Source organism: Sulfitobacter sp. TCYB15 (genome assembly GCF_040435955.1).
Classification (GTDB): domain Bacteria; phylum Pseudomonadota; class Alphaproteobacteria; order Rhodobacterales; family Rhodobacteraceae; genus Sulfitobacter; species Sulfitobacter pontiacus.
In genome coordinates this window covers 1-57,671 of sequence record NZ_CP159193.1, presented here as the reverse complement: position 1 = coordinate 57,671, position 57,671 = coordinate 1, and the positions used below count along the sequence as shown (strand labels likewise).

General features: G+C 57.0%; 42 protein-coding genes, 4 tRNA genes, 3 rRNA genes and 5 pseudogenes (1 of these 54 running past the window's edge). 24 read left to right on the top strand and 30 right to left on the bottom strand.

Annotation, left to right across the window (positions count from 1 at the left end; genetic code table 11):
- Window positions 1-459, bottom strand: partial view of a response regulator transcription factor gene (locus ABM428_RS00270; RefSeq protein WP_132997895.1) — the 5' portion only. 243 nt of this gene lie to the left of the window's left edge; 459 of the gene's 702 nt are visible here — the first part of the coding sequence; its start codon is at window positions 457-459; its stop codon lies beyond the left edge, outside the window.
- Window positions 456-2,366: a PAS-domain containing protein gene (locus ABM428_RS00265; protein ID WP_132997896.1), complete on the bottom strand. Its 1,911-nt coding sequence runs from the start codon at window positions 2,364-2,366 to the stop codon at window positions 456-458. The genes ABM428_RS00270 and ABM428_RS00265 overlap by 4 nt, the downstream gene beginning before the upstream one ends.
- Window positions 2,367-2,571: 205 nt before the next feature.
- Here ABM428_RS00265 and ABM428_RS00260 point away from each other — a divergent pair, with 205 nt between their 5' ends.
- The 8 genes from ABM428_RS00260 (at window position 2,572) to ABM428_RS00225 (ending at window position 13,001) form a co-directional block, all read left to right on the top strand.
- The gene (locus ABM428_RS00260; protein ID WP_165934338.1) at window positions 2,572-4,542 is read left to right on the top strand and encodes an AMP-binding protein; all 1,971 of its coding nucleotides are present in this window, start codon (window positions 2,572-2,574) and stop codon (window positions 4,540-4,542) included.
- Window positions 4,543-4,627: 85 nt separating this feature from the next.
- Window positions 4,628-5,437: an ABC transporter ATP-binding protein gene (locus ABM428_RS00255; protein ID WP_174226616.1), complete on the top strand. Its 810-nt coding sequence runs from the start codon at window positions 4,628-4,630 to the stop codon at window positions 5,435-5,437.
- Window positions 5,438-5,472: 35 nt separating this feature from the next.
- Window positions 5,473-6,462: a branched-chain amino acid ABC transporter permease gene (locus ABM428_RS00250; protein WP_005850184.1), complete on the top strand. Its 990-nt coding sequence runs from the start codon at window positions 5,473-5,475 to the stop codon at window positions 6,460-6,462.
- Window positions 6,463-6,537: 75 nt separating this feature from the next.
- On the top strand, window positions 6,538-7,614 hold the full coding sequence (locus ABM428_RS00245; RefSeq protein ID WP_353628046.1) for a branched-chain amino acid ABC transporter permease: 1,077 nt from the start codon (window positions 6,538-6,540) through the stop codon (window positions 7,612-7,614).
- A 97-nt stretch (window positions 7,615-7,711) separates the two neighbouring features.
- Entirely contained in the window at window positions 7,712-8,992 is a 1,281-nt protein-coding gene (locus ABM428_RS00240) for an ABC transporter substrate-binding protein (RefSeq protein WP_353628045.1), read from the top strand.
- Between the two features lie 75 nt (window positions 8,993-9,067).
- Window positions 9,068-9,904 (top strand): ABC transporter ATP-binding protein, encoded by an 837-nt coding sequence (locus tag ABM428_RS00235; RefSeq protein WP_132997898.1) that lies wholly within the window; start codon window positions 9,068-9,070, stop codon window positions 9,902-9,904.
- Window positions 9,905-9,967: 63 nt separating this feature from the next.
- A complete protein-coding gene (locus ABM428_RS00230; protein WP_132997899.1) occupies window positions 9,968-11,194 on the top strand; it encodes a phenylacetate--CoA ligase family protein in 1,227 nt (408 codons plus the stop codon).
- 136 nt (window positions 11,195-11,330) lie between these two features.
- A complete protein-coding gene (locus ABM428_RS00225) occupies window positions 11,331-13,001 on the top strand; it encodes an iron ABC transporter permease (RefSeq protein ID WP_132997900.1) in 1,671 nt (556 codons plus the stop codon).
- A gap of 84 nt (window positions 13,002-13,085) precedes the next feature.
- Here ABM428_RS00225 and ABM428_RS00220 read toward each other — a convergent pair whose 3' ends face one another.
- From ABM428_RS00220 to ABM428_RS00205, 4 genes are all read right to left on the bottom strand, one after another.
- A complete protein-coding gene (locus ABM428_RS00220) occupies window positions 13,086-14,102 on the bottom strand; it encodes a Fe(3+) ABC transporter substrate-binding protein (protein WP_132997901.1) in 1,017 nt (338 codons plus the stop codon).
- Window positions 14,103-14,232: 130 nt separating this feature from the next.
- Entirely contained in the window at window positions 14,233-15,099 is an 867-nt protein-coding gene (gene yghU / locus ABM428_RS00215) for a glutathione-dependent disulfide-bond oxidoreductase (protein WP_132997902.1), read from the bottom strand.
- Between the two features lie 172 nt (window positions 15,100-15,271).
- Complete coding sequence (gene ykgO / locus ABM428_RS00210; RefSeq protein WP_005850168.1) at window positions 15,272-15,397, bottom strand: type B 50S ribosomal protein L36; 126 nt, start codon at window positions 15,395-15,397, stop codon at window positions 15,272-15,274.
- A 76-nt stretch (window positions 15,398-15,473) separates the two neighbouring features.
- A tRNA-Val gene (locus ABM428_RS00205) sits at window positions 15,474-15,548 on the bottom strand.
- 150 nt (window positions 15,549-15,698) lie between these two features.
- Between ABM428_RS00205 and ABM428_RS00200 the strand changes: the two genes are divergently transcribed.
- Complete coding sequence (locus ABM428_RS00200; protein ID WP_005850159.1) at window positions 15,699-16,559, top strand: N-formylglutamate amidohydrolase; 861 nt, start codon at window positions 15,699-15,701, stop codon at window positions 16,557-16,559.
- On the opposite strand, the gene ABM428_RS00195 is transcribed toward ABM428_RS00200, so the two are convergent.
- The 3 genes from ABM428_RS00195 to ABM428_RS00185 form a co-directional block, all read right to left on the bottom strand.
- Entirely contained in the window at window positions 16,560-17,813 is a 1,254-nt protein-coding gene (locus tag ABM428_RS00195) for a DNA polymerase IV (RefSeq protein ID WP_037965197.1), read from the bottom strand.
- A gap of 325 nt (window positions 17,814-18,138) precedes the next feature.
- On the bottom strand, window positions 18,139-18,828 hold the full coding sequence (gene pyrF / locus ABM428_RS00190; protein ID WP_304950944.1) for an orotidine-5'-phosphate decarboxylase: 690 nt from the start codon (window positions 18,826-18,828) through the stop codon (window positions 18,139-18,141).
- A gap of 218 nt (window positions 18,829-19,046) precedes the next feature.
- Complete coding sequence (locus ABM428_RS00185; protein WP_037942855.1) at window positions 19,047-19,361, bottom strand: hypothetical protein; 315 nt, start codon at window positions 19,359-19,361, stop codon at window positions 19,047-19,049.
- Window positions 19,362-19,777: 416 nt separating this feature from the next.
- Here ABM428_RS00185 and clpB point away from each other — a divergent pair, with 416 nt between their 5' ends.
- The 9 genes from clpB to ABM428_RS00140 all read left to right on the top strand — a co-directional run bounded on the left by clpB (window position 19,778) and on the right by ABM428_RS00140 (window position 30,632).
- Window positions 19,778-22,393 carry an ATP-dependent chaperone ClpB gene (clpB, locus tag ABM428_RS00180; protein WP_237277795.1) on the top strand — a complete coding sequence of 872 codons (2,616 nt, stop codon included), beginning with the start codon at window positions 19,778-19,780 and terminating at the stop codon, window positions 22,391-22,393.
- Between the two features lie 174 nt (window positions 22,394-22,567).
- Window positions 22,568-23,476, top strand: a complete 909-nt coding sequence (gene msrP / locus ABM428_RS00175; RefSeq protein ID WP_168592245.1) for a protein-methionine-sulfoxide reductase catalytic subunit MsrP — start codon at window positions 22,568-22,570, stop codon at window positions 23,474-23,476.
- A gap of 33 nt (window positions 23,477-23,509) precedes the next feature.
- A complete protein-coding gene (gene msrQ, locus ABM428_RS00170; RefSeq protein ID WP_353628044.1) occupies window positions 23,510-24,094 on the top strand; it encodes a protein-methionine-sulfoxide reductase heme-binding subunit MsrQ in 585 nt (194 codons plus the stop codon).
- Window positions 24,095-24,776: 682 nt separating this feature from the next.
- A 16S ribosomal RNA gene (locus tag ABM428_RS00165) occupies window positions 24,777-26,236 on the top strand.
- Between the two features lie 312 nt (window positions 26,237-26,548).
- Window positions 26,549-26,625, top strand: a tRNA-Ile gene (locus ABM428_RS00160).
- A 20-nt stretch (window positions 26,626-26,645) separates the two neighbouring features.
- Window positions 26,646-26,721: transfer RNA gene (locus ABM428_RS00155), tRNA-Ala, on the top strand.
- Window positions 26,722-27,324: 603 nt separating this feature from the next.
- Window positions 27,325-30,190 (top strand): 23S ribosomal RNA (locus tag ABM428_RS00150).
- A 181-nt stretch (window positions 30,191-30,371) separates the two neighbouring features.
- A 5S ribosomal RNA gene (rrf, locus tag ABM428_RS00145) occupies window positions 30,372-30,486 on the top strand.
- Together the 16S, 23S and 5S rRNA genes with 3 tRNA genes alongside form the textbook arrangement of a ribosomal RNA operon.
- 69 nt (window positions 30,487-30,555) lie before the next feature.
- Window positions 30,556-30,632 (top strand) — tRNA-Met (locus tag ABM428_RS00140).
- Here ABM428_RS00140 and ABM428_RS00135 read toward each other — a convergent pair.
- The 4 genes from ABM428_RS00135 to ABM428_RS00120 all read right to left on the bottom strand — a co-directional run bounded on the left by ABM428_RS00135 (window position 30,589) and on the right by ABM428_RS00120 (window position 33,703).
- A complete protein-coding gene (locus ABM428_RS00135; protein ID WP_353628354.1) occupies window positions 30,589-32,244 on the bottom strand; it encodes a recombinase family protein in 1,656 nt (551 codons plus the stop codon). The two genes, ABM428_RS00140 and ABM428_RS00135, sit on opposite strands and share 44 nt — an antisense overlap.
- Before the next feature lie 44 nt (window positions 32,245-32,288).
- Window positions 32,289-32,504 carry a hypothetical protein gene (locus ABM428_RS00130; RefSeq protein ID WP_353628043.1) on the bottom strand — a complete coding sequence of 72 codons (216 nt, stop codon included), beginning with the start codon at window positions 32,502-32,504 and terminating at the stop codon, window positions 32,289-32,291.
- A gap of 194 nt (window positions 32,505-32,698) precedes the next feature.
- The gene (locus tag ABM428_RS00125; protein ID WP_353628042.1) at window positions 32,699-33,139 is read right to left on the bottom strand and encodes a hypothetical protein; all 441 of its coding nucleotides are present in this window, start codon (window positions 33,137-33,139) and stop codon (window positions 32,699-32,701) included.
- 78 nt (window positions 33,140-33,217) lie between these two features.
- Complete coding sequence (locus ABM428_RS00120; RefSeq protein ID WP_353628041.1) at window positions 33,218-33,703, bottom strand: hypothetical protein; 486 nt, start codon at window positions 33,701-33,703, stop codon at window positions 33,218-33,220.
- Window positions 33,704-33,965: 262 nt separating this feature from the next.
- Between ABM428_RS00120 and ABM428_RS00115 the strand changes: the two genes are divergently transcribed.
- Together ABM428_RS00115 and ABM428_RS00110 are read left to right on the top strand one after the other, a co-directional pair.
- Window positions 33,966-34,343 carry a hypothetical protein gene (locus tag ABM428_RS00115; RefSeq protein WP_353628040.1) on the top strand — a complete coding sequence of 126 codons (378 nt, stop codon included), beginning with the start codon at window positions 33,966-33,968 and terminating at the stop codon, window positions 34,341-34,343.
- Window positions 34,336-34,875, top strand: coding sequence for an ImmA/IrrE family metallo-endopeptidase (locus ABM428_RS00110; RefSeq protein WP_353628039.1), 540 nt, complete (start codon window positions 34,336-34,338; stop codon window positions 34,873-34,875). The genes ABM428_RS00115 and ABM428_RS00110 overlap by 8 nt, the downstream gene beginning before the upstream one ends.
- A gap of 1,136 nt (window positions 34,876-36,011) precedes the next feature.
- Here ABM428_RS00110 and ABM428_RS00105 read toward each other — a convergent pair.
- The gene (locus ABM428_RS00105) at window positions 36,012-36,626 is read right to left on the bottom strand and encodes a hypothetical protein (protein WP_353628038.1); all 615 of its coding nucleotides are present in this window, start codon (window positions 36,624-36,626) and stop codon (window positions 36,012-36,014) included.
- Entirely contained in the window at window positions 36,623-37,789 is a 1,167-nt protein-coding gene (locus ABM428_RS00100) for an AAA family ATPase (protein ID WP_353628037.1), read from the bottom strand. The genes ABM428_RS00105 and ABM428_RS00100 overlap by 4 nt, the downstream gene beginning before the upstream one ends.
- 304 nt (window positions 37,790-38,093) lie before the next feature.
- On the opposite strand from ABM428_RS00100, the gene ABM428_RS00095 reads away from it, so the two are divergent.
- Window positions 38,094-39,413, top strand: a complete 1,320-nt coding sequence (locus ABM428_RS00095) for a plasmid recombination protein (RefSeq protein WP_353628036.1) — start codon at window positions 38,094-38,096, stop codon at window positions 39,411-39,413.
- A 113-nt stretch (window positions 39,414-39,526) separates the two neighbouring features.
- Entirely contained in the window at window positions 39,527-39,943 is a 417-nt protein-coding gene (locus ABM428_RS00090) for a hypothetical protein (protein WP_093734356.1), read from the top strand.
- A gap of 2 nt (window positions 39,944-39,945) precedes the next feature.
- Here the strand turns inward: ABM428_RS00090 and ABM428_RS00085 are convergent, their stop codons facing one another.
- The 5 genes and pseudogenes from ABM428_RS00085 to ABM428_RS00065 form a co-directional block, all read right to left on the bottom strand.
- Window positions 39,946-40,212 (bottom strand): hypothetical protein, encoded by a 267-nt coding sequence (locus ABM428_RS00085; RefSeq protein ID WP_353628035.1) that lies wholly within the window; start codon window positions 40,210-40,212, stop codon window positions 39,946-39,948.
- A gap of 122 nt (window positions 40,213-40,334) precedes the next feature.
- Window positions 40,335-40,520: pseudogene (locus ABM428_RS00080) on the bottom strand (IS3 family transposase); the annotation flags it as partial.
- Window positions 40,521-40,536: 16 nt separating this feature from the next.
- Complete coding sequence (locus tag ABM428_RS00075) at window positions 40,537-41,589, bottom strand: IS110 family transposase (RefSeq protein WP_037943496.1); 1,053 nt, start codon at window positions 41,587-41,589, stop codon at window positions 40,537-40,539.
- 193 nt (window positions 41,590-41,782) lie between these two features.
- Window positions 41,783-42,808: pseudogene (locus ABM428_RS00070) on the bottom strand (IS3 family transposase); the annotation flags it as partial.
- Complete coding sequence (locus ABM428_RS00065) at window positions 42,786-43,178, bottom strand: recombinase zinc beta ribbon domain-containing protein (protein ID WP_240790927.1); 393 nt, start codon at window positions 43,176-43,178, stop codon at window positions 42,786-42,788. The gene ABM428_RS00065 and the pseudogene ABM428_RS00070, both read right to left, overlap by 23 nt.
- Between ABM428_RS00065 and ABM428_RS00060 the strand changes: the two are divergent.
- Window positions 43,165-43,462: pseudogene (locus ABM428_RS00060) on the top strand (IS3 family transposase); the annotation flags it as partial. The gene ABM428_RS00065 and the pseudogene ABM428_RS00060 sit on opposite strands and share 14 nt — an antisense overlap.
- Window positions 43,463-43,487: 25 nt before the next feature.
- Here the strand turns inward: ABM428_RS00060 and ABM428_RS00055 are convergent.
- The 3 genes and pseudogenes from ABM428_RS00055 to istA all read right to left on the bottom strand — a co-directional run bounded on the left by ABM428_RS00055 (window position 43,488) and on the right by istA (window position 46,176).
- Window positions 43,488-43,778 (bottom strand): methylglyoxal synthase, encoded by a 291-nt coding sequence (locus ABM428_RS00055; protein WP_132998422.1) that lies wholly within the window; start codon window positions 43,776-43,778, stop codon window positions 43,488-43,490.
- 17 nt (window positions 43,779-43,795) lie between these two features.
- Window positions 43,796-44,587 carry an IS21-like element helper ATPase IstB gene (gene istB, locus ABM428_RS00050; protein WP_288960644.1) on the bottom strand — a complete coding sequence of 264 codons (792 nt, stop codon included), beginning with the start codon at window positions 44,585-44,587 and terminating at the stop codon, window positions 43,796-43,798.
- Window positions 44,577-46,176 (bottom strand): annotated as a pseudogene (gene istA / locus ABM428_RS00045) (IS21 family transposase). The gene istB and the pseudogene istA overlap by 11 nt, the downstream one beginning before the upstream one ends.
- Before the next feature lie 130 nt (window positions 46,177-46,306).
- Here istA and acnA point away from each other — a divergent pair.
- Window positions 46,307-48,429 (top strand): annotated as a pseudogene (acnA, locus tag ABM428_RS00040) (aconitate hydratase AcnA).
- 260 nt (window positions 48,430-48,689) lie between these two features.
- On the opposite strand, the gene ABM428_RS00035 reads toward acnA, so the two are convergent.
- The 7 genes from ABM428_RS00035 to dnaA all read right to left on the bottom strand — a co-directional run bounded on the left by ABM428_RS00035 (window position 48,690) and on the right by dnaA (window position 57,671).
- Window positions 48,690-49,544, bottom strand: a complete 855-nt coding sequence (locus tag ABM428_RS00035; protein ID WP_353628034.1) for an SDR family oxidoreductase — start codon at window positions 49,542-49,544, stop codon at window positions 48,690-48,692.
- Between the two features lie 19 nt (window positions 49,545-49,563).
- Window positions 49,564-50,136: a TetR/AcrR family transcriptional regulator gene (locus ABM428_RS00030; RefSeq protein ID WP_235183663.1), complete on the bottom strand. Its 573-nt coding sequence runs from the start codon at window positions 50,134-50,136 to the stop codon at window positions 49,564-49,566.
- 668 nt (window positions 50,137-50,804) lie between these two features.
- A complete protein-coding gene (gene gyrB / locus ABM428_RS00025; protein ID WP_005850135.1) occupies window positions 50,805-53,219 on the bottom strand; it encodes a DNA topoisomerase (ATP-hydrolyzing) subunit B in 2,415 nt (804 codons plus the stop codon).
- A gap of 78 nt (window positions 53,220-53,297) precedes the next feature.
- Window positions 53,298-53,918, bottom strand: a complete 621-nt coding sequence (locus ABM428_RS00020) for a LysE family translocator (protein ID WP_005850134.1) — start codon at window positions 53,916-53,918, stop codon at window positions 53,298-53,300.
- On the bottom strand, window positions 53,915-55,012 hold the full coding sequence (gene recF / locus ABM428_RS00015; RefSeq protein WP_353628033.1) for a DNA replication/repair protein RecF: 1,098 nt from the start codon (window positions 55,010-55,012) through the stop codon (window positions 53,915-53,917). The genes ABM428_RS00020 and recF overlap by 4 nt, the downstream gene beginning before the upstream one ends.
- Window positions 55,013-55,058: 46 nt before the next feature.
- The gene (gene dnaN, locus ABM428_RS00010) at window positions 55,059-56,177 is read right to left on the bottom strand and encodes a DNA polymerase III subunit beta (RefSeq protein WP_005850131.1); all 1,119 of its coding nucleotides are present in this window, start codon (window positions 56,175-56,177) and stop codon (window positions 55,059-55,061) included.
- 135 nt (window positions 56,178-56,312) lie between these two features.
- On the bottom strand, window positions 56,313-57,671 hold the full coding sequence (gene dnaA / locus ABM428_RS00005; RefSeq protein WP_005850129.1) for a chromosomal replication initiator protein DnaA: 1,359 nt from the start codon (window positions 57,669-57,671) through the stop codon (window positions 56,313-56,315).

Here is a 57,671-nt window from a genome sequence, read left to right as displayed (position 1 = left end):
GGTTTCGACGCCGTTTTCATCCTCAAGCGCGTAGCGGTCGAAATGCGCCTTCCACCCGCTGAACGCAGCGACGGTGCCGGCTTGCGGCGTGGGTTTGGCGCTGCGCAGACGGGCACGGATACGGGCGACGACCTCTGCCGGATCAAAGGGCTTGATGATGTAGTCATCCGCGCCAAGTTCCAGCCCCGTGACGCGGTCCTGTACCTGTGCGCGGCCCGAGATGATGATCACGATGGCCCCTTGTTCCAGCGCCAGACGATGCACCAGCGTCAGCCCGTCTGAATCCGGCAGGGACAGGTCCACCAGACAGACATCGGGGGTGTGGGTCGCCAAGGCGGCCTCGAACGCGCGGGCGCGGCTGAACGACAGCGTGTCAAAGCCCGCTTCCTCTAAAGCGTCGGCGAGAAGCGTGCGGATTTCGGGTTCATCGTCCAGAATGGTGACGAGGGGGCGGGTCATTGGGCGGCACTCTCTTTCGGGGCAATCAGCGCGGTCAGATCCGCAATCTCGAAGGGTTTGCGCAATACGGGGGCAAGGGTTTGCGCCTCGAGAAACTGGGCATCATCGGGCGGGAGCGAGGTCATCAATACCAGCGGCGGCGCATCGGCGGGTAGGCGTTTGACAAGGTCCAGCCCCGTCGCCTCGCCCATAAGCTGGATGTCTGACAGGATCAGCGCGATGTCGGGCAGATCGGCCAGCAGGGCGGTGGCTTCATCCGCGCTGGCGGCTTCGATCACGGAATGGCCCAGCCCCATCAACATGTCTCGCACCAGCGCGCGCAGGTCATCGGCGTCTTCGACCAGCAGGACCAGACCGGTGGTGGCAGCCACGGCGGGGCGGTAGGGCAGCCGCATGGTCACCTGCGCGCCATGGGCCGTATTGCCAAGGCGCAGATCGCCCCCCGCCGATTTCACCATGTCATAGACCATCGGCAGCCCCAGCCCCGATCCTTCGGCCCCTTTGGTCGTAAAAAACGGATCAAACCCGTGTTCCAGCGCCGAGGGCGAAAATCCGGGGCCGGTATCGCGCAAGACCCATTCGATCCATGTGTCATGGACCTGTCGTATTTCGAGCGAGATCGCCCCCGCAGCCCCGCAGGCATCGCGGGCGTTCAGGATCAGGTTCAGCAACCCGTCCTGCACCAGACCGCTGTCCAGCAGTACGGGGGTGTCATCCATCTGGTTGTCGATGCTTAGCGTCATGCCCTTGGGCAGGGTGGGGCGCGCGATCAGGGTCAGATCTTCAAGCAGCCGCGGGATATGGGTCGCAGTCGGACGCAGCGTGCGCGCGCCTGTCATATCGGCAATAGAGCTAAGCAACGTGCCGCCCCGGCGCGCCGCGGCAAGGGTACCTTCGATGAGGGGGGCGGCCTCTGCCGGTTGGCCGTCCAGCCGCCCCAGCCGGGACTGCAGGCCAAGGATGATCGTCAGCAGGTTGGAAAAATCATGCGCCAGCCCCGAGATCACCTGCGCCGCGATTTCGCGTCGTCGGGTCTGCTGCATGGCGACACGGTTCTGGGTTTCCTCGGTCACATCCATCGACAGGATATAGACCCCGCCGTTTGTATCGGGGGTGAAGGCGCCGCGGATGCGCCGGGCGCTCATCTCGTCCGTGAATTCGATCACCGACGGCTTTCCGGCAAAGGCTTGGGTGAGCGAGGGGACAATAGAGTCGTAGGCCTGCTGCCCCAGAACCTCTGCGATATGGCGGCCGATCAGATCCGCGCGCCGCCCCGGCATGACAGAGGCCAACCGCCGGTTTGAATAGGTGTAACAGGCGTTTGCATCCACATGGGCGATATGGGCCGGCATCATTTCTGTGGTCAGCCGCGTGCGGGCTTCGGACAGGGTGAGCTGGCGTTTTGCCTCCTCCAGCGCGGTGTTCATCGCGGCAAGTTCGCGGTTGGTGGCTGACAGTTCTTCGGCGTGGGCCAGCACCTGCCCCGACAGGGCATCAGACCGGGCGCGCAGCAGTGCCTCTTGCTGTTTGGTGCGGGTGATGTCGGTGTAGACGGTGACCCAGCCGCCTTGGGGCAGGGGGGAGCCTTCGACCGAGATGGTGCGGCCATTGGCGCGGGTACGTTCCATGTAATGGGGTTCAAATGCGCGGGCCTGTTCCACCCTTTCGGCCACAAAATGCGCCACGTCGTCCACGTCACCGTATTCACCCAACTGTGCCAGCAGGGTGATCGTTTCCTGAAAGCTCGCACCGGGGGTGACCAGCGCTTTGGGGAGGTCGAACATCTGCTGGAACGGTGCATTACACAGCACCAGCCGCAAATCCGCGTCATAGATCGTCAGCGCTTGCGCGATCAGGTTCAGCCCCGCAGCCGTCATGAGTTTTGTCTGGTGATCGTCGATCTGCATGCAGCCTCCCCCCGCGGCAGACTGCACCATCCCCACAGCGCCGCCAAGCGCAACCTTGGGAAATCACGCCTGTTACAATTCGTTAGAATTGAGAAATCATTAGGTAAAAGTTGACGCAGAGCATCAGGTCAACATCATGGTGTGACATCAGAATCGCACCAGCGATCGACCTGCCGAAAAAGAGCAGGGTTTGGGAGGAAGACATTTGGCTCACACGCTCGTGAGCGCCGACGGACCGCAATCGGTTCCGGCGCTGCTGCATCGTAATGCAAAGCAATTTGCGAACGCGCCTGCGTATCGCGAAAAGGAATATGGCATCTGGCAAAGCTGGACGTGGGCACAGACCCGCGACGAGGTCGAGGCGCTTGCGCTTGGCCTGCTGGAGCTTGGCGCGAACGAGGGTGATTTTATCGCCATCATCGGCCGCAACCGTCCCTATCTCTATTGGGCCATGATGGCCGCAGAGATGGTCGGTGCCGTGCCTGTGCCGCTGTATCAGGACGCCAACGCCGAAGAGATGGCCTATGTGCTGGATCATTGTGGCGCGCGTTTTGTGATCGCCGGTGATCAGGAACAGGTCGACAAGGTGCTGGACGTTCAGGATCAGCTGACCCAGTTCGAGCGTATGGTCTATCTTGATCCACGCGGAATGCGCAAATACGACCACGCCGCGCTGGACCAGTATAGCGCCGTCCAGGACATGGGCCGCAAGGCACGCGACAAGCACATCAAAGAGCTTGAGGCGCGTCAGGCCAAGCTGGACTACGACAGCACGGGCGTCATGCTTTATACCTCTGGCACCACGGGCAAGCCCAAAGGTGTGGTGCTGAGCAACCGCAATATTATCGAGACGGCCAAATCCTCTTCCGCTTTCGACAAGCTGCGTCAGACGGACGATATTCTGGCCTATCTGCCGATGGCCTGGGTGGGGGATTTCATCTTTTCCGTCGGGCAGGCTCTGTGGACAGGCTTCTGCACGAACTGCCCTGAAAGCGCGGACACGATGCATGTGGACCTGCGCGAGATCGGCCCGACCTATTATTTCGCCCCGCCGCGCGTGTTCGAAACCCAGCTGACATCGGTGATGATCCGGATGGAGGACGCGAGCCGTTTCAAAAAGTGGCTGTTCGACAAATTCATGGCCCATGCCCGCAAGGTGGGCCCCGCCATTCTGGACGGTAAATCCGTAGGCGCAATGGACCGTGCGAAATACGCCTTGGGCGAGCTGATGATCTATGGCCCGCTGAAAAACACGCTCGGCCTCAGCCGCGTGCGCGTCGGCTATACCGCGGGCGAGGCGATCGGGCCCGAGATTTTCGATTTCTACCGCTCGCTCGGGATCAACCTGAAACAGCTTTATGGCCAGACCGAAGCCACCGTCTTTATCACCGCGCAGCCCGATGGCGAAGTGCGCAGTGACACGGTCGGCGTGACCTGCCCCGGCGTGGAACTGAAGATCGCCGAGAACGGCGAAGTCTTCTACCGCAGCCCCGGCGTTTTTGTGGAGTATTACAAGAACCCCGAAAGCACCGCCGATACCAAGGATGCCGAAGGCTGGGTCGCGACAGGCGACGCGGGCTTTATCGAGGAAGGCACCGGGCATCTGCGCATTATCGACCGCGCCAAAGACGTTGGCAAAATGGCCAATGGCAGCCTGTTCGCGCCGAAATACGTGGAAAACAAGCTGAAGTTCTTCCCCAACATCCTTGAAGCGGTGGTATTCGGCAACGGACGCGACGCATGCACCGCATTTATCAATATCGACCTGACCGCGGTCGGAAACTGGGCGGAGCGCAACAACATCGGCTATGCGTCCTATCAGGAACTGGCGCGGCATCCGCAGGTGATGGACACGATCCAGAGTCATGTGGAAGAGGTCAACGCCTCTATCGCAGAAGACGAAATGCTGTCGGGCTGTCAGGTGCATCGCTTTGTTGTGCTGCACAAGGAACTTGATGCCGACGACGGAGAGCTGACGCGCACGCGCAAAGTCCGTCGCAAGGTCATCGGCGAGAAGTTCGACGATATCATCACCGCGCTCTACGACGGGTCGCCCTCTGTCAGCACGGTTACTGAAGTGACCTATGAAGACGGGCGCAAGGGGTCGATCTCGGCCACGCTGGAGGTACGCGATGCCAAGGTGTTCGCAGACACCCGCAAGATGGCCGCGCAATGAGCATGACATCAGGCGGAGCATGCAGGCGCTGCGGTTGCGCAGTGGATTTTAAGACCATTTGGAAGGGGGCTGCGGCGTGAAAGATATGACCGACGGCTATGTCACAGCGGATGGGCGCCAGATTGGCCCCGTTGTGATGGAAATGAAAAACATCACCCTGCGGTTCGGTGGGGTGGAGGCGATCAAGGATATCTCTTTCGACATCCGTCAGGGCGAGATCCGCGCGATCATCGGGCCGAATGGCGCGGGCAAATCATCGATGCTGAACGTGATCAGCGGGTTCTATGTGCCGCAGGAAGGCGAGGTCTGGTACAAGGGCAGCCGCCGTCCGGCGATGAAACCCTTTGAGGTGGCGCAGCAGGGGATCGCACGCACGTTCCAGAACATCGCCCTGTTCGAAGGGATGTCGGTGCTGGACAACGTCATGACGGGGCGTTTGACAAATATGAAGACCGGGATGTTCTGGCAGTCGATCTGGAAGGGCAAGGCGGAGCGCGAAGAGACCGCGAACCGCGAAGTCGCCGAAAAGATCATCGATTTTCTTGAGATTCAGGCGATCCGCAAGACGCCCGTGTCGCGTCTGTCCTACGGCTTGAAGAAACGGGTCGAACTAGCCCGCGCGCTGGCCGCCGAGCCGTCGATCCTGCTGCTGGATGAACCGATGGCGGGGATGAACGTCGAGGAAAAAGAGGACATGAGCCGCTTTATTCTGGATGTGAACGATGAATTCGGCACGACGATTGCCCTGATCGAACACGATATGGGCGTTGTGATGGACCTGAGCGACCGTGTGGTCGTGATGGATTACGGCAAGAAGATCGGCGACGGCACCCCGAGTGAGGTGCGCAACAACCAAGACGTGATCGACGCATATCTGGGGGTTGCCCATGACTGATTTTGCCACTGGTTTTGCGATGGGGAGGGTCTGATATGCCTGAGCAACTGGCCTTTACAATCGAGGTGTTCCTGAACGGGCTGATGGCGGGGGTGCTGTATGCACTGGTCGCCCTGGGGTTTGTTCTGATCTACAAAGCCTCGGGTATTTTTAACTATGCCCAAGGGGTTATGGCGCTGTTTGCGGCCCTGACCCTGGCAGGGATCATTGACGGGCAGGTGCCGTTCAGCCACCTGATCAACGCGATCCTGGGCACGGATATTCACCATTTCGGCTGGCACGTGCCGGCGTTCCTCGCGATTTTGCTGACGATGGTAGTGATGATCGGGCTGGCCTATGCGGTGCAGCGGTTGGTCTTCCGCCATCTGGTCGGGCAAGAGCCGATCATCCTCTTCATGGCGACCATCGGTCTGGCCTATTTCCTGGAAGGGGTGGGCGATCTGATGTGGGGGTCCGACATCAAGTCTATGGATGTGGGGCTGCCGCAGGGGCTGAACACCTGGATCGACGACACCACCTTTAACGCCTTTGGCTACGGGTTCTTTATCGATAATCTGGATATCGTGGCCAGCATCATTGCCGCGTTGCTGGTGATCGGCTTGGTGATGTTCGCGCAATACACCAAACAGGGCCGCGCCATGCGGGCTGTGGCGGACGACCACCAAGCGGCTTTGTCTGTCGGCGTGTCACTGAACTTTATCTGGATCCTCGTGTGGTCGCTGGCGGGCTTTGTCGCCCTTGTCGCGGGCATCATGTGGGGCACGAAATCGGGGGTTCAATTCTCGCTCTCGCTGATCGCGCTGAAGGCATTGCCGGTGCTGATGCTGGGGGGGTTCACCTCTATCCCCGGTGCCATCGTGGGCGGCTTGATCATCGGTGTGGGGGAGAAGCTGTTCGAATTCCTGATCGGTGCGCCATTCCTTGGCGGTGCGACAGAGAACTGGTTCGCCTACATGCTGGCGCTGATCTTTCTGGTGTTCCGTCCGCAGGGCTTGTTCGGGGAGAAGATCATTGAACGTGTATAGTTTTGGCAACTCCCTGACCGGGGCTTTGCCCCGGAACCCAGGATTTAAAACCATTTGGAACGGGGGGAGCATCTGATGTTCTATCGTGAAGCCGGGGATTTCAGCGCCTCATACGAAGAAGACAGCCAGACGTTTCCGTTCAAGTTCGACCGGTATCGCTATTATCTGGTGTTGTTCATCGCCATTGCCGTGATCCCGTTTGTGATCAATGACTATTGGGTGAACTCGCTGTTCCTGCCGTTCCTGATCTACGCCATCGCGGCGATCGGGCTGAACATTCTGGTGGGCTATTGCGGGCAGGTGAGCTTGGGGACCGGTGGCTTTATGGCCGTGGGGGCCTATGCCTGCTACAAATTCATGACCGCCTTTCCCGACGTGAGCATGCTGGTGCATGTGTTGCTGTCGGGGTTGGTGACCGCCGGTGTCGGCGTGTTGTTCGGCCTGCCATCGCTGCGGATCAAAGGGTTCTATCTGGCCGTGGCAACGCTGGCGGCGCAGTTCTTTCTGGTCTGGCTCTTCAACCGTGTGCCGTGGTTCTACAACTACTCTGCCTCGGGCCAGATCAGCGCGCCGGAGCGGACATTCTTCGGGATCGAGATCACCGGACCGAATACGCAGGCCTGGGCGACCTATCTGTTCTGCCTGATGTTCGTGATCTTCAGCGCCTATGTGGCACGCAACCTGACCCGTGGGTCGGTGGGGCGCAAATGGATGGCGATCCGTGATATGGACATCGCGGCCGAGATCATCGGGGTAAACCCGCTGCGGGCAAAACTGACGGCCTTTGCGGTCAGCTCTTTCTTCATCGGCATCTCGGGGGCGCTGTTCTTTGCGGTCTATCTGGGTGCGGTCGAAGTGGGCGAGGCCTTTGGCATCCAGAAATCGTTCCTTGTGCTCTTTATGATCATCATCGGCGGGCTGGGATCGATCTTTGGCAGCTTTGCCGGAGCCGCGTTCCTTGTGCTCTTGCCGGTTGCATTGAAAATCGTGGGCGTGGACTGGTTCGGCTGGCCGACGGATATCGTGGCGCATCTGCAGCTTGTGATCGTGGGCGGGTTGATCATCATCTTCCTGATCGCGGAACCGCATGGGCTGGCTCAACTATGGCGCGTCGCCAAGGAAAAACTGAGATTGTGGCCCTTCCCGCACTAGGGAAGGACGCATGGCCGGGGGGAGGAGACTCAAGGCCGAAGAAGAGACGACCGGGACAACCCGGCAAGATCGGATACATCCAAGGGAGGAAACACCGATGAAACTGAAGATGACTACGTTGGCGCTTGGCGCTGCTCTGGCTGCGGGCCCCGCAATGGCAGAGCTTGTATTCCCGTCGCTCAGCTATCGCACGGGCCCTTATGCGGCAAACGGGATTCCCTTTGCCGACGGCTATGCGGATTACTTCACGCTGCTGAACGAACGTGATGGCGGTATCGGTGGCGAACCGATCCGGATGATCGAATGTGAAACCGGCTATAACACCGAAAAGGGTGTGGAATGCTATGAAAGCACCAAGGGCGAAGGCGCGCTGGTCTATCAACCGCTGTCCACCGGCATCACCTATCAGCTGATCCCCAAAGCGACGGCAGATGGCATCCCTGTCCACTCTATGGGGTATGGCCGGACGTCGGCCAAAGACGGGTCGGTGTTCAAGAATATCTTCAACTACCCCACCAACTACTGGGACGGCGCTTCGGTCGCGATCAAGCACCTGCTGGATCTGAACGGTGGCAGCCTTGAAGGTAAGAAGATCGCGCTGGTCTATCACAACTCTGCCTACGGCAAAGAGCCGATCCGCACCCTGGAAGAGCTGGGCAAAAAGCACGGGTTCGAACTGTCCTTGCTGCCCGTTGACCACCCCGGTCAGGAACAGAAATCCCAGTGGTTGCAGATCCGTCGTGAAAAGCCGGACAATGTGATCATGTACGGTTGGGGTGTGATGAACCAGGTCGCCGTGCAGGAAGCCGCGAACATCCGCTATCCGATGGATCAGTTCATCGGCATCTGGTGGTCCGGTTCCGAGAACGACGTGCGTCCAGCGGGTGACAAAGCCAATGGCTACAAGGCGCTGACGTTCCACAACGTGGGCGATGACTTCCCCGTGTTCGACGACATCCAGAAGTATGTGGTTGATACTGGCAAGGCCGCAGGCGCGGGCGACCAGATCGGGACGGCTTTGTATAACCGTGGTCTTTACGCCGCGATGCTGGCTGCCGAAGCTGCCAAAACGGCGCAGGGTATCCATGATACCAAGGCTCTGACACCAGCGCAGATGCGTGACGGCATGGAAGCACTGGAAATCACCGAAGCCAAGATGGCGGATCTGGGTCTGCCGAACTTTGGGCCAGAGTTCACGGTGTCTTGTGAAAACCACGGCGGTAACGGCTATGGTGCTGTGGCGCAGTGGGATGCTGCTGCCGACAGCTGGAGCCTGATCACAGACTACATCCAGTCGGACCAAGACGTGCTGGCCCCGCTGGTGATTGAAGATGCGCAGGCCTTTGCCGCGGAATCCGGTATCGAACCCAGCTGCTAAGCGCAGCCCTTGAACAGGGCGCGGCGGCATTGTTGCCGCGCCCGACCCCCACGCCACCTAGTGAAAGAGACACCCATGCTGGATGCCACCCCAACGCCCGACGCGCAGGTCGAGACCCTTCTTGAGGTCAATAATATCGAGGTGATCTATAACTCGGTCATTCTGGTGCTGAAGGGCGTGAGCCTGAAGGTGCCCAAGGGCGGTATCACGGCCCTGTTGGGCGGCAATGGCGCGGGCAAGACCACGACGCTCAAGGCTATTTCCAACCTGCTGCATTCCGAACGGGGCGAGGTCACCAAAGGGTCGATCAAATATCGCAATGATCCGGTGCACAAGCTCGACCCCGCAGAGATGGTGAAACGCGGTGTCGTGCAGGTGATGGAGGGGCGGCATTGCTTTGAACACCTCACCATCGAAGAGAACCTGCTGACCGGTGCTTATACCCGCAGCGACGGCAAGGCGGCGATCGCCCGTGATCTGGAAATGGTGTACGACTATTTCCCACGGTTGCGCGAACGGCGCAAATCACAGGCGGGCTATACCTCGGGCGGGGAACAGCAGATGTGCGCCATTGGTCGCGCCCTGATGTCGCGCCCTGAAACGATCCTGCTGGACGAGCCATCGATGGGTCTTGCGCCGCAGTTGGTCGAACAGATTTTCGAGATCGTCAAATCGGTGAATGAAAACGAAGGCGTGACCTTCCTGCTGGCCGAACAGAACACCAATGTCGCCCTGCGCTTTGCGCATTACGGCTATATTCTAGAATCCGGTCGCGTCGTGATGGACGGCCCTGCCGTCGACCTGCGCGAGAACCAGGACGTCAAGGAGTTCTACCTTGGCATGTCGGACGAGGGGCGCAAGTCTTTCCGCGATGTCCGCAGCTATCGGCGCCGCAAACGCTGGCTCAGCTGATCCAGCGCACGGCCCACGAGTTTTCCATTTCCTGACCACCCAGATGAATTGCGAGTAAGCGACATGGCACAGACGTCCTATTTTGACAGCCTAGAGACCCGCAGCCCCGAGACACGGGCGGCCGATCTCGCCCGGTCCTTGCCCGCGCAGATCGCACGGGCGCAGGCGCTGCCGGGCTATGCCGGATCGTTGGACGGGGTCGCGCCAGAGACGATCACCAATGTCGAGGCGCTGGCCGCGCTGCCGGTTCTGCGCAAATCCGAGATCGGGAAACAGCAGGCGCAGTCGGCCCCCTTTGGCGGTTTCACCACCAAACCCGCCCATGCGTTTACCCATATCTTCCAGTCTCCCGGCCCGATCTATGAACCCTCGTCCGACGCGCCGGACTGGTGGCGCATGGGGCGGTTCCTGCATGCGGTGGGGATTGGCGAGGGCGACATCGTCCAGAACTGTTTTGGCTATCACCTGACACCTGCGGGCATGATCTTTGAATCCGGGGCGCGGGCTGTGGGGGCTGCGGTGCTGCCGGCGGGCACGGGGCAGACCGAACTGCAGGTCATCGCCGCGCGCGATATCGGCACGACCGCCTATGCCGGCACGCCGGATTACCTCAAGATCATTCTCGAAAAAGCGGATGAAATGGGGGTGACCCTTGGCATCACCAAAGCGGCCGTGGGCGGGGGCGCGCTGTTCCCGTCCTTGCGCGACTATTATGCAGAGCGGGGGATCACCTGTTTGCAAAGCTATGCAACGGCGGATCTGGGCAACATCGCCTACGAAAGCCCCGCCGCCGAAGGCATGATCGTGGATGAGAATGTAATCGTCGAGATCGTGACCCCCGGCACCGGCTCCCCCGTCGCTCCGGGCGAGGTGGGCGAGGTCGTCGTGACCACCTTGAACCCCGACTATCCGCTGATCCGTTTCGCCACAGGCGACCTGAGCGCCGTACTGCCGGGGGCGTCTCCTTGCGGGCGGACCAATATGCGCATCAAGGGCTGGATGGGCCGTGCGGATCAGACCACCAAGATCAAGGGCATGTTCGTGCGCCCCGAACAGGTCGCGGCGCTTGTCGCGCATCACCCCGAGGTCACGAAGGCCCGCGTGGTGGCAAGCCGTGCGAATGAACAGGACGTCATGACTGTGCATCTTGAGACGACGGGTGATGACGCGGACAGCTACGGTGCCTCTATCGCCGCGCTTCTCAAGCTGAAGGGCAAGGTCGTGCTGGCCGCGCCGGGCAGCCTGCCCAACGACGGATTGGTGATCGAAGACCAGCGCAGCTATGACTGACCCGTGCTGAAGGCACGCATCCTGACACCGGAGATTCTGCTGCAAAGGCAGGATCACGCCTTTGCACCTGCGCCTCGCGCTACAATTTTCAGTCATCCCGCTGGTATTTCCGACTGAATTAGTCGAAACCGATCGCATGACGACACAGGATATCAATACAAGCCCCGCCGCCGTGAAAAGATCGCGGGATGGCGTGCGTTTGCTGGCGGGGGTTGCGGTCGCGATTGCGGCGACCTGTGCCTTACCGATGGTGGCCGTTTTGCTGGCCGCGCTGGTCGGGGGCACCGATACGGTGCGCCACCTGATCGATACGGTGCTGCTGGGGTACGCGGGCACCACCCTTCTGCTGGTCGCAATGGTGGCCACGGGCACCTTTGCCTTGGGCGTGGGGACCGCGTGGCTGGTGACCATGACCCGCTTCCCCGGTGCCCGCATGCTTGAAATCGCGCTGGTGTTGCCGCTGGCTTTTCCCGCCTATGTGCTGGCCTATGCTTACACGCATATCCTTGACCACCCCGGAATCGTGCAAACGGTGCTGCGTGACGTCACCGGCTGGGGGCCGCGCGACTACTGGTTCCCGGAAATCCGGTCCCTTGGGGGCGCGGCCTTGATGCTGGTGCTGGTGCTTTATCCCTACGTCTACCTCTTGGCGCGCGCCGCGTTCTTGCAGCAATCCGCCACGACGTTTCTGGCAGCACGTGCCTTGGGTAGCAGTGCCTGGGCGGCCTTCTTCAAGGTGAGCCTGCCGCTGGCCCGACCGGCGATTGCCGCAGGTGTTCTGTTGACCGTCATGGAGACGATCGCCGATTTCGGCACTGTCGCCTATTTCAGTGTGCAGACCTTTGCGACAGGGATCTACACCAGCTGGTTTTCCCTGTTCGACCGCGCTGGTGCGGCCCAGCTTGCACTGTGCTTGCTCAGTTTTGCGCTGCTGCTCGCGATGCTGGAGCGTATCCAGCGCGGCAAGGCGCAATACCACGATCCGGCGCGTCGTGCCGTGGCGATGCCGCCCGCGCAGCTTAAGGGGTGGCAGGCCGCCGCCGCGATGCTGGCCTGCGGTGTTCCCGTTATCTTTGGGGCGATCCTGCCGGTGATCGTGCTGATCTGGATGGGCATCGGGTCAGAGCAAGACCTGCTGAGCCCGCGCTATCTGGGCTTCATACGCAACTCTGCCACGCTGGCGGGGGTGGCGGCGGTGCTGACCGTGGCCGCTGCAGTCTGCGTGGGGTTCTTCCAGCGGTTGCGTCCGGGCAAGCTGTCGTTCGGTGCAGGCTATATCGCGCGGTTGGGCTATGCGGTGCCGGGCGGGGTGATTGCCGTGGGGCTGATGGTGCCCTTTGCGACCTTTGATAACCAGCTTGATGCCTGGATGCGCAGCACCTTCGACATATCGACCGGGCTGCTGGTCACCGGGTCGATCTGGCTGCTCGTCGCCGCCTATATGGTGCGCTTCCTTGCGGCGGCTCTAGGGGCGTATGAGGGCGGGCAGGCGATGGTGCATGCCAATATGGACTCTGCCGCACGGTCATTGGGGGAAACCCCTGTGGGCACGCTGCGCCGTGTGCATCTACCGATCCTGTCGCCAAGCCTGCTGACCGCGCTGCTGATCGTTTTCGTCGATGTAATGAAAGAGCTGCCTGCAACGCTGATCATGCGGCCGTTCAACTACGACACGCTGGCAGTACAGGCCTACCGGCTGGCAAGCGACGAACGGCTGGACGGGGCGGCGGTGCCGAGCCTTGTGATCGTGGCGATGGGATTGCTGCCCGTGATCCTGATCTGCCGTCAGGTCGGTCGGCAGAAATAAACATTTCCCTTTGTGCATGAAAAAACCGCACCGGCCCAGGGCCGATGCGGTTCAATGTCATGTCTCTGCCGTGGCAGGCTGGGATTATTCCCAGCCAACCGCGTTAAAGATTTTCTGTGCTGTGGGGATGTTCTTGGCCACTTCGGACAGGTTCACCTCGTCTGCTTTGAATTCGCCAAGCTTCTCGACCGAGTCCGCAAGCTCTACACCTTCGACGGCGGGGAATTCGTCGTTCCCTGCAGAGAAGTAGGACTGCGCGCTGTCGGAGGACAGATACTCGAGGAACTTGACCGCATTGTCACGGTTTGGCGCATTGGCTGCAACACCGGCACCCGACAGGTTCATGTGCGCGCCGTTGCCTTCCTGGTCGGGGAACACCAGACCGATTTTATCCAGATCGGCGCTCAGCCCGTCTACTTCGGTGCGGATGGCACGGGCAAAGTAGTAGGAGTTCGAGACGGAGATTTCGCATTCGCCCGATACCAGACCGCGCAGCTGGTCGGTGTCACCGCCCTGTGGTGCACGTGCCATGTTGTTCACAACGCCCTGTGCCCATTCGGTGGCTTTCTCTTCACCGTGGTGCGTGACCAACGCCGCCAGCAGGGTCTGGTTGTAGGAGTTGGTGGAGGAACGGATGCAGACCTGACCTTCATAGGCAGGATCGGCAAGATCCAGATAGTTCTGTGGCGGGTTGTCTACAGCGTCCTTGCTGTAAAAGATGATCCGCGCGCGCTGCGAAAAGCCGAACCAGTCGTTGTCGGCGTCTTGCAGGTTGCTGGGGATACGCTCTTCGAGGATGTCGCTGTCAACGGATTGCAGGAGGCCCATTTCCTTGGCGCGGCTCAGGCGGCTGGTGTCGACGGTGATCAGAACGTCCGCGGGGGAGTTTGCACCCTCGGCTTCCATACGCGCCAGCAGCTCGTCTGCTTTGCCTTCGATGCGGTTGATGGTGATGCCGGTCTGCTCGGTAAAGTCGGAATACAGACGCTCGTCTGTGTCGTAGTGACGCGAGGAGTAGAGGTTCAGCTGCCCTTCGGCCAATGCTGGCATCGCAACTGTGGCCATCAAGGCGGCCGTGAAAGCGGATTTCGTCAGAGTCATCAGGTGACCTCCATCTGTGTAAAACTTATAAAAAAAGTAAGAAACAGATTTGAGGGCTGATATCAAGGAATACTTGAGTGAATTAATAGGACAAGCGTCTTGCCGCGTGGGGGCGGCAAGACGCGCGTGATCAGTCGCCGATTTTGTCCTGAGTCTTTGTGTCAAAATCGCTGGCATCGTGTCGTTCGTGCAGCTGCATTTCGGGTTCACCGAAGGGTCGGTTGACCATGCGACCACGTGTAACGGCAGGGCGCGCGTCGATCTTCTTGGCCCATTTCATCAGGTTTTCGTAGGAGTCGACATTCAGGAACTCTGCCGCGTCATAGAGACGGCCCAGAACCAGCTGCCCATACCATGCCCAGATCGCCATATCCGCGATCGAATATTCGCCCGCCATATATTCGTTATCGGCAAGGTGACGATCGAGCACGTCAAGCTGGCGCTTGGTCTCCATCGCGAAACGGTCGATGCAGTACTTAATTTTGACCGGCGCATAGGCGTAGAAATGGCCAAAGCCGCCGCCAAGATATGGCGCGCTGCCCATTTGCCAGAACAGCCACGACATACATTCGGTGCGCTTGCTTGGGTCTTTGGGGATGAATGCGCCGAATTTCTCTGCCAGATGCAGCATGATCGACCCGGATTCAAACAGGCGCTGCGGCGCGTCGCCGGACCGGTCCATCATCGCAGGAATTTTGGAGTTCGGGTTGATGTCGACAAAGCCGGATCCGAATTGATCCCCTTCGCCGATGTTGATCAACCACGCGTCATATTCGGCGCCCTTGTGCCCGGCGGCGAGTAGTTCTTCCAGCAGCACGGTGACTTTGACGCCATTGGGCGTCGCGAGGGAATAAAGCTGATAGGGATGTTTGCCGACTGGCAGCTCTTTGTCTGCGGTGGGGCCTGCGATGGGGCGGTTGATATTGGCGAATTTACCGCCATTGCCGGGTTCCCACTCCCATACGGCGGGTGGGGTGTAGTCGGGCAGATCGGTCATGAGATCCCTTTCAGTTCGTCTGATGAAGTCTGAAGAGAACCTAAGCGGTATTGGGGGGATCGCAAGAGGTCAGCACAGATTGGCTGGGGCAGGGGGGAGGCGCGGTTGACGGCGGCCCAAACGAAAAAAGCCGCCCCCGAAGGAGCGGCCTTTCATCAAATGCGCGCGAAGCTTAACCCTGACGGGCTTTGAAACGGCGCTGCGTTTTGTTGATTACGTAAACGCGGCCTTTGCGACGCACAACGCGGCAGTCACGGTGCCGGTTCTTGAGCGAGCGGAGCGAATTGCGAACCTTCATGGTCGTTCTCCTGTGTCGTGGCGCGGGCCAGCGCCGGGTTGCGGGCAGTTCAGCGAATGCTGAACCATGAATTAGGTGGTGGGCGATACTGGGATCGAACCAGTGACCCCTTCGATGTCAACGAAGTGCTCTACCGCTGAGCTAATCACCCCCTATGTAGCACGAAATTTGCACCCCAAACCAAATCGGGGCGCGAGATATTCGCGCCGGTAGCGGGGTCTATAAATAGAGTCGGAGGCATGATCAAGGGGTTTTGGCTTTGTAAAAACATGCGCTATGATCATTCTTGAAAGGTGCAACAATGCCACACATCGCCTACGAAGTCGTTCGACCCGATCAAGCCCGTTCCTGCGCGGTGTTTGCATCCCCTCATTCAGGGCGGAATTACAGCTTTTCCTTCCTGCGGTCCACGGTGTTGGACGGGCATAGCATACGCTCGTCAGAGGACGCGTTTGTTGACCTTTTGTTTAATTCTGCCCCCCATTTCGGGGCTCCGTTTCTGATGGCGGGAGCCCCCCGTGCGTTCCTTGATCTGAACCGGTCCCGAGACGAGCTTGACCCGGCCCTGATCGAAGGGGTTCGGCGGCAGGCGCATAACCCGCGGGTTGCCTCCGGATTGGGGGTTATTCCGCGTGTCGTGGCGAACGGGCGCTCGATTTATCAGGGCAAATTAACACTGGATGAAGCACGGGCGCGAATCGCCACCTATTGGGTGCCGTACCACGATATGTTGCAAAGCCTGCTGAACGACGCGCGGGCGGATCACGGGCAGGCGATCTTGGTGGATTGCCATTCGATGCCGCACGAGGCGATGGATGGCGTCGCGCGTATGGGGTTGAAACGGCCTGAAGTGGTCTTGGGTGACCGGTTCGGCGCGGCAGCCAGCAGCGATGTTGTGGATCAGATTGAGGCCGCTTTCGTCAAGGCAGGGTTCACTGTCACCCGCAATACGCCCTTTGCGGGGGCCTATATCACCCAAGCTTACGGTCGTCCGGCACGGGGGCAGCATGCGGTACAGGTCGAATTGGACCGGTCGCTGTATATGAACGAATCTCTGGTGCGCCCCAACGGTGATTTCGAGGATGTCCAAAAAGCGCTTCGCGGCGTTGTGGCAGAGATTGCGCGGATCCGTCCAGAAAGCCTCGCCCTCGCGGCGGAGTGATCAGCGCAGCGCACGCCCCTTGACGATTGCCTTGTCCCCGAACCGGTTGCGGATGGCATCTGTTGCCCGCTCTGCCTGACCCCGGCGGGCGGCATCCGGGTCCAGCAGGTCGCCCGCGGTATCGGCGCCGTCAGCCGCGCTCAGGTCCGAAATGCCACACCCGAGCAGCCGGAAAGGCCCCGGTTCACCAAGCTGGTCAAACAGCCCGCGCGCTGTGCGGTAGATGCGGTCGGCCAGTTGCGTCGGGTCATACAGCGACACCCGACGCGTGATCAGCGAGAAATCGGCCCGTTTGAGCTTGAGCACGACAACGCGGCCGGCAAGGTCTTTGGCCTTGGCGCGGTCCGCCACCTTTTGCGCCATGCGCCACAGATGCCCGTCCAGCAGGTCAGGGTCGGAGGTGTCTTCGTTGAAGGTGGTTTCGTTGCTGATGGATTTCATCGGTTCATGCGCGGAAACACGGCGGTTGTCTTGGCCGCGTGCCAGATGCCATAGGCGGTCGCCCATACTGCCGAAACGCGCGATCAGGTCGGTCCTTTCCCATCGCAGAAGGTCCGCGAAGGTCTGGATGCCGGCCTTGTTCAGCGACCCGAGCGTTGCTGCGCCCACGCCCCAGATCATGCTCACCGGTTTGTCGTTCAGAAACTGTTGTGTTTCTTCCTTGCCGATCACTGAAAACCCGTGCGGCTTATCAAGGTCAGAGGCGACTTTGGCCAGAAACTTGTTGTGTGACAGTCCGATAGAGCCGGTTAGCCCCAGTTCGACCTTCATACGACGCACCAGTCGTGCAAGCATCACGGCAGGGGGTGCCCCGTGCAGCTTGGTTGTGCCGGTCATGTCCAGAAACGCCTCGTCCAGTGACAGCGGCTGCAGGGCGGGGGTGAGCTCTTCCATCATGGCGCGGATCGCGCGGGAGGCTTCGACATATGCATCCATGCGTGGCTTGATGATGATCGCTTCGGGGCAGAGTTTCAGCGCCTGGAACATCGGCATGGCGGACCGGACCCCTTTGATCCGCGCGATATAGCAGGCGGTCGACACGACCCCACGGCGTCCGCCCCCGATGATCACGGGCTTGCCATTCAGCGCCGGATTGTCGCGTTTCTCCACGGATGCGTAGAAGGCATCGCAATCCATATGGGCGATGGAAAGGTCGAATAATTCGGGATGCGACGAGATGCGCGGGCTGCCGCAGGCAGAGCACCGGCGCGCAGGCGCGATTTCGGACAGGCAGTCTCGGCAGAGGGCGGGCATGGCGGTCAGGTAGGGTTAAGGGCTGGTTAACGCAAGTCTACCCGATCACACGCGACTTCGCCATGCACATACGTGCAGCGTCGAGTACAGGAAGAAAAGTGGATGCGAGGTGGGCAAAGAAAGACCCCCGCCTGAAGCGGGGGGAGGTGACGGACTTCAGGAAGAACCAGTCCGTCGGGGAGTATCACCAAAGTAAGGTTGCCATATGAATGTCATAAAACATACACGGAACTTCCAGTTGCTGGCAGCCAGTTCATGTTTGTTACCGATTTATCACATAGGCGAAAATGCGCTATTTGTTGGGTTTCGCGCATTTCGGCTGCGTTCAGGGCAGCTCTGCCAGCACCGCGCGGGCGGCGGCGGCGGGGTCTTCGGCCTGCCAGATCGGGCGACCAACGACGATGTGATCCGCCCCGTCCAAGATCGCCTGCCCCGGTGCTGCCACGCGTTTCTGGTCGCCAAGGGCCGCCCCGCTTGGTCGCACGCCAGGGGTGACGATCAGCTTGCCGTTGGCCTCGGGTAGGGCACGGATCAGGCGCGCCTCTTGCGGGGAAGCGATGACGCCGTCAGCACCAGCCTCCAGCGCGCGCCCGGCGCGGGTCTGGACCAGATCGGGGATATCGCCCGACTGGATCATCGCCGCGTCCAGATCGTTGCGGTCCAGGGAAGTCAGGATGGTCACCGCCAAAATCTTGGTGCGGGATCCTGCGGCGCCTTCCATCGCGGCACGGACAACATGGGGGTCACCGTGCACGGTCAGAAAATCGAGGTCGAACTGCGCAAGCCCGCGCACCGCTGCCTCGACGGTCGCGCTGATATCGAACAGTTTCATGTCCAGAAAAATGCGTTTGCCGTGTTCCTGGATCAGCTCGTTCGCAAGCGCCAGGCCGCCGCCCGTCAACATGCCCAGACCAATTTTATAAAAGCTCACCGCGTCGCCCAGCTTTTGGGTCAGTTCAAGGCCGGCAACAGCGTGGGGGACATCAAGGGCAACGATCAGGCGGTCATCTGACATGGGGCGGGCTCCGAAGTGATGAGATTTGGCAAACGCCGGAGGCTTACGGTGTTCGACCTGACATGTCTATGAAAACAGGGATCGCGCAAAGAAAAAGGCCCGGGCAGCGCAATCACTGTCCGGGCGAGTGTCAGAGACGTGCAGGCAGGCAGTTGTCTCTGGATTGGGCGGGACACGCGCCGGGACGGGCGCGCAGGCAGTTCCGCCGAAACTGTGAATCAGGCGGCGCGAAGGCCGGGAAGGTTGGCGACATGGCGCAACCAGGCTTTTGGATCGAACCGAGGGCGGCCACTGCGTTGTGCGGGCTTCTGGGCGCGGATCTCGGAATACATGCCGCCGCGGCTTATATGGCGACGCTCGGCTTGTTTGGTCAGGCCTTTGGCAGCTTGATCAAAGGACATCGTCATCGGCGCGTTGATGGCGCAGGCATATTTGCGGGACCGATCGCCATCGTGGACGGTGACCAAAGCTTCAAAGCATTGCTCTGCCGCGTTGTAGATAACGTCGTTCATCTGAATCTGGCGCGTCTGCATGTTCGTACCTCAAGAATTTGTTGTACTGTTTAAAGTCGGCTCGATTTGTTTTCGTTCATCTGCCAGTACAACGTATGTGTGACTAAATGGTTCCACTGGGGCGCATCCGTCATGTGGATAAATGTAAATTTTCGCCTAAAATCAGTCAATTAACATTTTTGTAATTATTTCTTGCCATGAGCGGCAAATTGCGAAACTGCACTTTTCTTGTGGGATTCCAATGTGTTCGCAATGTGGCGAAATCCCACCAGTCTGAAAAATAATCTTAAAAGGTGTATGTTTTTTGTTGACACTTTTGTGAGGCGACTCTCTTGAATCCCTTCCTTCTGTCCCCAAATTCTATCCCGAGGATCACGCCATGATGTGCTGCAAAGCGGGCATCTTCTTTGTGGTCGCTTTAAGAAAAGGAGAAGCTCATGGACTTGAGCAAGTTCACAGAACGGTCGCGCGGCTTTATTCAGGCTGCGCAAACAATCGCGACGCGTGAAAGCCACCAACGGCTGACGCCGGAGCATTTATTGAAAGCACTGCTGGATGATGACCAAGGGCTGGCGAGCAATCTGATTGCTGCTGCCGGTGGCGATCCCGCACGTGTGACTGAAACCCTGACGCTGTCTTTGGGCAAGCTGCCCAAGGTGTCGGGCGACGCCGCGCAGGTATACCTTGATAATGCCACCGCAAAGGTGCTGGCCGAAGCAGAGACGCTGGCCAAAAAAGCGGGCGACAGCTTTGTGCCGGTCGAACGCGTGCTGATGGCACTTGCGATGGTGAAATCCGGTGCGAAAACCGCGCTGGATGCGGGCAAGGTCACCGCACAGGGGTTGAACGCCGCTATCAATGATATCCGGAAAGGGCGCACGGCTGATACAGCCAGTGCGGAGGACGGGTATGAAGCGCTCAAGAAATACAGCCTTGATCTGACGGAACGTGCCCGCGAGGGCAAAATCGACCCGATCATCGGTCGGGACGAGGAAATTCGTCGCGCCATGCAGGTGTTGAGCCGCCGTACCAAGAACAACCCGGTGCTGATTGGTGAGCCCGGCGTGGGTAAAACCGCGATTGCCGAGGGGCTCGCCCTGCGGATCGTGGATGGCGATGTGCCAGAATCCCTGCGCAACAAACGCTTGCTGGCGCTGGACATGGGCGCGCTGATTGCCGGCGCGAAGTATCGTGGCGAGTTCGAAGAACGGTTGAAAGCCGTCCTGACCGAGGTCACCGAAGCCGCGGGCGAGGTGATCCTGTTCATTGACGAGATGCACACGCTGGTTGGTGCCGGTAAGGCGGATGGCGCGATGGACGCGGCCAACCTCATCAAACCGGCGTTGGCGCGGGGTGAATTGCACTGCGTTGGTGCGACGACCTTGGACGAATACCGTAAGTATGTCGAAAAAGACGCAGCACTTGCCCGTCGGTTCCAGCCTGTGATGGTCAGCGAACCTACGGTCGAGGATACGGTGTCGATCCTGCGAGGCATTAAGGAGAAGTACGAGCTGCACCACGGTGTGCGGATCAGCGACTCTGCCCTTGTGGCGGCGGCGACCCTGTCGCATCGCTATATCACGGACCGTTTCCTGCCCGACAAGGCAATCGACCTTGTGGACGAGGCCGCGAGCCGTCTGCGGATGGAAGTCGACAGCAAACCGGAAGAACTGGATGCGCTGGACCGTCAGATCATGCAGCTTCAGATCGAAGCCGAGGCGTTGAAGAAAGAGGACGACGCTGCCAGCAAGGACCGCTTGGACAAGCTGGAGAAAGAGCTGGGGGATCTGCAGGAAAAGGCCGATGCCATGACTGCGCAGTGGCAGGGCGAACGTGATCGCCTTGAGGGCGCGCGCGAGCTGAAAGAGCAGCTGGACCGTGCCCGCGCCGAGCTTGAGATCGCCAAGCGCGAAGGCAACCTCGCCAAAGCGGGGGAGCTTTCCTATGGCGTGATCCCGCAGCTTGAACGCAAACTGGGCGAGGCCGAAGAGAACGAAGCCGACGTTATGGTCGAAGAGGCCGTGCGCCCGGACCAGATCGCCAGCGTCGTCGAACGTTGGACGGGTATCCCCGCGGGTCGTATGCTGGAAGGCGAGCGGGACAAGTTGCTGCGCATGGAAGACCAGTTGCACAATCGTGTCATTGGTCAGAACCTCGCCGTCAAAGCTGTGTCGAACGCGGTGCGCCGTGCGCGTGCTGGCCTGAATGACGAGGCCCGTCCCTTGGGCAGCTTCCTGTTTCTCGGGCCGACTGGTGTCGGTAAGACCGAGTTGACCAAGGCCGTCGCCGAATTCCTGTTCGACGACGAGAACGCGATGGTGCGGATCGACATGTCTGAGTTCATGGAGAAACATGCCGTGGCCCGTCTGATCGGCGCGCCTCCCGGGTATGTTGGCTATGACGAAGGTGGCGTATTGACCGAAGCCGTGCGGCGCAGACCCTATCAGGTCGTGCTGTTCGACGAGGTCGAGAAGGCACACCCCGACGTGTTCAACGTGTTGCTGCAGGTTTTGGATGATGGTGTGCTGACGGACGGTCAGGGCCGTAAGGTCGACTTCAAGCAGACGCTGATCGTGCTGACCAGCAACCTTGGGGCGCAAGCGTTGAGCCAGTTGCCCGAAGGGGGTGACATGGCGCAGGCGAAACGGGATGTGATGGATGCGGTGCGGGCTCACTTCCGCCCCGAGTTCCTGAACCGACTGGATGAAACGGTGATCTTTGACCGCTTGGCACGTGCCGACATGGCGGGGATCGTCGACATTCAGGTGAATCGTCTGCTGAAGCGGCTCGCCGGTCGCAAGATCGGGTTGGAGCTGGACGAAGGCGCGCGCAAGTGGCTCGCCGACGAAGGCTATGATCCGGTGTTCGGGGCGCGGCCGCTGAAGCGGGTGATCCAGCGTGCACTGCAGGACCCGCTGGCCGAGATGATCTTGGCAGGTGACGTGCTGGATGGGGATCTTATCCCCGTGCAGGCTGGTGCCGAAGGGCTGATCATCGGCGACCGCGTGGCCGCCAGCAACCGCGCCAAACCGGACGAAGCGACCGTCCACTAAGTACATAGTATATAGTGTGGTGATGTGATCGGGCAGGGCCGGGGGAAACCTCGGCCCTGTTCGCATGTGTTGCCCTGACATTCCGGTGTGTCTCCTGAAATGTAGCGGATTGCATTTGGTGGGCGCGACAACCCGCAGTAGGCTACCCATGTATATTGGTAAGGAGCGCCTGTTATGGCCTATCGCTGGATCAACACACTCACGGATAAAGACGTCACCCCGCATGCTGCATTTATGAATCGGCGTCAGATCATGGGGGGCGCTTTGGCGGGGATCGGGTTGGCCGGTATCGCGGGGCGCACCTCTGCCGCGCCGGAGGGGTTAGAGCCGAACAGTTATGAAGATATCACCAGCTACAATAACTACTATGAATTCGGCACCGGTAAGGACGACCCCGCCAGATACGCGGACCGTCTGACGATTGAACCCTGGACGGTTCAGATTGACGGGCTGGTCGACAAGCCCGGTGCCTATGGGTTCGACGACATCATGCAACAGATGACGATCGAAGAGCGTATCTATCGTTTCCGCTGTGTCGAGGCGTGGTCAATGGTGGTCCCGTGGAACGGGTTCGAACTGGCGGACCTGCTGAATATGGCCGGTGTGCAGTCCGGCGCGAAATACGTCTCCTTCGAGACTGCGCTGCGTCCTGATGAAATGCCCGGCGTCGCCTATAATGTGCTCGACTGGCCCTACGTCGAAGGGTTGCGTCTGGACGAAGCGATGCATCCGCTGACGATTATGGCCACCGGCATCTATGGTAAGGACATCCCGAAACAGAACGGCGCACCGCTGCGGTTGGTCGTGCCGTGGAAATATGGCTACAAGTCGATCAAATCCGTGGTGCGGATCACCCTCACGGATACTCAGCCCCCGACCAGTTGGAACAAGGCGAATGCCGGGGAATACGGCTTCTATAGTAATGTGAACCCCGAGGTCGATCACCCCCGTTGGTCGCAGGCCAGCGAAAGGGTCATCGGTGGCGGTCTTTTCTCCAAGCGGATCCCCACGCTGATGTTCAACGGGTACGAGGCTGAGGTCGCGGATCTCTATGCCGGTATGGACCTGAGCAAGGATATCTAAACCTGTGCCCTCTATAGAAGTGAGCAGGCCGGTATGATCGACCGCCTGAATACCATCGCGCGACGTGTTCCCACATGGGTCGTATATATAGTGGGGCTTCTGCCAATCCCGTGGTTGCTGTTTCAGGCGCAGACCGGCGGGCTGGGGGCGGAGCCGATCAAGGCGTTGGAAAAAGAGCTGGGGTTGCTGGCCTTGCAACTGTTGACCGCCGGGTTGGCGATCACGCCCGCGCGGCGCTACATTCGGCTGAACCTCATCAAGTTTCGCCGCGCCCTGGGATTGCTCGCCTTTATATATGTCTCGCTGCACCTGTTGGTATGGCTGGTGCTGGATGTCGGGATCCTCTCGCAGATCTGGGCCGACATTCTGAAGCGCCCGTATATCACGATCGGCATGGCGGGTTTTGCCTGTCTTGTCCCCCTGGCGGCGACATCGAACAACTTCTCGATCCGCAAGCTGGGGGCCACGTGGCGCAAGCTGCACCGGTTAACCTATCTGGCTGCAATTCTGGCTGGGGTGCACTTCATCTGGCTGGTTAAAGGTTTCCAGATCGAACCTCTCCTCTATATGGCGGCGATTCTGGCTTTGCTGGTCCTAAGACTTCCTAAACGGCGCTGATTCCGAATCTGGGCGGTGGCTCGGGCCGGGGATTGTGCCGGATTCGGACCGGGGGAGGGGTAACAATCCACATTCGCGCTGCGAGTCTGTGGATAACCCGCGCGGGCGTAAGTGATGCGGGGCAATGACGTGTTAGCGTGCGAAATAAAGCTGCGCAAAACACGGGGCACGCGGAATTTTCAAAAATCAAACCGTTGTTTTTATAGGAAAATTCGGAAAGTAGCGAAAAACTGTCATAATCCGAAAAAAGGGGTTGCGGGTATTTGGAACAAACCTTAGAACGCCCCTTACCGGAGACGCAGACATGCAGACACGGGGCGCTAGACGGGGACGACGGGTTACGGTTCGGGTCTTACGTAGCGGAGAAATTCTGAGGTAATTGAGGCGGGGCGCGCTGAGAAGTTTACGGCGCATCTTGGTTTCTTTTGTCTCGACGCTCTTTGAAATTGATAGATATCTGAAGAGATATGTGGGCGGTTTGGTTCATTCGATGGATCAACGTCTGTATATCGCGCTCTTAGGCTTCGGCCGATGATGGAGTGTCAGCTTCACTGTTTGGACGGCTTTTCGTTACTTTGGTAACTTTAAGCACTTCAAACGGAGAAAACGCCTGTATCATTCAGTAAGTGATGCAGGTTTGATGTGCAGAGGTTCGACGTCAAGGATACGCAGTAATGTGTTTCAACTTGAGAGTTTGATCCTGGCTCAGAACGAACGCTGGCGGCAGGCCTAACACATGCAAGTCGAGCGCACCTTCGGGTGAGCGGCGGACGGGTTAGTAACGCGTGGGAACATACCCTTTTCTACGGAATAGCCTCGGGAAACTGAGAGTAATACCGTATAAGCCCTTCGGGGGAAAGATTTATCGGGAAAGGATTGGCCCGCGTTAGATTAGATAGTTGGTGGGGTAATGGCCTACCAAGTCTACGATCTATAGCTGGTTTTAGAGGATGATCAGCAACACTGGGACTGAGACACGGCCCAGACTCCTACGGGAGGCAGCAGTGGGGAATCTTAGACAATGGGCGCAAGCCTGATCTAGCCATGCCGCGTGTGTGATGAAGGTCTTAGGATCGTAAAGCACTTTCGCCAGGGATGATAATGACAGTACCTGGTAAAGAAACCCCGGCTAACTCCGTGCCAGCAGCCGCGGTAATACGGAGGGGGTTAGCGTTGTTCGGAATTACTGGGCGTAAAGCGTACGTAGGCGGATTGGAAAGTTGGGGGTGAAATCCCAGGGCTCAACCCTGGAACTGCCTCCAAAACTATCAGTCTAGAGTTCGAGAGAGGTGAGTGGAATTCCAAGTGTAGAGGTGAAATTCGTAGATATTTGGAGGAACACCAGTGGCGAAGGCGGCTCACTGGCTCGATACTGACGCTGAGGTACGAAAGTGTGGGGAGCAAACAGGATTAGATACCCTGGTAGTCCACACCGTAAACGATGAATGCCAGTCGTCGGGCAGTATACTGTTCGGTGACACACCTAACGGATTAAGCATTCCGCCTGGGGAGTACGGTCGCAAGATTAAAACTCAAAGGAATTGACGGGGGCCCGCACAAGCGGTGGAGCATGTGGTTTAATTCGAAGCAACGCGCAGAACCTTACCAACCCTTGACATCCTGTGCTAACCCGAGAGATCGGGCGTTCACTTCGGTGACGCAGTGACAGGTGCTGCATGGCTGTCGTCAGCTCGTGTCGTGAGATGTTCGGTTAAGTCCGGCAACGAGCGCAACCCACATCCTTAGTTGCCAGCAGTTCGGCTGGGCACTCTAAGGAAACTGCCCGTGATAAGCGGGAGGAAGGTGTGGATGACGTCAAGTCCTCATGGCCCTTACGGGTTGGGCTACACACGTGCTACAATGGCAGTGACAATGGGTTAATCCCAAAAAGCTGTCTCAGTTCGGATTGGGGTCTGCAACTCGACCCCATGAAGTCGGAATCGCTAGTAATCGCGTAACAGCATGACGCGGTGAATACGTTCCCGGGCCTTGTACACACCGCCCGTCACACCATGGGAGTTGGTTCTACCCGACGACGCTGCGCTAACCTTCGGGGGGCAGGCGGCCACGGTAGGATCAGCGACTGGGGTGAAGTCGTAACAAGGTAGCCGTAGGGGAACCTGCGGCTGGATCACCTCCTTTCTAAGGATGATCTTAGCAGCGAGAACTTGTTCTCACTCGTAGATCACTTAGCAGGTCAGTAAACAAAACTGACCATATTCAAGGCATCGCAAGATGACCTTTCGGACCGAGCCGTCCTCATATCTCTTCAGCAAGCGTCTCACGCAGTGAGGCGCGAAGCCCCGACAGGGTATTTGCGCAGCAAATGTCCCGTAAGGGGTAGGGTTGCCTAAAGCGCCCAAAGTAACACGCCTGACGCTGGCCCTTCTCGGCATCTTTTGAAGTCAAAAGAGCCTGCCAGGGCGACGCGCAGTTCGCAAAGCGAACTACGCTGGGTCGGTAGCTCAGGTGGTTAGAGCGCACGCCTGATAAGCGTGAGGTCGGAGGTTCAAGTCCTCCTCGACCCACCAGTATCCCGCAAGGGTTTGATGGGGCCTTAGCTCAGCTGGGAGAGCGCCTGATTTGCATTCAGGAGGTCAGGAGTTCGATCCTCCTAGGCTCCACCAAGATCTTTCCGAGGGAAAGATCGTCGCCCAAACAGGGTTTTGCGAAGCAAAGCACGCGTTGGGCAAGCATACGATTTGACCATTAAGCACTGTACGCAGTTCTTAATCGTCCAATCGGACGGCGCGAAAGCGCATGGGTGACATTCCTTTGGAATGCATCTGATTGACATCGTAAAGAGAGATACAGTTACTTTAAGAGTAATCTTGAAGTAACAAACAACACGATCTGATCGCACCGCGTTAGGTGATGATCTCGGTTGCTGCTCCTTTTGGAGCCGGCGTTTACTTGACTGTTTCCTCGGTCTTTTGAACGTATCGCGACTGAAAGCGACGTGTTGTCCAAGTCAAGTACACTAACCAGAGTAGTGACGCCTGCTTCCTGCACGGAAGGTAGGCTATATGCACTACTCGCTGTCCACTCTTAGAGAGTGGGCGGGTAAAAGTATGCTTTTGATCTGGAATAAGGGAAGACAGTTTCTTACCAGCTTCTGTCTCCCGCGTTGGACTGCCTGCCTTATGCAGCGTCGTTAGTTTGTTGGTGTAAATAGCCCTCAAGTAGCGAAGCGGTAGGGCATATTAGGTAGTCTTTCTTTTTCTGGATCAAATCAAGCGCGAAAAGGGCGTTTGGTGAATGCCTTGGCAGTAAGAGGCGATGAAAGACGTGATACTCTGCGATAAGCCATGGGGAGCTGAGAATAAGCTTTGATCCATGGATTTCTGAATGGGGCAACCCACCTGATTGTTTATTGTTGTCCTACCGCTTTGCTACTTGAGGACGTAAGTTCGCAAGGTGCAGACGGTGGGTTCATCAGTAAGCAGAAACAGGTATTTATAGACTGAATACATAGGTTTATAAAAGCAAACCCGGGGAACTGAAACATCTAAGTACCCGGAGGAAAGGAAATCAATTGATACTCCCCTAGTAGCGGCGAGCGAACGGGGACCAGCCGAGCCATGAATGTGGTTAGAATGCGTTGGAATGCGCAACCAAAGTGGGTGATAGTCCCGTATAAGAAGCATGATTGGACGTATTAAGTAGGGCGGAACACGTGAAATTCTGTCTGAAGATCGGAGGACCACCTTCGAAGGCTAAGTACTCCTTACTGACCGATAGTGAACCAGTACCGTGAGGGAAAGGTGAAAAGCACCCCGACGAGGGGAGTGAAACAGTACCTGAAACCGAACGCCTACAATCAGTTGGAGGGTCTTTACGGCCTGACAGCGTACCTTTTGTATAATGGGTCATCGACTTGGTCTCACAAGCAAGCTTAAGCCGTTAGGTGTAGGCGTAGCGAAAGCGAGTCTTAATAGGGCGTTGAGTTTGTGGGATCAGACCCGAAACCGAGTGATCTAGGCATGGCCAGGTTGAAGATAAGGTAACACTTATTGGAGGACCGAACCCACATCCGTTGAAAAGGATCGGGATGAGCTGTGCCTAGGGGTGAAAGGCCAATCAAACTCGGAGATAGCTGGTTCTCTGCGAAATCTATTTAGGTAGAGCGTCATCCGAATACCCTCGGGGGTAGAGCACTGGATGGGTAATGGGGCCCCACAGGCTTACTGATCCTAACCAAACTCCGAATACCGAGGAGTACTAGATGGCAGACACACAGCGGATGCTAACGTCCGTTGTGAAGAGGGAAACAACCCTGACCTACAGCTAAGGCCCCTAATTCATGGCTAAGTGGGAAAGCAGGTGAGACGACCAAAACAACCAGGAGGTTGGCTTAGAAGCAGCCATCCTTTAAAGATAGCGTAACAGCTCACTGGTCTAAATAAGTTGTCTTGCGGCGAAGATGTAACGGGGCTCAAGCCATGAGCCGAAGCTTAGGATGCATTAATTGCATGGTAGCAGAGCGTAGTGTGACATAGTTCCATGTCTCCTTAGCCCTTCGGGGTATTGGAGACGCGGAGCTTTCTGTGAAGCCGGCGCGTGAGCGATCCGGTGGAGAGATCACTAGTGAGAATGATGACATGAGTAGCGACAAAGAGTGTGAGAGACACTCTCGCCGAAAATCCAAGGGTTCCTGCTTAAAGCTAATCTGAGCAGGGTAAGCCGACCCCTAAGGCGAGGCCGAAAGGCGTAGTCGATGGGAACCAGGTTAATATTCCTGGGCCAGATGGAAGTGACGGATCTCGAGGGTAGTTCATCCTTATCGGATTGAATGGGCTGCTTAGAGGTCCCTGGAAATAGCTCCATCGCTAGATCGTACCCTAAACCGACACAGGTGGATAGGTAGAGAATACCAAGGCGCTTGAGAGAACTATGTTGAAGGAACTCGGCAAAATACCTCCGTAAGTTCGCGAGAAGGAGGCCCGGTTCCTAGGCAACTAGGGGCTGGGGGCACAAACCAGGGGGTGGCGACTGTTTATTAAAAACACAGGGCTCTGCGAAGTCGTAAGACGACGTATAGGGTCTGACGCCTGCCCGGTGCCTGAAGGTTAAAAGGAGGAGTGAGAGCTCTGAATTGAAGCCCAGGTAAACGGCGGCCGTAACTATAACGGTCCTAAGGTAGCGAAATTCCTTGTCGGGTAAGTTCCGACCTGCACGAATGGCGTAACGACTTCCCCGCTGTCTCCAACATAGACTCAGCGAAATTGAATTACCGGTCAAGATGCCGGTTACCCGCGGTTAGACGGAAAGACCCCGTGCACCTTTACTACAACTTCACACTGGCATTAGGCCGAACATGTGCAGGATAGGTGGTGGGCTTTGAAACGTGGACGCCAGTCTGCGTGGAGCCTCCCTTGAGATACCACCCTTGTTCTGCTTGATGTCTAACCGCGGTCCGTTATCCGGATCCGGGACCCTGTGTGGTGGGTAGTTTGACTGGGGCGGTCGCCTCCTAAATCGTAACGGAGGCGCGCGAAGGTTGGCTCAGAGCGGTCGGAAATCGCTCGTTGAGTGCAATGGCAGAAGCCAGCCTGACTGCGAGACTGACAAGTCGAGCAGAGTCGAAAGACGGCCATAGTGATCCGGTGGTCCCAAGTGGGAGGGCCATCGCTCAACGGATAAAAGGTACGCCGGGGATAACAGGCTGATACTGCCCAAGAGTCCATATCGACGGCAGTGTTTGGCACCTCGATGTCGGCTCATCTCATCCTGGGGCTGGAGCAGGTCCCAAGGGTACGGCTGTTCGCCGTTTAAAGAGGTACGTGAGCTGGGTTTAGAACGTCGTGAGACAGTTCGGTCCCTATCTTCCGTGGGTGTAGGATACTTGAGAGGAGTTGCCCCTAGTACGAGAGGACCGGGGTGAACGATCCACTGGTGGACCAGTTGTTATGCCAATAGCAGTGCTGGGTAGCTATGATCGGACAGGATAACCGCTGAAGGCATCTAAGCGGGAAGCCCCCCTCAAAACAAGGTATCCCTGAGAGCCGAGATAGACCATCTCGTCGATAGGCCAGAGATGTAAGCGTAGTAATACGTTCAGTTGACTGGTACTAATTGCTCGATAGGCTTGATTTGATCCAGTAGAAGAAAGACTTCTTACTAGGACAAAAGCATACACATACAATCAGTCGTACTGACTTGGACATCCTCACCCAGAATGGTGAGGGGGCGGGAACGCGCATCCTTCGGATACGCTCTCTCCCGCTTGTTGCTCTTTTGCCAATGGCAAAAGCAGCAACATAGAGGTTTTACTCGGTTTGGTGGTCATAGCGTAAGCAAAACACCCGATCCCATCCCGAACTCGGCAGTTAAGTGCTACTGCGCCAATGGTACTGCGTCTTAAGACGTGGGAGAGTAGGTCACCGCCAAACCTAGCAAAACCTCTACGTATCTCTCAACGATGACAATAAATAAGCCAATACAATAACATTGGCCACAGCCGCGGGATGGAGCAGCCCGGTAGCTCGTCAGGCTCATAACCTGAAGGTCGTAGGTTCAAATCCTACTCCCGCAACCAACTTTAGCGAACTTTCGCATTCACCAACGCCCGCATCGCCTGCGGGCCTTGTTGCGTTTAGCATCTCCAATAGCTTGCCACGCAGTTCAAGCGCATGATGCTTAGCTTCTGCGTCCCAGGTGACCACTACAGTATCAACCCATTGGTGCAGCTCGTCGCTCGCACGGCCCGAGACATCCTCGTTTGAAAGAGTGGCCGCCAGATCATCAATAAGGGCACGGTAAAAGACAGGGAGATCCTCCGGCAACGTGACGGGGGTAGGCTTGATGTCCTCGCGTTTTTCTTCTGCGGCTTTGAGGTCGGCCTCCAGTGTTTTCAAGCGTGCGGTGAGAGAGGTTGGCACATCGCCATCTTCAACGGACCGCACAATGTTCGTGATCTTTGTCTTCAACTCGAGAATGGTTTTGTCGTGCAGTTTAAGCACTTGACCGTTCTCCTCTGCTTCCGCTTTTTTGCGCGCCAGAAAGTTCTCCCGAAACTCTGCGTAAGCCTCATCCTGCATCAGGCCAAACTTAAGGCCTGAAACGATGGAGGCGGCAGCGTCTTCCTCTTTGAGCCCGCGCATCCCAGTGCAGACGGACGCGCCCTTCTCCTTGGCGTTTGCGCAATAATAGCGCCGCGCTTTGCCGCTGCCGGCTACTGTGAGATTCCCGCCGCACTGCCCGCAACTCATCAACCCTGACAGCAGGTATTTACGCCGTCGCAACGATTGCCCTACGGAGAGGCCTTTCTTGTCTGTTGCTGGTTTTGTGCTGCGCACCTTTCGGTGTCCGGCTTGCACGGCTTTTACCGCGTCCCACAGATCTTGGTCGATGATCTGTAGGTCAGGCACGTCCTGAACCTCCCAATCCTCGAAAGGGTTAAGACGCGAGACCCGTTTGCCGGTCTCGGGGTGTTTGGAATAGCGTAGTCGGTTCCAGACGCGACGCCCGATATAAAGCTCATTATTTAAGATGCCGGTGCCACGCGTTGGATTGCCATTGATCGTGTTTTGCTTCCAGTGGCCGCTGGTAGCGCGTTTGGTGTCGGCGGCAGGAGAGGGGATGCCGTCTGCGTTGAGCTGTGCCGCGATCTTGAGGGGTGACAAGCCGGACGCGTATTCCGTGAAGATGCGGCGCACGATAGTAGCTTCATTGTCGTCAATACTGACGTGGCCTTTCTGAACCAGACCGTCTTGTCCAATGCGGGGGGCATAGCCGTAAGATTTGCCGCCTGCGCTTTGACCCCGTTCAAACTTTCCGCGCAGACCGCGCCGTGTTTTAAGGGCGAGGTCTTCAAGAAATATCTGTGCCATCGTGGACATAATGCCGATGTCGAGCAGGCCGAGTTTACCTTTGCCCAACTGGTGAAGCTCAATGTCTGCGAAGGTCGCTGCCTTGTAGAAGTTCGAGGCCCGTTCCAGATCACGCCCAAGGCGGTCGACGTGTTCGAACAGAACGATGTCAAAGGAGCGTGCGTGAACTGCGTCGAGCAACGCCTGAAACCCAGGGCGGTCCCGTAGGGCACCAGACATCCCGGCGTCGGCGTATTCTTTGACCACTTCATACCCGTTGCGTTCTGCGTGTTTGCGACATTCGCTGAACTGATCGTCAACAGACTTCGGGTTCTGCATATCCGAGGAGTAGCGGGCATAGATTGCCACGCGAGGTTTGACCATCATTTAGAATCTCCTTGGGGCGCAAATCTGGGTCGCCTTTGTTTGGAATACAATCCAAAATTGAAAAGATTGTGGATAGACTGCCATAATCTGGCCGAAATCTCGGCTATTATCCAAATCACTGCGCTTGGTGTTTCTTCCTTCGTTCTGCCCTCTTCGGTAGCCCGCTTGGCGGCAACTTCAGCTATCAGGTCGATCAGATTTGTGAGGGTCATTCGGTTCTCTTTCGGTTGTGGACACACAAAACCAACAACACGACGAGACACGGTGGCCCTTAGCGGTTGATCGTCTATGCCCGCACAGAGATGATCTGTGCGGGCGTCTCTGTATTTAACGGCGCGCTGACATCTGTAGCAGCAGAAGGGTCGCCAGCGCGCCTGATGCGGGGTGTCTAAACCCGCATGTTCAGTCAGGCTGCTGCGCGCAGCCCCTGAAGGGCCTTCTCGGCACGAAGAAGATCGTGCACCGCCGAAAGCGTTACGTAGAGCTCGACTAGCACTCCCAGAGCGTTGGTTAGCCGATCGGCCTCCGGCGTCAGACGCTCCATTCCGTATTCCTGCGTGTCGGAGACGTTCTCCGCGCTGTGATCGTAATGGGTATCGACATAGGTTCCTTCGATGATCTCAGCATCGAGCACGCCCACCAGATCGTGCAGCTTTGCGAGAACGCCCTTATCGAAGATCGCCCCACGCTGAAGCAGGACTGCGAGTTCTTGCGCCATGCGTTTTGGCTTTGGCGAAATGAGGTCGAGGACGTCCTGTTCGATGCCCGTCGCAGCGGCGCGCGCAAGCGGGTAGCAGGCGGCTGCCATTGGTGTAACTTCTGTGCCTGATGTGAATGGTCGTTCCATAGTCTTTATCCTTTGATGTTTGGGGTGCGGGGCGCTCGAAGGCGCGGTTCCCAAAAGGAAACCGCGATCTACGCGCGACTACCGTGCCTGTTGTTCCCGGCGTTCTTCTTGCGCAGCTGCCCGTATGTCAGCGTCGGCCTGTAATCGTGCCTGCACGGCATTCATCCGCTCGATCAGTGGCGGATCGAGACGACCGATGAGTGTTCCGCTATCGTCATCGTCATCGAAACCAGGATGATTGACGCTGACGATGATCCGACGGGCACAGACAAAGCGCGACGGCCGCTTCAGGCCAGCGGCGTGCCAGGACGCCAACTCCCCGACCCTCACCTCGTAACCGCGGTTCGCATTGGTAGGTGCTGACGTGCCGTAGGCAAGTTCGATGAAGCAGGTCCCGCCTTTGGTAAAGACGTCGAGAACCAAGCAGGGGCGACGTTTGGGTCGCGTGCCCGCTGAGGCGTCGTATTCGTCCGCAAGAGGATACCGGAACAAGACGACATCGCCGCGTTCGACAAGGTTTTGCCAATCAAAGGCCGGCACGAAGGGTTGAGGGGATTGATACATCTGGGGTCTCCTGTGATGTGACTGAAACATCGACACCAGCTTTGGAAACTTAAAAAGCCTCCCGTTTTGCTGCGCGTCACAAAGACCGCGCAGCAAAACGGGAGCGAAGGCGAAATCGCGTAGCGGAGGATCTATGCCCATCATTGTCATCAGAAAATAATCGAAATGAACCTGCTTGGTAAATTTCTCGCACCATCTAAGTTGGTTGACAAGTTCACCTGGTGCGTGTTATGTTCTCGTTAACCACAACGGGAGAGCAACCATGCCAACTACAGAGATCGGGAAGGAACTTCGAAAACTACGAATTGACGAAGAAGAGCGACTGATCGATATGGCGAGCCGACTTGAAAAGTCTTCATCCTTCGTTTCAGCCGTAGAAACGGGAGGTAAGCCGCCTCCGGTGGGTTTTGAAGATTTAGTCATTTCGGCTTATCGACTAACAAATAATGCTGCGACAATATTGCGTAAGGCGGCGGACCTTTCGCGCAAGGCTTTTACGATCCAGCCAGAGAGCGATTTGGGCAAAGAAGCTATTGGCTTGATGGCCCGCCGCATGAACTCCAAGATGGATGCTCTGACTTCCGAGGAGCTGGAACATATACTTTCAATCCTGCGGAAGGGAGACGCCAGTGGTGGGTAATATCGAAGACTATAAAGCACCTCCCACCAGTTGGGCAAAAGTCGACGCCTTGGCAGACAGCTTGCGATCGAACCTCAAAATGGAGCGGGAGACGAGAATCCCGATCGTAAATGTTGTAGAGAAGATACTCTATGAGCAACTTGAGCTTTTTGAGTTTCAGGTTCGAGGTCGGGTGGAAATGGGATCTGCTGAAGGCCTCACATGTCCAAAGGGAGACTTCATCAGATTTCGCGAAGATGTTTACGAGAGTGCTTGTGATGGTGGGGTCAGAGCAAGGTTCACATTTGCCCATGAGCTCGGACATTTCTTTATGCATACAAATGTGCCGCTAGCTCGCGCGCTGCCAAGTGAACGGCTGCCCGCGTATAGGTCCGCAGAAACGCAGGCTAATCGGTTTGCCGGCACATTGCTAATCCCCGCCGCGCTGCTCACCTCACAGCACACGGTCGAGCAGATTATGTCTGAGTTCGGTGTGTCGAAACCAGCAGCTGAGTTTAGGCTCTCAGGTCTAAGAAAAGATGGAGTGCTTTAACGAAAGAAAGCTCAGGTTGCAGCCCGAGCCTTCAAACGAATTCTGTATCGTGCAAAAGGGGCTAGACGATGCAGAGCCACCTCAGAGCACAAATCAGTGTCCTCGCAACACCGGTTTGTACATCACTTTGAGGGAAATGGCAAGATACGCCCTGAGGAGATGTGGAATGACAAAGCGTCACATGCCACCACCGCCGGGATACCGGTACGTTTTTCGCCCTTGGCGGACGTGCCCTAAGACCGGCAGCCGGCTCTATGCGAAAGCATTTGGGTTTCGCGCTTGGCCAATTCTGGTCCCAGAATAGGCTATCGCGATAAAATCATAGGTGGGCGGATATCCGCCCGCCTTAACACTCAACTTGCCATAGAAGGAAAACGAAATGGCTAAAGGAACCGTAAAGATTGGCCGAAGCGCCAAGTCCGGCCGCTTTACAACCGTAAAGCAAGCCCAAACAAGAAAATCGACACATGTGGTCGAAACTATAAAGCGGAAGTAGCGATAACTGGGCAGCCGCGGTTTGCGGCTGTCCTTCAATTCGATGATTTGAACGCCGTCCTCTTTCCGTGTGCAATGCATGCCGTAGTTTGCCGCTTGGTTGCTTCGACGAATGAGGGGGGGCGCGAAAAGGGCCGCCGTGATGCGGCGTGTTAAACCCACTGATGAAGTCGCATGCGAGAATTTATGGGGCGATAAGGTGGCTTGAGACCTCTACTGTCGACGGAGTGTCCAGAGAGGGAAGGTCCCTCTTTGGTCCAAGCCGGATAGGCTGCCAGGGGGTGCAGGGGGAGTGGCGAACGATGACCCTGCGAGTGGGGATGAAAGGGGTGGGCGAAACCTCCCTTTCTCGGGCTGAAAGCCCCTTGAGGGTTTGGGAGAGCCGGGCGTCTCCCAAGGCTGCCGCAGGCGGCCGGGGGTCCAGGGGCTTGCCCTTGGCGAACGCGTAGCTCGAACGAAGAACCGAAGGGCCGAAGTGCGAGCTACTTAGTGAGTAAAAAACTCGCGCTAAGATATGGGCACGAGTCGTTTTGGCTCTAAGCAAACTGTGCGCACCCACCACATAGCCTCAGTGCAGCTTATTTGAGGCCGACTTTCATATTTATAATGGGTGGCAGGTACGAATTGGAATTGCTTGAAAGTCACGGCATCAAAAGAGAAAGCTTAGTAATTGCACGATTGAGGCTTACACTATTTTCCGCCGCATCATGGGGACGCCAGGAGGTTGAAACAAAATTCGATAAACTATAGTTATAGTTCACGCCAGTTGCTGCATCACTTCTGGCACTAGGTGTCAGATCATTTCGAATACCCGCATTGGAGGAGGCCTTAGCAAGTTCAACAAGATACTCTTTTGCATTAAGGACCGTCATTTCGATATCTGGCCTAAGCCGGGCGGCGCTGACTTTCAAGAACGAACCAATACCTACAGTGTCTGCTAATAGCCAAGATTCAATTTCAGTCCGTGCTATGCAGAACAGCATGTTATCAGGTAGGGGCTCTCGAATTTTTGCGGAATCTAGCCAATTCTTCCTGAGTGACGGCGGGCATTCAGCGTTATCCAAATCGGTTATGATTAGCACGGGGGATCTTTGTGCTAGATTATGAAACTTACTCAAGTTCTTCTTGATGTAACCAAAGCCTCCGTAAACTTTTCCAAGTTCTTGACTGCTGGTTCCAGCTGGACAGCACTCCAATATAAGCCTTTGCGCTACTGCTCTGCTTAATACATCTTCAATACAATAAAAGACGTTCATAGTGAAAAATCAAGCTGCCCAGTTTTTCTGGCGTTCGGCAGGACAGCTTCAGCTGGCGAAAGCCCAGCACTGAGCGCGGCTTGCTCGTCTTCAGAAACGCTTCGAATGGTCGATCCGTCTTCGGATGGTGACAATACCACTATCCCTCGAGGGTCAATCCCCGAATTTGAGAGTAGTGCTTCGCTGTGCGTAGTTACGATAAATTGTCTGCCACTTCTTGCCTTAGATTTTACAGAGCTCATTATTCGTGGAAGCTGAGCGACAATCTCTTCATTGAGAGATAGTTCCGGCTCCTCCAAGAGCAGAGGCGAGCTGCCACCCTCCTGCAAAAGCCAGAGGATCGACATTATCCTGAGGGTTCCATCCGAGAATTGATCTTCTCGTTGTTTAGCGCCTTGTGGCCGATGGTGTCTAAACCTTATTTCTAAATGCGGATGCCCGGTGACATCGTCTTTTAAGAACTTAAGGTCTTCTAATTGTGGCACAACCGTTCGCAAAGCACCTTCGATACGTCTTAGTCGAGCGTCTCTTGTGCGCTGGGTAGTCCGAGCAATTCTCAACATAAACGCTTGACCAAATGGATCATCGTCAATGACCCGTCCACCGATTTGGTCCCCAAATTTTAATAGCTGAGGGACAAGATGGACGTAGGTGGCTCCAGACAGGAAATCGACCAATTCCCGAAAGTTTGCGTTCGCACTGATTTGTTCGATATGTGTTTCACGAAGTAGGAGTTCATCCTTTTTTTCTGCTTTTCCAGGTCGATCAATTAAAACCTTGGAATTTCCCTCAGAGTTAAACTTCGTAACACGCTCCCTCGTAACCAGCGGTTCACGCTTTCCCTTTGGTGGAATGTTGAATCCGAGCTCGTATTGCCAAGCTAATAAGCCATCATCATTTACAATATCGATCTCTATTAGAATTTCCGTGTCATTTCTAGCGTGGAGACACCGAATCTTACCGACGCCTCCTCGACTATCTATGGCGTCTTGAAGCCCACCACCACGGTGCTTCGCGATATCCCTTAAGAATCTGACGGCGTCTAGCAAATTTGACTTTCCAGAAGCATTCGGCCCAAGGATATAGACGGCTTCAGGAAGATCTAAGATCTCTCCAGACTTGAAGTTCCGCCAATTCTTAAGCTTCAACCGACTGATGTGCATTGCAATTCCTAAAAGATGTCTCGAAATATTCTAGCGAGAGGGTGGGCATTAAACAAGCTTTCATAAACCCGAACTTTAGGCTGGGTATCGTGAATACGAGTGTCGGTTATTGCTTGTTCTGTCTATTAGTTGCCCAGCCAAGGTGAACGTGAACAGTCCATCCCAACCGCTCGGCGTATGATGGAGCGTTGCTCGACTTTCGTTGAGGCAAAATCTTTCATCTGAAACCTTCAACCCGCTGAAATTATCATCTCAAAATTTGCATAACCATTTTCTCATCTCCACCACCAAGGAGATTAAAAGAATGGACGGCTCAAACTTCAACACCCGCTACCCCGTCGTGCTGCGTTTCGAGGGGATCGGCCCCGAAAACATTGCCGGATACGAAAAACACCGCAAGAGGGTGGGGGGCGATACCGGTCACATCCTGGAGCACCCGCCGGCTCCAAATCGCCGCCTGATTGGCTCCGAAAATTGGGCGGCAGAAGCTTTAGCTGAGATTGCCGAAATAAAGGCACAGAACTTCGCGGCCGAGCTTGAGGCGCTCGAACGGCGTAACCGTAAGAAGGACATTCAGAAGCGGCTGGCGGAAGGACCGCATAACCCTTGGCGTCCTACGCGGCACGGTCCAATGCGTGAGGTGATTTTGACGGCCAACAAAGAGTGGTTCGATGCTGACCCTGCAGCAGTCTTCGATGAAGGTGTCGAAAACAACCAAAGGATTGCGGATTTCGAGCTGTTGTCGATTGCTTGGCTGAAAGAACAGTTTGGCGATGACGTCATTCACGCCCGCGCAGACCTTGATGAAGAAGCTTATCACATCCACGCCGTAATCATGCCGCGTGTCTGCGTGGAGATGATGCGCACGGACAAGGCAACGGGCGAGAAGAAAGTCATCGCGACCCGGAAGATGCTTCAACCATCAAAGTTCGACGTAATAGAAGACTACGAGCACGCTCAGGATAGCGTCGGCGCGTGGTTTTCCAAAATCGGTCTCGAACGCGGTGAAAAGCGCAAGGAGGCGTTCCGCCAGGCTGTCGCCCAAGGTGAAACGCCGCCGCCAAAACGGATGCATACAAAAACGAGGGACTGGCGGCGCAAGAAGGATAGTGAACTGGCCAAGCGTGAGCATGATCTTGATGCTCGAACTGACGCGGTCGAGGAAAAGTCGGCGGAGGCGGACGCCATCATCGACATAACCGAAGCCATCGCGGACGGCGTTGTTGATCCCTCGGCTGATGGAACAGTGGCAATCGCACCGGTGAAGGGTCGCGAGAATGACCCAGTTTTCCTGAGAGCACAAAACAAAGCGAGGCAATCGCCCATGGGCGCAGCGCGCGTTGCGAAAGCCTTCCGCCGCGGATGGGGCGCAATGTTCAAGAAAGCGCGCACGGACGCCTTTGAGCGGGTTTCGGATGAGTTCCGCGCTGCCAACCGAACATTAGAGGAGGCGACATCAATGCTGGCGAAGATCGGGGCCACTCTCGGCGATGGCTTCACCGGAAATGTAGGCGCGCTCTCGGAACTTGCTCAGCGACTCAAGAAGGCAGTTATCGCGGGAAATCTTTCACATGAAAGAGCCGAAAAAAGAAGTTCTAACAAAGACAATGGTTTAGGAGATTGACCGTTTTTTGTTGCCGTAAAAGTCACCGCACGCCGATTTGCTCTCCCATCTTTTTTTTACGCAGCCCAGACATTCCGCCCGGGCCTGAACTTATTAAGACAGAGGATTATTAGATGAACAACCGCATGCAAGGAAAGCCTTCCAAAACCACCCGTAAGAAACGCGCTGACGTGCCGATGAGCGCAGCGATGCAGGCAGCGATGTTCAAGGTCGCCAATGTTGCCGCGAACTTGTCCAGAAAAGATGAAGCAGCCCAGCAAGCTGCGCGCAAAGCGATTGCAGACACTATCGAGGAATGGATCTCATTCCTGACGGAACATGATCAATCGGCAGTTGATGAGTTCTACTATGAGATCAGCATGCTTGCCTCTGTTGGTAATCGCCGCCGCATTTCCAAACACGCGCTTATGCCCACAACGGTCGCCGAACGAGTTGAGGGCGATTTGCAAAAGCAAAAGGAAGAAGCTGAAGCAGCGAAAACGCGAGCTGCAGAAGGCGATAAAGAGGGCGGCGCGCCAGTTCCGGCATAAGCTCAGGCGCAAACCTCAAGATTAGTTCGCCAAAGTCCAAATCCCCCTCCCGCAACCAACTTCAGCGAATAGGCCGCAGTCGAAAGACCCGCGGCCTTTTTGCTGTCCGCAAAGCTCAATAGTTCCAGCAGCTTACCTTGGCAATCGAGCTCGTGATGTTCCTTCTGTTCGTTCCAGCTCACCACCACCGTGTCGATCAACGTGTGAAGCTCATCAGCCGCTGAACCGGCAACTACCTCATCCGACAGCGTGCTGGCGAGATCAGCCACGTAGGCCCTGTAGAGGGACGGCAGGTCTTCCGGTAGGTCGACCGGAGTGGGGACCAGTGCTTCCCGCTCGGCCCGTAGTACTTTTGGACCTGTCACGGTTTTGTGCCGCCCCAAGTGCTCGTTTAAGCCACTTTCCTTTCGAAAGCGACGGGGCTTTTCCAGCCCAGTGCTGAGTGGCGGCGACGCGGATTGTAGAAGCCATTGATGTATTCGAAGATGGCCATCTCAGCCTTCCGCCGCGTCTTCCAAGGGTGCCGCCAAATCAGTTCAGCCTTGATGGTTTTGAAGAACGTCTCAACGGCAGCGTTGAAGCTCCTATATTCGTCAAGCCTTGATCTGGGACGATTTTGGGACGCAAAGCTGGCTATAAATTTCGCGCACGATGTAGCGTTTTAGGCAACGAATAATCTCGCTCTTGCTCTTCCCGTCTTTTGTGCGTTTCTTGACATAAGCCAGTGTCGGTTCGTGGCTTCGCATCCTGACAATGGCAACACGATAGAGGGCAGCATTGGCCTGGCGATTGCCGCCCCGGTTCAGTCGGAACCGATGTGTTTTCCCACTCGATGCCGGAATGGGACAAACCCCGCAAAGCTTAGCGAAGGCAGCCTCTGATCGAATGCGTGTTGGATCATCGCCAACGAGGATCAGCATCTGTGCGACCGTCAAAGTGGCAATGCCGTGGGATGCCATTAACTCTGGTGCGCGTTCTGTGACAAGCCGTTCCAGTTCCTTATCGTGCGCAATAATCTCTTCGTGCAGCCACAGCCAACGACGCGCCAATGCACGCATGGCGGCTTTAGCAGAGGCCAATGGATTGTCGATATCACCAGGTCGAAAGGCGGCGATGTGCCGGATTAGTGCGATTTTCCCACGGATATGATTCAGTGCGTCGCGCAAATCGGCGGGTGCATTTATGATCAGTGTTTTCAGGGTGACCATTGCCTGCGAGCGCGATTTAACTGCGGTATCACGTGCAATCTTCAGATGGCGAATCATTTCTGATGACCCCGTCTGTGTCTTCGGTCGTGCCGTAGCTTGCCCAGAAAGAACGGAACGTGCGGCACCTTCCGCGTCCAAACTATCTGTCTTGCCCTGCGTGTATCGCAGTTGCCGATTTGGACGCGTGACCTCAATGACATTGTGGCCGTGGGCGAGCAACGATCGCGAAAGACCTGCGCCGTAAGAACCGGTGCCTTCAATCCCGAATGCCTGAACTTTCCCAAGAGACTGAGACCAACGCTCCAATTCTAAATACCCCTTCGGATTGGTTGGAATGGAGAGCGTCGCTAAGCGGGTGCCTTGCGTATCAATCGCCACAGCGACGTGGCTGGCCTTGTGCGTGTCGATGCCGATAATAACTGGGTGTGTGGTCTTCATGATGCCCTCTTTGCTAAGAATGCCCAGGCACCGATCCGAGGGGACAGGACTGTGATGGGGCGTACCCGTCAGGCTCCTATAAGGTCACATCTCGCCCGTTGCCGGGGCGACTTGATGGTCGACACGTCAACGCAATGACACGCAGTCAATCGTAACATGGGTCAGGCCATCAAGCCGCAATACCATACTCACAATCATAGCAATTTCCCTTGCCAGACATCGACACCTTGAACCCGTGCTGGCGCAGGATCTTCTGGTAGTCGTGCGAACAATATTGCGACCCACGATCCGTGTGATGGATGCAGTCCTTGGGCGGCTGACGGAACGCGATGGCCATCTTCAAAGCCCTGATCGCAAGGTCGCGTTTCATCCGGTTCGAGACCGCCCAGCCAACTACACGCCGTGAATGCAAGTCCAATATCACAGCCAAGTACAGCCACCCCTCGCGCGTCCAAATATAACTGATATCGCCTGCCCACTTTTGGTTGGGCGCATCAGCGTTAAAGTCACGATCCAGCAGGTTTGGCGCGATATTGAACTTATGATTGCTGTCCGTTGTCGCCTTGTATTTACGAGTTCTTACGACCGATATGCCGTTCTGACGCATCAGCCTGCCTACGCGGCGGTGCCCTACATTCAGACCAATTTCCTTCAGCTCTTCGGTCATACGCGGCCTGCCACTCTCGGGACATTGCTGCGCAATACCCTGCCGTGCAGTGCATAACTGCCCAAACTGAGACGGGATTGTTCTTCCCCTCTCGGGACATCACTGCGTGATGCCCTGCCGGGCAGTGGATATGGGCCAGCGTGACCAAATCAGACCGCTGCCTGCGGCTGGCTGGACGGCTACGATGCGCCCGCAAACCACGCGGGCTGACTGCCATAACCCGGCACATCAGATTGATGGAAAATGTTGTTCGGTGTTCTTCAATGAACTTAAACCTCACGGCTTTTGGCTCGCAAAGAACACCGTGGCCTTTTTTAACACTTCCCGCTCCTCCTTGAGAATGCGGTTCTCACGACGCAAACGGTCATTCTCTTCGGCAAGGCTAAGATCCTCTTTTGACACCACATCCGTGTCTCGATGTGCAGTGATCCATTTGTTCAGCGTCGACATGCCGACGCCCAGATCGTCAGCCACCTGTTTGCGCGTCAGTCCACTGGTTAGCGCGATACGCACCGCATCAGCGCGGAATTCATCTGTGCGTTTCAGTCCCATAGTTAGTCTCCTTTGTTGCAGTAGATGCTATCAAAGGAGCGGCATCAAACCGCGACAGGTCCACATCGTGTCGGCGCAGGGCCTCACCGGTCTCGTGCTCTTGGGCTCGGACCTTTTCTACAAACGTCTTCCGAAAATCCTCATAGGCGGCGTCTTGCATCAGACCTGTCCGCAGACCGCTCAGGATGCTTTCGGCAGCGTCGGTCTCGGACAGGCCGGGCATGCCGGTGCAGACAGCCTTGCCCTTCTCTTTATGGTTGGCACAGTAATAGCGTCGGCGCGCGCCTTTGCCCGCGACAGTAAGGTTGCCGCCGCATTGGCCGCAGCTCAGCAGTCCTGAAAGCAGATACTTCCGTCTGCGGGCCCACAATATCGAACACTCGATGAGCAGGCGCGGGAATTGCCATGACAATGCGCGCGTCCATTGTCCTCAGACCAATGGCGGACAAAGACTTGCCTGAGAGCTTCTTCAACCTGCTCAAACGGGAACGCGTCCGGCGTCGAACATATAAGACCCGCGAGCAGGCCAGACAGGACATCTTCGACTACATCGAAATGTTCTATAACCCGAAACGCAAACATGTCAGAAACGGTATGCTGTCGCCTGTCGACTTCGAAAACAGACAGTCCAATGTGAACCCAGAAGGTGTCTAGGAAACCAGGGGCTATTCAGTCCTGCTCAAACTTCACCGTGAAACTGAGCGATAATGCGAGACGCAGTCGCTTCGTTGATAGCCAAGATCGTATTGTAAAGAGTTGCGATTCTTAGCAAAGACTTAACGTCGACGTCGTGGGGCATGGCTGAGAGTGGGTCGATGAAGAAGAACAGAGCATCAAGGTGTCTCTCGGTAATCATTGCCCCAATTTGTGCGTCCCCGCCCAGAGGCCCGCTTTTAAGGCAGGTAATGTCCAAATGTTGATTGTCACCGAGAACTGACCCGGTATTTTCACCGAGACTTGACCCCCCCAGTTGTTATGTTCTTTGCTTTATGATGGCGTCAATGCCGCTTTCTCCTTTCGTTTTTGTTTGGCTGTCGTCGAGCTGGCCTTGAACCGATAGCTGTCGTTGCCGGTCTCGAGAATGTGGCAACGATGTGTGAGGCGGTCGAGGAGCGCAGTGGTCATCTTTGCATCACCGAACACGCTGGCCCATTCACTAAAGCTCAGGTTGGTTGTGATGACGAGGCTGGTGCGCTCGTAGAGTTTACTCAGAAGGTGGAACAGCAACGCGCCACCCGAAGCGCTGAACGGCAGATATCCCAGCTCATCCAGGATCACCAAATCAGCTTTCACCAGCACCTCAGCGATCTTTCCTGCCTTGCCTTGGGCCTTTTCCTGCTCCAAAGCGTTGACCAACTCGACCGTGGAGAAGAAGCGCACACGCTTGCGATGATGCTCGATTGCTTGAATGCCGAGGGCGGTAGCGACATGTGATTTTCCCGTTCCAGGGCCCCCGATCAGCACTACATTCTCAGCCGCGTCCATGAACTCGCATCGGTGAAGTTGGCGGACCAAAGCTTCACGGACTTCGCTGGCACCAAAGTCGAAGCCAGAGATGTCTTTGTATGCCGGAAAGCGTGCTGCCTTCATGTGGTAGGCAATGGAGCGCACCTCACGTTCAGCCATCTCGGCTTTAAGCAGCTGCGACAACATGGGGATCGCTGCATCGAAAGCGGGCGATCCCTGCTCATGCAGGTCCTGCACGGCCTGTGCCATGCCCGGCATCTTCAGGCTGCGCATCATGATGACGATGGCAGCACCGGCGGGATCATGACGCATGACGTGTTCCTCCTGTAGTGCGTAGCCCGTCATATCGTGCGACATTGGCCTCGGGCTCCTTATTCAAAGAAAGGGCCGCAGGCGGGGTCACATCGGGCTGGTCTACCGGTGCGCCATCCACCAGCCTGTGAAGTAGGTTCAAGACATGGGTTTTTGTTGGCACGCCCGCATCCAGCGCCATTTCCACCGCGCAAAGCACGGCCTGTTCGTCATGGTGGAGCACCAAGGACAGGACGTCGACCATCTCGCGGTCACCACCTGGCCTACGCAACATATGATCCTGCAGCTTCCGGAACCCTTCTGGCATCTCAACGAAGGGCGCCCCGTTGCGCAGCGCGCCGGGTTTGCGTTGAACCACCGCCAGATAATGGTGCCAGTCATAAATAACGCGCCCTGGCTGACGGTGTGAGCGTTCAATAATGCGCTCATGCGTGCAGACCACATGGCCTTCGGCGACGACGACCAGCCGTTCAGGATAGATACGGAGACTGACAGGGCGGTTCGCAAAGCTGGCAGGCACTGAGTAGCGATTACGGTCGAATGCTATCAGACAAGTGGGGGATACCCGCTTGCTCTGCTCGACAAAGCCGTCAAACATTGTGGGCAGTGGCATCAGCGCGGCCTTCTCGGCGTCCCAGACATCCGCAATATTGCCAGGCAATCTGCCATGCGGTGTCTCGGTCCACAGAAGCTTGCAGCGCTCCTCCAGCCATTCATTCAGCGCATTGAGGTTCGGAAAGGCGGGCATGAGTTGCCAAAGCCGTCGTGCTGCAGGCACGCCTTTGGCGTGATGGCGGGCGTCGCGCACATTCTTCTCAACCTGACCTTTCTCCCACCCTGCCGCGGGATTGCAGAACTCAGGGTCAAAGACATAATGGCTGGTCATCGCAAGGAACCGTGCGTTTACATCGCGCTTCTTTCCGACGCCAATCCGGTCGACGGCTGTCTTCATGTTGTCATAGACGCCACGCCCCGGAACACCCTCAAACACCCGAAAGCCATGCCAGTGGGCATCGAACAGCATCTCATGCGTTTGCAGCCGATAGGCCCGGACCAGAAATGCGCGGCTGTGTGACAGCTTGATATGGGCGACCTGAAGCTTGAGGCGCTCGCCCCCGACATAGGCCCAGTCCTCGCTCCAATCGAATTGGAACGCCTCGCCTGGCTGAAAGACCAACGGCACGAAAACACCACGGTCAGTCGTATGTTGACCACGCTGTCGTTCGCCCTTCCAGTTCCGCACGAAGGCCGCGACACGCTCGTATGAGCCATCAAAGCCGAGCTGAACCAGATCCGCATGCATCCACTGGCTGACAGTGCATTGCCAAAGGCAATGTCACGAGAGGCTGCTTGGCCGTTCGCCGTTCCTTCCGTGATTTACGCTGCTCAGAAAGCAACCAGTCTGTCAGCTTATCAGCATAAGGGTCCAACTTGCTCGGTCGGTCCAAAATCTGGAACTCGGGCTCAACTATCCCTGTCCGCAGATACTTCTTGATCGTGTTGCGAGACACCCCTGTCCGGCGCGCAATCTCGCGGATGGGCATCTTGTCTCTCAGAGCCCATTTCCGAATAATCCTCAGAAATCCCATGTCTAACACTCCAATAGCTCCCAGCTGATTCAAGCAGGGGAAAGGTTGCACATGGGTCAATTCTCAATGACAATTTCTACAGTTGCCGGGTCAGTTCTCGGTGACAATCAACAAGTGGGCGTCAGAAAGCATGGAGGGGGTGCGGGTGCATCCGCCCGGGACCGGGATCATGCACACGATCAATCTCGAACAGCTTGCCACCGTGTTGGAGGTTGGCAAAGACGGTTTTGCGCATCCCGACATGTTATTGGGAACAGACAGCCACACACCGATGATCAACGGCACGGGGTGATGGCATGGGGTGTTGGTGGGCTTGAAGCGGAAAGCGTCATGTTCGGCCAGCCGGTATCGCTCGCGGTGCCGAAAACAGTCGGCGTGCGATTGATCGGGTGCCTGCCCGCGGGAAGCTTTGCAACTGACCTCGCGCTGGAAGTGACGCACAGGCTTCGTGAAATTGGGGTGACTGGCGAATTTGTAGAGTTTTTTGGCCCCGGGGTTGCCGGTCTAAATGCCGATGCGCGCGCGGTTGTCGCAAACATGGCACCGGAATACGGGGCATCAACCGGGTATTTCCCTGTCGATAAAACAACAATCGACTACCTTGAGCGCACTGGTCGTAGTGCAACCCTTTGCGCGCGGATCGAGCCCGCGTTTCGCGCCATGGGGCTTTGGTTCGATCCAGATGCCACACCGGCTTTCGACAGGGTAGTAGAGATCGATTTATCGACCATTGCGCCGATCATCGCCGGCCCACGTCGGCCCCAAGACAGATGCGCGCCCCGCGATGCCCAAACGCGGATAGAGAATGCAATCGGGCGACCGCTTGGACACATCGACAAGGGTGAAGGCTGCACCCCCGACGGCGCAGTGGCGATTGCGGCGATCACCAGTTGCACCAATACTTCTGATCCATCGCTTCTTGTTGCTGCTGGCATTCTGGCACGAAATGCACGGGAAAGGGGACTGACTTCGGCACCATGGGTAAAAACATCCCTCGCCCCCGGCTCCCCCTCGGCGCAGGCGCTATTGCGTCGCGCAGAACTGGACGGTGACCTGTCAGCGCTTGGGTTTGATGTCGTCGGATTTGGCTGTACCACCTGTATCGGAAACTCCGGCCCGCTACCGGAAGCAATCGAGATCGCTCTAAACGACGGAAAGGCGGTTGCCGCTGTCTTATCGGGCAACCGAAACTTCCCCGGACGGGTGCATCCCAAGCTTGATCTTGGCTTTCTTGCGTCGCCGCCCTTGGTCGTGGCCTATGCCGTGAAGGGCGATTTGAAAGGAGATATTGCGACTGATCCATTAGGGGTCGGAGCGCACGGTGAGGACGTCTTTTTGGCCGATATCTGGCCCGATGCAGAGGATATAGCAGCGGCTTTGACCAACGCACAAAGCGCAGATGATGTATCTCGCGCCTTTGCCGGTGCAAGCCAAAGTGCGGCCTGGAATCAAATAGATGCGCCAAACCAAAGCCAGTTTCCGTGGGACGCGGCATCGCGCTCCCTCAGGCCCCCGAAATTCGCGTCGGCAGTGCAACCGACCCGGCTGGGTCATTATCAAGCAAAGCCACTGATGGTGTTGGGCGATGATATCACGACCGATCATATCTCTCCGGCGGGTGCTATCTCTACCGATAGCGCCGCCGGCCAGTGGCTGATTTCTCACGGTGCCAAGTGTGATGACTTGAATGTCTACGCTGCCTACCGCGGCAATTGGGAGGTGATGCTCCGAGGTTTGTTTACCAATAAACTGGTCCGCAATCTTCTACTTGATGGGTTGGATCCTCATGAAACCGTCCTCGAAGACGGGCGGGTTATGCCAGTGTTCAAGGCTGCGGAAGCAATGGCGCAGCGCAGGGACAACGCAGTGCTGCTCGCAGGAGAGCGGTATGGTATGGGATCAAGTCGGGATTGGGCGGCCAAAGGGGTTGCGCTTCTGGGTGTCAGAGCTGTTATCGCACGCAGCTTTGAGCGGATCCACCGTACTAATCTGATCGGTATGGGAATTTTGCCTGTAAAAATTATTGACGATTTTGACCCGCAATCTGCTGGCTTGTCAGCGTTAGACACTTTGGAAATTGATGCGTCATTTGCAAAAATAGGTGTCCAGAAAGAGGTACCAGTTCGACGTTACCGACCAAATGGATCTGTGCAAAGTATTGCGTGTCGCGCCGCCGTGGAAACGCGACACGAGGTCGAACTCCTCCGAGTGGGTGGAGTGTTGTCTGGTATCCTGACATCTTGTTTGAGTTGACATATTGTCAGGCGTTTTTGACAGAAAACCTGCTGAGGCCACCACAGCTGGTCAAATGCTCTGCACCATTTGACGAATGACCGGTTTGGTGAAGCCGCGTTGGGGCAAGGTAAGGTGGCACCGATGTCCGGAGAAGGCCGACTTGGGCCGATTCTGCGAAGCGTAGAAAAGGCAGATATGCATCGCAAACGTCGCCAAATTTCATAGCGACGTTTGATTTCATTATGAAACAGAAAAGTCAGAGGCCCCGAACGCCTAGACTATTTCAGGAACTGTTCGGCGACCAGCGATTGTTGCTTTAGTCCATCCGGATCAAGGCCAGTCTTTAGTTTGCTGAAGTCTTCGGACCATTCAGAAGTCCGCGTGCGGACAGGAGGCTGTTGTGAACCCATTACCTTCATGACAATCGCAGCGACCTCATCCGCGGTCTGGTAGATACCCGTCTCTTGGCGATTTTGAGAACCCGCAATATATTTTTGAAGGATCGGCAGGTATTCGTCCTCCAACATGCCACCCGTCTGTTCGACTTGCTCCAACACCGTATTGGCGAACTCAGAAGCTATGCCGCCTGGCTCAACGGCGGTGAAGTGGATGCCGAACGCTGGGGTGATGTAGCTGGCCATTGCCTCTGTCAGGCCTTCGACAGCAAATTTCGCGCCGCAGTAGATTTCGTTGAACGGCTGACCAACCAAGCCACCGACAGAACTGATGTTGATCACATGGCCGGCGCGGGCTTTGCGCATGTGTGGCATGACCGCCTTGATGCAGCGCGTGACGCCTGTGTAGTTGATGTCGAGGATCTTTTGGATATCAGTTTCCTCGGCCTGCTCCAGGCTGCGCACATACCCCATGCCAGCGTTGTTGATCAGCACATCAATGCGGCCCTGTTCGGCAATAACGGTATCGACTGCTGCGTTGACAGAGTCCGCATCCTGCACGTCGAGTTGCAGCACGTTCAGCGATACCCCCGCAACCTGTGCAGCCGCATCAAGAGTGCCGCGTTTTTGTGTGTTGCGCATGGTGGCATACACAGTGTGTCCTGCCTGTGCAGCCTGAACGGCGGTGGCCACGCCAAGGCCAGTGGATGTGCCTGTGATGAGTATAACTTTCGGCATGGTTTGATCCTTTTGATTGCTATTTTGCGATCGAAAGCCAGACCCGCTCAAGGGTCTGTTCGATCAGTGTTTCGGGGATTTTCTGACCTGAAAGGACGGCACTGCGTGCGAGCTGCATGGCGGGAGCGACCAACAAAAGTGAAAGCAGACTGGTATCAAGATCGGCCAAAGTGCCGTCATCCACCCCGCGTTTTAGGAGTGCCGCAATATCAGCGGCATATTTGTCTGTGATGGCTTGTTGCTCTGGTGAGAGTATCTTTGCAGCACTCACATAATCGAGAAACAGGAAGTCCTGCGGGCGGGTACGCACAAAGTCGAACATCGCAAACCACATATTTCGAACAAGTTGCGCGCTGTCGGTCTCGACCTGGTGTTTGGTGACGGTGTGGTGGAAGTCTGCCTTGAGCTCCATGTACACCTTCCGGAGCATGTCATCCTTGTTTTCAAAATGGACGTAGATCGTGCCTGCCGAGACCTTTGCCCGCGCAACGATGCCTGCTACATTTAACGAGGAAATCCCGTTTTCCACAACTTCAGCGACCAAAGCGTCGCGGAGTTTTTCTCTGGTCTCTGATTTGCTCAGTCTTGGCATTTATCATCCTCACCGCAGGCTATGGTCAATTAAGGTAATGAATATTCATTATCAATATCGGTGTAGCAACTTTTCCTGCTTTTGTATGTTTAAGGTTTTAGGTGAGCGACCGAAGCACTCAACGTGCGGATGCTGCTGGCCAAGCGTAAGGCTCGACCTTCGCAGGTCACATGGCTATTGGTTCAGTCCGTGCAGGTGGCTTGCAGCTAAGTTCTGCCAAGGGCCATAGTGACCGTCTTGCAAAGCAACGTTTGCCCGCACTGCTGACCTCATCCTGCTAAATTATGCTGCACGATGCCACCGATGGCTGTCTTGAGGAAGCAACAGCCTAGCGATGATCAGCCCAACGAGTGGCAGTTTAGGGCCGTAAGCGGCCGCCTGTCCTAAGCGAATGCAGTTGTAAACATAAAATGCGGAGCTGATTGGGGCGGGGGTAAGGGTCCAGTCCAATGTCATGGGCAATGGCCATGGAGTGATTGAAGGCTAATTGGAATATTCACTCGGATCTGAAAGGGGAGGCGGCAAGCTTGGCGCGATCCTATAGGCCCTCCGTATTTGAGTGAATCAAATAAGTTGTTGAATTAACAGGATATCAGAATGCTTGGCCGCATCCGCGACGCGCAAACTTATGCGCGCCACGCAATTTTACCTGCTTCCCTACAAAACGCTTAAAAATCCAGGTTCTCGACGCTCAGCGCGTTTTGCTGGATGAATTCGCGGCGGGGTTCTACGACGTCGCCCATCAGCTTGGTGAACAGGTCGTCTGCTTCGGCCATATCCGCGACCTTAACCTGCAACAGGGTGCGGGCGTCGGGGTCGAGCGTGGTTTCCCACAGCTGGTCGGGGTTCATTTCGCCCAGACCTTTGTAGCGTTGCAGGGACAGGCCTTTTTCACCTTCGGCAAGGATCGCTTCAAGCAGGTCCATGGGGCCGTGGATCAGCTGGCTACGGTCTTTGCGCACCAGTTTGGCGGGCGTGCCGTAGACGTCTTGCAGATGCTCTGTGAACCCGCCCGAGCGTTTGGCCTCGCCCGACCGCAGCATACGACCGTCGAGGGTGCGCACCTCTTCCACGCCGCGCAGGATGCGGGCGAGGCGGACGCCGTGGTCTTGGGTGATGCGGCCTTGCCAGCCACGTTCCCATTCCAATGCGATCAGGTTCAGACGCTCTGCGACCTTGTCGGCCACGCCTTGCAGATCAGCATCGACCGCGCCCGGCACAAAGGCACCGGCGATGGCGGCCTGTTCCAGAATATGACGGGGGTAATGGGTCGGGAAAGCTTCAAGAACACGACGCATCTGGCGGGCCAGATCGACAACGCGGGCCAGATCCTGACCTGTGATTTCCTCGCCATTGCCCTGTTTTAGCATAGCGCCTTCTATGCCTTGCTGGATCAGGTAGTCCTCCATCGCGGCCTGATCCTTGAGGTAGACCTCGGACTTGCCACGCGACACTTTGTACAAGGGCGGCTGCGCAATATAGAGGTGGCCGTTCTCGATCAGCTGCGGCATTTGACGGTAGAAGAACGTGAGCAACAGCGTACGGATGTGTGCGCCGTCAACATCCGCATCGGTCATGATGACGATCTTGTGGTAGCGCAGTTTATCGATGTTGAATTCATCGCGGCCAATCCCGGTGCCGAGCGCCATAACAAGGTTACCGATTTCCTGACTGCCCAGCATCCGGTCAAACCGGGCGCGTTCGACGTTCAGGATCTTACCTTTCAGTGGCAAGATCGCCTGTGTCTGGCGGTCACGGCCCGTTTGCGCAGAGCCACCGGCGGAGTCACCCTCCACCAGAAAGACTTCGGTTTTGGACGGGTCTTTTTCGGAGCAATCCTTGAGCTTGCCCGCAAGGAAGTTCACGTCCATCGCGGTCTTGCGGCGGGTCAGGTCGCGGGCCTTGCGCGCCGCTTCGCGGGCGTGGGCGGCTTCGATGATCTTGCCGACGACGATCTTGGCAATCTGCGGGTTTTCTTCAAACCATTCGGCCAGCTTTTCGTTCACCAGGCCTTCGACGGCGGGGCGCACTTCGGAGCTGACAAGCTTGTCCTTGGTCTGCGAGCTGAACTTGGGGTCGGGCACCTTGACCGACAGCACGCAGGTCAGGCCTTCGCGGGCGTCATCCCCGGTGAAGGATACTTTTTCCTTCTTCGCGATACCTGAGGACTGCGCGTAGTTGTTGATCGTCCGCGTCAGCGCCCCGCGGAAGCCCGCGGTATGGGTGCCGCCGTCACGCTGCGGGATGTTGTTGGTAAAGGGCAGCACGTTTTCATGGTAGCTGTCGTTCCACCACATCGCGACTTCGACGCCGATATCGTCTTTCTCGCCCGAAATGAAAATCGGTTCGGGCATGACAGAGGTTTTCGACCGGTCGAGGTATTTCACGAATTCCTTCACGCCGCCTTCATAGAAAAGCTCGGTCCGCAGAGGTTCGGCAGGGCGTTCATCAGTCAGGATGATGCGCACGCCGGAGTTCAGGAACGCCAGTTCGCGCAGACGTTTTTCCAGCGTCTCGAAGCTATAGTCGAGGTTCGAAAACGTCTCGGTCGAGGCCATGAACCGGACTTCGGTGCCGGTGCGTTCGGTGGGGCCCACGACCTCTAGGTGTTTGGTGGTGAAACCGCCTTCAAAGCGCGCGACGTGTTCCTTGCCTTCGCGCCAGATGCGCAGCTCCAGCCAATCGGACAGCGCGTTCACAACCGATACGCCCACGCCGTGCAGACCGCCGGATACCTTGTACGAGTTGCTGTCGAACTTACCGCCCGCGTGCAACTGGGTCATGATGACCTCGGCGGCGGAAACGCCTTCTTCCTGGTGGATGCCGACGGGAATGCCGCGCCCGTTGTCACTGACCGAAACAGAGCTGTCGTCGTGAATTGTGACGTTCACCGCATCCGCATGACCGGCCAGCGCCTCGTCAATGCCGTTGTCCACGACCTCATAGACCATGTGGTGCAGACCCGACCCGTCATCGGTGTCACCGATATACATGCCCGGACGTTTACGAACCGCTTCTAAGCCTTTGAGAACCTTAATGGAATCTGCGCCATATTCCTCGGGGAGCTGATCGGTGTCGGACATATTGGGAAACCTTCTTTTGTTACCCAATTTATAGTGTTTTCCGCCACGATTGTCACGCGCCTGACACAAGATTTTGCGTTAGACGAAGGGGATGAGCAAACCTACGCAGATCAGCAGCGCACCGGCCACGATGTTGATGCGTTTCAGGGTCGCCGGGTCGGTCATCAGGCCGCGCAATTTGCCCACTAAAGCGGCGATCGCAAGGTTCCCGAACAGCGGGATCGCGACGGATGCGGCGATGATCGCGCCGACGTCCAATGCGGTGACATGGCGCAGATCAAAGAAGCCCGGCAACACACCGATATAGAACAGAACGGCCTTTGGGTTGCCCAGAATGGCCAGCAACCCGGCACCGAAACCGGCCCATGCGCCGGGGCGGGTCAGACGGTTGTCACGGTCGATCTTGGCGTCGGCATGGCGGATCAGCAACACGCCCATGATCAGGAACACGGCACAGGCGATCCAGCGCATGCCAAGCATGAACATATCAAACACCGACAGGATCCAGCTGATGCCAAGCACCGCCACCAGCGGCCAGAGCATATCTCCGATCGCCACCCCAAGGGCGAGCGGCCAAGCCGCGCCAAACCCGCCCGACAGCGCGCGTGCCATAATGGCAAGCCATACAGGGCCCGGGGTCAGAAACAGGATCACGAGCGCGCCGCAGTACAGCAGCAGATCGGGCAGGGCGATGGTCATGGAAGCATCCTTGCAGTTGAAAGGCCGAGGGTCTCTGTCACCTCAAGCCGTTGTGCGCGGGGGCCGAGCGTATCGAACAGCTCTTCTCCGGTACCGGTCATCCAGGCTTGGGCACCAAGGGCGCACAGTTCGTCATAGAGCGCGGCGCGACGGTCGGCGTCCAGATGGGCAGCGACCTCGTCCAGCAACAGCAGAGGCGGTGCGCCGAAATCAGCGGCCAATGCGCGGGCGTTCGCAAGGATCAGCGACACCAGCAGGGCCTTCTGCTCTCCGGTTGAACAATCGCGCGCGGGCACGTCCTTGGCGGCATAGACCCCTTCAAGATCGGCGCGATGCGGCCCGATCAGGGTCCGTCCCGCTGACAGATCCCGCATCCGGTTATCGGCGAGCGCCTGACGCATCCCCTCGGCGGTGGTGGGCATGTCGCAGATCAGATCAAGCGTCGCGGTGGGAAAGGCGGTCTCGGCCTGCGCCTGCGCCTCGGTGATGGCTTGCAAGGTAGCAACACGGTTGGCGTGGATCGCGCTACCGGCTTCGGCCATTTGCTGTTCCAGCGCGACATACCACGACGGTTCGCGCACCATGTCTTTCAGCAGGCGGTTGCGTTCGCGCATGGCCTTTTCATAGGCAAGCGACTGATCTGCATGGTCAGGCAGAAAGCTCAGCGTCATGCGGTCAAGGAAACGGCGGCGACCTTCGGCGCCTTCGATCCACAGACGGTCCATCGACGGGATCAGCCACAGCACCCGCGCAATGCGCCCTAATCCGGTCTGCGCCGTCGCCTTGCCGTCAATCCGCACCTGCCGCGCAGCACCTGCTTCTGACCAGATCTCGACCTCGTGGATCTGGCCCAGACTGTGCAGATGTGCGGTGATCTTCCAGCCAAGCGCCTCTGGCCGGCGCGTCATATCCGACGCGCTTGACCGGCGCAGGCCGCGGCCGGGGGACAACAAAGACACGGCTTCCAGAATATTGGTCTTTCCCGCGCCATTGGGCCCGAAAATAGACACAGGCCGCGCGTCGCAATCGATCACCGCACGTTTATGCGAGCGAAAATGCGACAGCGTCAGCCGGGAGAGGTAAAGGCCGCTCATACGATTGGTATGAATGCGTTAAGATGTTCGACGTAGCCTGTCAGCGTCACACACGCATCGGCATAACGACATAGACCGCAGACATGTCATTGCCTTCGCGCATCAACGTCGGATCACCGGAGGAGTTGAACAGGAACACGGCGTTTTCACGATCCACCTGGCTTGCGATCTCAAGCAGGTATTTCGCGTTAAACCCGATCTCCAGCCGTTCGTCGGCATAGGCAACGACCAGTTCTTCCTCGGCGGCACCGCTGTCAGGCGCGTTGACGGACAGCACCAGACGATCTTCGTCCAGTTGCAGCTTGACGGCGCGGGACCGTTCGGAGCTTACGGTCGCAACACGGTCCACGGCGCGGGCGAAATCGCTGGCGTCGACTTCCATCTTCCGGGTGTTGCCCTGCGGGATCACGCGGGTGTAGTCGGGGAACGTCCCGTCGATGACCTTGGAGGTCAGAGTGATGTCCGGTGTGGCAAAGCGGATCTTGGTCTCGGACACGGAAACGGCGATTTCCATATCGTCGTCGTCCAGCAGCTTGCGCAGCTCGCCCACGGTTTTGCGGGGCACGATCACGCCGGGCATTTCGGCGGCACCCTCGGGCATGGGCGCGTCGATGCGGGCCAGACGGTGGCCATCGGTGGCAACGCAGCGCAGCACCTTGCTGCCTTCGCTGTCCGAAATATGCATGTAAACGCCGTTCAGATAGTACCGTGTTTCTTCGGTCGAGATGGCGAATTTGGATTTGTCGAACAGACGGCGCAGCACGGGGGCAGGGGCCTTGAAGTTCGACTGGTATTCAGAAGTCGCCATGACGGGGAAATCTTCGCGCGGCAATGTCGCGAGCGAGAAGTTGGAGCGGCCTGCTTCGACGGTCAGACGCCCCGCGGCGCTGTCGGCGGTCAGGCTGATCAACGCGCCATCAGGCAGCTTGCGCACGATTTCATGCAATGTGGTCGCGGAAACCGTGGTCGCACCGGCACGTTCGACCTGCGCCGCGGCCTTGTCGACCACTTCGATATCCAGATCGGTCGCGCGGAACGACGCGTCAGAGCCTTCGGCCTCGATCAGCACGTTGGCGAGGATTGGGATGGTATTGCGGCGCTCTACCACGGATTGGGCCTGTGATACGGCCTTAAGCAGCGCGGCGCGTTCAATGCTGAATTTCATATGCCATCTCCATTCCGGCAGTCCGGGAGGGCAAACTACCCGATACCAATGTATTCACAAGAGTTTTGTTGACTTTTCAGCACGAAACGAAGGCCCGTCAAGGCCTTCGCGTGTCTTCTGTGCAAGCTGGTGCTCTTAAGCCTCGAGAGAGCGGCGCAGCAGTTCCAGATCTTCGGCGATCTGGCCGTCGTTCTGCTTGAGCTCTTCGATACGTTTCACGCCGTGCATAACGGTCGTGTGGTCGCGCCCGCCAAAACGGCGGCCAATTTCGGGCAACGATCGGCTGGTCATTTTCTTGCACAGATACATGGCGACCTGACGCGGGCGGGCATAGCTGCGCAGACGCTTGGGGCCGACCATGTCGCTGAGGCGGATGTTGTAATGCTCGGACACTTTGCGCTGGATCTCTTCGACGCTGACTTTGCGTTCAGAGGCGCGCAGCACGTCGGCCAGACAATCCTGCGTCAGGTCCATGTTGATCTCGCGGCCGACAAGCGATGCAAAGGCGAACAGACGGGTCAACGCGCCTTCCAGCACACGGACGTTGGTGGTGATGCGATGCGCCAGGAACTCGAGCACACCAGCTTCGACCTCAAGACCGGGGTAGTTCTTGCGCTGCGCTTCCACCTTGTTTTGCAGAATGCCAAGACGCAGTTCGTAGTCGGTCGGATGCAGGTCAACGACTAGACCGCATTGCAGACGCGATTTTACGCGATCCTCAAGATCCTTGATCTCGCCCGGGGCGCGGTCTGCGGAAATGATGATCTGTTTGTTCTGATCCACGAGGGCGTTGAACGTGTGAAAGAATTCTTCCTGCGTGCTGTCCTTGCCCGCGATGAACTGAACATCGTCCACCATCAGCACGTCGACCGAGCGGAAGATTTCCTTGAAGTCCATCATCTTGCGATCACGCAGCGCCTGCACGAAGCGATACATGAATTGTTCAGCCGACAGATACAGCACGTTCAGTTCGGGTTTGCGGACCTGAAGCTCTTGCGCGATGGCGTGCATCAAGTGGGTTTTGCCCAAGCCGACACCACCGTAAAGAAACAGCGGGTTGAAGGTGACGGGGCCACCTTCGGCAACGCGACGTGCGGCGGCGTGGGCCAGTTCGTTGGGTTTGCCGACAACAAAGTTGTCAAAGCTAAAGCGGGCGTCAAGCGGGGCGGCGTTGATCTGGCTGTTCGCAGGCTGGGCTGCGGCGGCGGGCTTGGGGCGGGCTGGGGCAGGATCAATGGCGGCGGGCTTGTCCTGTGGGGCGACCGCGAATTTCAGACGGCTGATGCTGATGTCTTCGGACTGCATTTCGTGCAGCAGCAGATCGGCGAAGTTCTGGCTGACATAGTTGCCAAAGAAATTGGTCGGTACGAACAACGTGCAAATGCCGTCTTCGATGGGGCCAACAGTCAGCGGGTCAATCCAGGTAGTAAAGTTGTTCTGTCCAACCGTCTTTAAAAGCCGGTCCCGAATTGTCGTCCATTCTGCCTGCATCAT

What these genes read in the sequence shown, in the direction of transcription:
- clpB (WP_237277795.1), top strand. Translation starts at nt 19,778, where the DNA reads ATGGACTTGAGCAAGTTCACAGAACGGTCGCGCGGCTTTATTCAGGCT.
- yghU (WP_132997902.1), bottom strand. Translation starts at nt 15,099, where the DNA reads ATGACCGATCTGCCCGACTACACCCCACCCGCCGTATGGGAGTGGGAA.
- ABM428_RS00265 (WP_132997896.1), bottom strand. Translation starts at nt 2,366, where the DNA reads ATGCAGATCGACGATCACCAGACAAAACTCATGACGGCTGCGGGGCTG.
- msrP (WP_168592245.1), top strand. Translation starts at nt 22,568, where the DNA reads ATGGCCTATCGCTGGATCAACACACTCACGGATAAAGACGTCACCCCG.
- ABM428_RS00185 (WP_037942855.1), bottom strand. Translation starts at nt 19,361, where the DNA reads ATGCAGACGCGCCAGATTCAGATGAACGACGTTATCTACAACGCGGCA.
- ABM428_RS00105 (WP_353628038.1), bottom strand. Translation starts at nt 36,626, where the DNA reads ATGAACGTCTTTTATTGTATTGAAGATGTATTAAGCAGAGCAGTAGCG.
- ABM428_RS00030 (WP_235183663.1), bottom strand. Translation starts at nt 50,136, where the DNA reads ATGCCAAGACTGAGCAAATCAGAGACCAGAGAAAAACTCCGCGACGCT.
- msrQ (WP_353628044.1), top strand. Translation starts at nt 23,510, where the DNA reads ATGATCGACCGCCTGAATACCATCGCGCGACGTGTTCCCACATGGGTC.
- ABM428_RS00090 (WP_093734356.1), top strand. Translation starts at nt 39,527, where the DNA reads ATGAACAACCGCATGCAAGGAAAGCCTTCCAAAACCACCCGTAAGAAA.
- ykgO (WP_005850168.1), bottom strand. Translation starts at nt 15,397, where the DNA reads ATGAAGGTTCGCAATTCGCTCCGCTCGCTCAAGAACCGGCACCGTGAC.
- dnaA (WP_005850129.1), bottom strand. Translation starts at nt 57,671, where the DNA reads ATGATGCAGGCAGAATGGACGACAATTCGGGACCGGCTTTTAAAGACG.
- ABM428_RS00200 (WP_005850159.1), top strand. Translation starts at nt 15,699, where the DNA reads ATGCCACACATCGCCTACGAAGTCGTTCGACCCGATCAAGCCCGTTCC.
- ABM428_RS00100 (WP_353628037.1), bottom strand. Translation starts at nt 37,789, where the DNA reads ATGCACATCAGTCGGTTGAAGCTTAAGAATTGGCGGAACTTCAAGTCT.
- ABM428_RS00255 (WP_174226616.1), top strand. Translation starts at nt 4,628, where the DNA reads ATGACCGACGGCTATGTCACAGCGGATGGGCGCCAGATTGGCCCCGTT.
- pyrF (WP_304950944.1), bottom strand. Translation starts at nt 18,828, where the DNA reads ATGTCAGATGACCGCCTGATCGTTGCCCTTGATGTCCCCCACGCTGTT.
- ABM428_RS00195 (WP_037965197.1), bottom strand. Translation starts at nt 17,813, where the DNA reads ATGCCCGCCCTCTGCCGAGACTGCCTGTCCGAAATCGCGCCTGCGCGC.
- ABM428_RS00020 (WP_005850134.1), bottom strand. Translation starts at nt 53,918, where the DNA reads ATGACCATCGCCCTGCCCGATCTGCTGCTGTACTGCGGCGCGCTCGTG.
- ABM428_RS00125 (WP_353628042.1), bottom strand. Translation starts at nt 33,139, where the DNA reads ATGGAACGACCATTCACATCAGGCACAGAAGTTACACCAATGGCAGCC.
- dnaN (WP_005850131.1), bottom strand. Translation starts at nt 56,177, where the DNA reads ATGAAATTCAGCATTGAACGCGCCGCGCTGCTTAAGGCCGTATCACAG.
- ABM428_RS00035 (WP_353628034.1), bottom strand. Translation starts at nt 49,544, where the DNA reads ATGCCGAAAGTTATACTCATCACAGGCACATCCACTGGCCTTGGCGTG.
- ABM428_RS00220 (WP_132997901.1), bottom strand. Translation starts at nt 14,102, where the DNA reads ATGACTCTGACGAAATCCGCTTTCACGGCCGCCTTGATGGCCACAGTT.
- istB (WP_288960644.1), bottom strand. Translation starts at nt 44,587, where the DNA reads ATGCGTCATGATCCCGCCGGTGCTGCCATCGTCATCATGATGCGCAGC.
- ABM428_RS00240 (WP_353628045.1), top strand. Translation starts at nt 7,712, where the DNA reads ATGAAACTGAAGATGACTACGTTGGCGCTTGGCGCTGCTCTGGCTGCG.
- ABM428_RS00075 (WP_037943496.1), bottom strand. Translation starts at nt 41,589, where the DNA reads ATGAAGACCACACACCCAGTTATTATCGGCATCGACACGCACAAGGCC.
- ABM428_RS00250 (WP_005850184.1), top strand. Translation starts at nt 5,473, where the DNA reads ATGCCTGAGCAACTGGCCTTTACAATCGAGGTGTTCCTGAACGGGCTG.
- ABM428_RS00230 (WP_132997899.1), top strand. Translation starts at nt 9,968, where the DNA reads ATGGCACAGACGTCCTATTTTGACAGCCTAGAGACCCGCAGCCCCGAG.
- ABM428_RS00135 (WP_353628354.1), bottom strand. Translation starts at nt 32,244, where the DNA reads ATGCAGAACCCGAAGTCTGTTGACGATCAGTTCAGCGAATGTCGCAAA.
- ABM428_RS00120 (WP_353628041.1), bottom strand. Translation starts at nt 33,703, where the DNA reads ATGTATCAATCCCCTCAACCCTTCGTGCCGGCCTTTGATTGGCAAAAC.
- gyrB (WP_005850135.1), bottom strand. Translation starts at nt 53,219, where the DNA reads ATGTCCGACACCGATCAGCTCCCCGAGGAATATGGCGCAGATTCCATT.
- ABM428_RS00225 (WP_132997900.1), top strand. Translation starts at nt 11,331, where the DNA reads ATGACGACACAGGATATCAATACAAGCCCCGCCGCCGTGAAAAGATCG.
- ABM428_RS00130 (WP_353628043.1), bottom strand. Translation starts at nt 32,504, where the DNA reads ATGACCCTCACAAATCTGATCGACCTGATAGCTGAAGTTGCCGCCAAG.
- ABM428_RS00245 (WP_353628046.1), top strand. Translation starts at nt 6,538, where the DNA reads ATGTTCTATCGTGAAGCCGGGGATTTCAGCGCCTCATACGAAGAAGAC.
- ABM428_RS00115 (WP_353628040.1), top strand. Translation starts at nt 33,966, where the DNA reads ATGCCAACTACAGAGATCGGGAAGGAACTTCGAAAACTACGAATTGAC.
- ABM428_RS00095 (WP_353628036.1), top strand. Translation starts at nt 38,094, where the DNA reads ATGGACGGCTCAAACTTCAACACCCGCTACCCCGTCGTGCTGCGTTTC.
- ABM428_RS00235 (WP_132997898.1), top strand. Translation starts at nt 9,068, where the DNA reads ATGCTGGATGCCACCCCAACGCCCGACGCGCAGGTCGAGACCCTTCTT.
- recF (WP_353628033.1), bottom strand. Translation starts at nt 55,012, where the DNA reads ATGAGCGGCCTTTACCTCTCCCGGCTGACGCTGTCGCATTTTCGCTCG.